The organism is Marinobacter zhejiangensis, from assembly GCF_900114775.1.
GTDB classification, from domain to species: domain Bacteria; phylum Pseudomonadota; class Gammaproteobacteria; order Pseudomonadales; family Oleiphilaceae; genus Marinobacter; species Marinobacter zhejiangensis.
On record NZ_FOUE01000005.1, the window covers coordinates 115,343 to 173,013 of the forward strand.

Genomic DNA, 57,671 nt, shown 5'->3' on the forward strand with positions numbered 1-57,671 from the left:
AACTGCTCTCGGTAGCGAGAACAGACCAGGAAGTGCCCACCGTTATCCGAAACTGTAACGACTTCGGCCACTCCCATCCCTCAGATAATCGGTCATCATTGTTCAGGCTGTCCAGGATCCAGAACGACCGGCAGCGCAGTGGCCAGTCGTTCTGGAACGGTTGTCAGCCATTCACCAGCGTCAGCCAGCCCTTGTTGGCTTCACGCTTGCCCTTCACCGCATCGAAGTACATCGCCTGCAGTTTCTCGGTCAGCGGACCACGCTTGCCTGCACCGATGACGCGACCGTCGAGTTCACGGATCGGCAGGACTTCAGCAGCCGTACCGGTGAAGAACGCTTCGTCAGCAATGTAGACCTCATCGCGAGTAATACGACGCTCGCGAACAGGAACGCCAAGCTCCTTGCAGAAGTCGATGATGGTCTGGCGGGTAATACCTTCCAGACAAGAGGTCAGTTCCGGTGTGTGCAGCACACCATCCCGCAGGATGAAGATGTTCTCACCAGAACCTTCCGCAACATAACCTTCGTTATCCAGCAACAACGCTTCTTCGCAGCCGCTGGCGATTGCTTCGTTCAGCGCCAGCATGGAGTTGATGTAGTTGCCGTTGGCCTTGGCCTTACACATGGTGATGTTGACATGGTGGCGGGTGTAGGACGACGTGCGTACCTTGATGCCCTGCTCACGCGCCTCAGGCGACATATAGGACGGCCAGCTCCAGGCGGCAACCATCACATGCACCTGGAGGTTGTCGGCACGAAGCCCCATGCCTTCAGAGCCCAGGAAAACCATCGGGCGCAGATAGGCTTCATCAAGGTTATTTTCGCGAACGGCTGCACACTGGGCCTGGTTCAGCTCGTCTTTGCTGAACGGCATCTTCATGTTCAGGATATGGGCAGAACGGAACAGGCGGTCGGTATGCTCCTGCAGACGGAAAATCGCAGGGCCCTCGGCGGTGTTGTAGGCGCGCACGCCCTCAAAGCACCCCAAACCATAGTGGAGGGTATGAGTAAGGACGTGGGTTTTGGCTTCACGCCAGGGAACCATTTCACCATCCAACCAGATCAGGCCATCGCGATCTGCCATCGACATTGTACGTGCTCCTAAACAGGCAAATTCCGGAAAACAGGCATTCTAGCAGGAATAATCCCCGGCACGCAGCTACCATTTAAGCCACACGCTGGGGGAGGCTTCACGCCTCCATAACGCTAGCCCATACGGCTCTGATATAACGTCGCTCCTCCGGAAAGGCATCCCCTTCCACCTGACTGTTCAACTTTTGCAAGGCCCGTCGGTGAATGGTTGAGCGCAGCGTTATATAAGCCTCTCGCAGCTGCTCGGTGTCTTCGACAGGCAGGATTCCAGCTCGGCCCAACTCCTCAAGCTGACGAATGTTATCCGACCACTTGGTCAACTCCGGGTGATTGGCGCTGTTGGCCAGCACCAGGTACTGAACCATGAACTCGATATCGACAATCCCGCCGCGGTCATGCTTCATATGAAATACGGTCGGGGGCTCTCCGGCGGATTCAGGGGTTCCCAGGTTGGCACGCATCTTTTCCCGCATCTCAACCACCTCGGAGCGAAGTTTGTCTCCGTCCCGTTGCTGACACAGGATGTCGTGACGCACCGCCTCAAATGCCGCCAGCGTCACGCTGTCCCCAGCAACGCCACGAGCACGGGCCAGAGCTTGATGTTCCCAGGTCCAGGCATCGTGATGCTGGTAACGATCGAAGGCTCCCAGGGTGCTCACAAGAAGCCCCGAGTTGCCTGAAGGGCGCAACCGCATATCCACTTCATAAAGCTGCCCTGATGGCGTCTGGGTGCTGAGAATATGCACAATCCGCTGTCCCAGCCGGGTGTAGAAAATTGAGTTATCGACCGGCCGCTCACCGTCCGTCGATTGCTCCGGGTCACCGTTATGGATAAACACCAGATCCAGATCCGAGGTATACCCCAGCTCAATACCCCCGAGCTTGCCATAACCCACCACCGCAAAATCGGTATTACTCACTTCCCCGTCCGCCCGGCGTGGATAGCCGTGACGACTCACGAGGTTGGAAAACGCCACATCCACCACGTGATCCAGAACCACTTCCGCAATCCAGGTGAGGTAATCACTCACTTTCATCAGCGGCAAAGTCCCTCGCAACTCGGACGCCGCTACCCGGAGGATGTGCGCCTTCTTGAAGTGACGGAGGGACTCCATCTGCTCCTCAAGGTCATCGTAGGAGATGCGCAACATCTGCTGACGCAGGTCGTCCTGGAGCTCACGTTTAGAGGGCGGGTGGTAAAGGCTTTCAGCATTCAGCAGCTCGTCCAGCAGCAAGGGAGTCTCAGCAAGCTGGCTGGCAATCCAGGGGCTTTCGCTGCACAGCCGGACCAACTGCCCGCTGGCCCCAGGGTTCTCCAGCAGCAACACTAGGTACGCCGTCCGGCGCAACACGGCTTCCACCAACTGCAGCACCCGCTCCAATGTCTCGGACGGGTTATCCACTTGGGTGACCGCTTCCAGCAGCACCGGCATAAACTGGTTGAGACGCTGTCGCCCCTGGCTCTGCATGGTCTGACAAGCCCGGCTCTGGCGAAGGTCTACCAGCGCTTTAACAGTCTGCTGAGGGGTCTCGTAACCGTGTTTTTCCAGCCACTGAAACGCCTGTTCCTCCTCCAGCTCTCCCAGCCAAAGGGCGGCCCAACCTTCATCCAGTTCATCCTTGGTGCTGTCATCGTCCTCCACGGTGATGATGTCGGCGAAGTGCCGGGCCACCTGGCTCCGATGTCTATCCAGCGCAACCTTAAAGGTGTCCCAATTCTCAAACCCCATGATCAACGCGACCCGAGCCTGGTCCAGCGGGGAATCCGGCAATAGCTGGGTCTGCTTGTCGGCAATGCCCTGGAGCGCGTGTTCCAGGTCCCGAAGGAACACATAGGCATCCCTCAACTCTGAAACAACCACTGGGGGCAGCAACTCCAGCGCTTCCAGCACCCCCAGGATGACCTGAAGCTCCCGCTGCTGAAGCTCCCGCTCACGCCCTCCCCGGATCAACTGAAACGCCTGAACGACGAATTCGATCTCCCGAATTCCCCCGGCGCCCAGCTTGATGTCGTTTTCCAACCCCTTGCGCCGCACCTCCCGGTTGATCATCGCCTTGAGGCTGCGCAGGGATTCAAAGGCGCTGAAGTCGATATAGCGACGGTAGACGAAGGGCCGCAAGCTCTGCATCAGCACTTCACCCAGGCGTTGATCTCCGGCAACCACTCGCGCCTTGACCATCGCGTAGCGCTCCCACTCCCGCCCCTGGTCCTGATAATAGGTTTCCAGGGCCGAAAAGCTCAGCGCCAGGGCACCACTCTGGCCATAGGGACGTAACCGCATGTCGACCCGGAACACAAAGCCATCCGCATTGATTTGATCCAGGGCCTGTATCAAACGCTGCCCAAGACGCACGAAGAACTGCTGGTTATCGAGCGACCGTCGCCCTCCCTGGGTTTCGCCATGGCTGGGAAAAGCAAAGATCAGGTCAATATCGGAGGACACATTCAGCTCACGCCCGCCAAGCTTCCCCATTCCCAACACCACCATGGGCTGGGCCACTTCTTCACCGGTCACCGGGTCCAACCCGAACGGGGTTCCGAGTTGCTGGCAACAGTCGTCGTAGAGCCAGTCCAGAGCCGCCTGAATACAGGTATCAGCAAAGGCACTGGTGGCGGCGATGGTTTCAGCCAGGTCAGCCCACTTCATCAAGTCCCGCCAGATGATCCGAAATTGGCTTTCTTTGCGGAATCGGCGCAGTGCCCGCTGCAGGGAAGCCTCATCAGTCACCGTAGCCAGGTAGTCCTGCCAGCGTGCCTGAAGAAAGTCCGGGCTAGTTACATCCGTCAACGGCCTGGCCTGCCAGGCTTCGGCAACCAAGGAAGCATCCTGTTCCAGCACCTGGCGCAGAAACGTACTGCGAGCCAGGGCTTGTGCCAACTGGGGCTCAGTCAGGCCACCTTCCGCACCAATCCAGGCGGGTAAGCCGGACGAAAACAGCGCCGGCCACGCACCGGCAACGTCGTCAGCCAGTACCTTTGGCAACCCATCCCACGGCTCGGACATAATGCAAACCCCTGTTAGTCTGTTATATTCCTTCAGGAGCCTCTGATAGCCCTGAAAATTCCTTGAGTGTTCACACTTTATAACGATCAGCCAAGTAACAAAACAGCCGCCCGGCGCAGAGTGTCCGGGTAAGAACCAACTGGAACTTCATGCAACGAGACAGACGCCCTCTCAACCCCGAGCATCAGCTATCGCATCTACCCATGGCGGGCATCATCCGCGCACGGATGAAACGACTGTTCATCACTCTCGGAGCCCTTCTGGTTTGCCAGACGCTCGTGCTCTGGGCCGCCGAAGACCTGACTCTGTTTGAAGCCGCCTGGCTAACCATGACCACGGTCGTCACCGTGGGTTACGGCGACTATGCCCCGCAGACAGCCATTGGCAGGATCAGCACCATTCTGGTGATGTTCATCGCCGCCATCACACTGATGACACTGATCATCAGTGACTTTATCGAGTATCGTTTTTACCGAAGGGAACGCATCTTAACCGGACGCTGGATCTACAAAATGAAAGACCACATTCTGATCATCAACACCCCAAGGCATGGTGGTGAACAGTACTTCACCCGCATCGCTGCCCAGATACGCGCAGTTCCCGGTTACGAAACCGTCCCTATCCTGATTCTCACTCGAGCCTATCCCGGCGGCCTGCCTCCGGAGCTGGCCGACAACGGCCTGATTCACTACCACGCCAGCGGCAGCGAGCCCGGCGCCCTAAAGGCCGTCCAGGCAGGCGATGCCCGGCACATTCTGGTGCTCGCCGATGACGAATCAGACCCAACGTCCGACAGCCTGACGTTTGATATCTGCCACCGGCTCAGCGAAGCCAATCTAAGTAACCGTGTCATTGCCGAGATCGTGCGGGATGAAAACCGTTCCCGGTTCTCGCAGCTGGGGATCAAAACCATGATTCGCCCCGTCCGAACCTACCCGGAAATCATGGTCAAGGCCGTAGTCGCTCCCGGCTCGGAGCGGGTACTGGAAGACATGTTCAATTACGAAGAGGATCACCCTCATCGTTACGACCTGGTTCTGGATGACCTGAACTGGGCTGACATCGTCAGTGCGCTGATCCGGCACGGCATCGGTACCGCACTGGCCTACATCAACCACGAGAATGAAGTGGTCTGCCACCCGGAAGTGAACGGGGAAATCGAAGGAAAAGGCCTGATTGTTCTGGTCAAATCCAAGGACACCCCCACCCTGGAAGTGGTTGAGGAAGCCCTGGATCGCTACCGCACCTTTCTAGACAAGTGGCACGATATGCAGGAAAAGGCAGGGAATGTATGAGGCCGCTTACCTAGCAGCCCAGTAACGCCAACTGGAGCCTGCCAAGACCCTGGACCTGCATAGGGACAGGGTTCGCTTTCAGGTCGTCTAACAGATTCACATCACCAGGCGAGCCAGCTGCCCTCACCGTATTACCCTCAAGCTTACTCTCAAGCTCACCCATCGCCGCTGACAACTCGCTGGTTACTTCGCCATTCAGCCAAAGCACACTGACACCATGAAAGAAACGGGTAACGGCATCTGCGTCCGCCGGTAGCGGCTCAGGCTCATGTATACCTGCCAGGTGGTAGCCCTGTTCCGCCTTGCTGATCAGGTTGATAAAAAAGGGCACTTGCTCAGCCAGCTTACGAGCCCAAACCAACAGTCGCGCCTCATCACCGGACTTTAACTCGAACTCCAGCTCGCACAACGGTACGGATTGGCGTCCGGATCGGATTTCTCCCGTGTCGAAAGCACACTCGATAACCGCCTCACCGTCATCAAGCATCACAACCTGGCGCTCAAAGTTTGTTTCAAACACCGGCCCAAGCTGCCCCAAGTCCAAATCATTCGCCAGGGAAGTCTTTGCCAGCAAGGAGAAATCCAGGTCCGCACTCGGTACCTCCCACTCCCATTCCTGACGGCGATGGGCACCATTGACGAATTCCCCCTGGGTTTTCAGGGTCTGGATAAAACACTCGCCCGCCTGCCGGATACGCAGTGCCGCCCGCCGCCGGTTCAAGTCAGCCTCGCCAGTGTCGAAATAGGTGTTAATTAGTTGTTTTCTTGCCCCGGGCGACGCTCCTTCTTGGTCAAGCAACCACTCATAGGCCTGCCGGGAAGATTCCCGCGAGAGGGTGAGTTTGATTTCCAGTTCCTGAGCCATGGCGAACCTTACAAAAGAGATGTTTTCCAGCATACACAAAAAAACGGCGACCCGAAGGTCGCCGCTTTTTTTTACTTCAACTAAATCAGCTGAGGGCTGAATCAGAAGTAGTAGGTAGCACCCAGAGCAACACCAGTTGTCTCCAGGTCGGCGTCAACACCACCGATAGTGGCTTCGCCGTCGATCCACTGCCCTTCAACGTACACGTACATGTTGTCAGACAGGTTGTGCAGCGCTTGAGCCAGTACGCGGTTGGCTTCGTCACCGTTGTCGAAATCAGAGAATTCGTAGCCCAGTGCGAAGTTGTTGGCACCCATGCTGTAAACACCCAGCAGGGAAGCCTTGTCCACAGCGTCCTTCACAGTTTCATAAGCGAAGGAAACGTTCAGGTCACCCAGGCCTTGAGAAACAGAGATACCGTAGGCGTTTTCGTTGGTACCAGGAGCGCCGCCGTCGTTGGAATCCACACCGAATGCTACAGTGGTGTCACCCATGGAGTAGGCAGCAGTCAGGATGAACGGCAGGTTGCTGTCGCCCTTGCCTTTGTCATCGGTATCGCCGTTAACCTGAACAGCAGCACCCAGGGTCAGACCACCGAAAGAAGGAGTCAGGTACTGAACCATGTCGCCTTCGCCAGTCGCGCCCAGGTCAGACACGCCGTAGAACTCGAAGTAATCGTTGATGTTGATAGCATCTTCGTAGATGGTGTCGTCAGAACCAACCCATACTTTACCGAAATCGCCTTTCACACCAATGTAGGCTTCATCCAGGCTGCTCAGGCCAGAGCTGCTAGACTTGTCGTCAGCGTCAAACTCAAATTCAGCCTTGAAGAAACCAGTCAGGCCTGGAGCAATTTCGTGCTCGTGCTTGATACCCAGGGTAGAGCCGTTATCCATATGCTCGTAACCGTGGTCGCCAACAGTTACACCGCCAGCCTTAACTTCAGAATCCTCGTAGGCAACGGCCAGCTGGATGTTACCGTAAACAGTCGGCATGTTGCTTTCAGCCAGGGCTGCGCCGGAGAAAGTAGCCGCTGCAATAGCTGATGCGATGAGCGTCTTTTTCATGTTGCGTCTTCCTTTTTTGAGTTAACTCAGGTTTTAGCTTTGTCGGGTTTTACCCGTTTTTTTAATGACTTCGACAATTAAGCCCAAGAACGCGCCCAATTGTGTGTCGTAAACATGTCACTTTCGTGACAAATAGTAAATGGCGACTTATGTTTTAAGGCGCCCGGAATTGGGGCATCCACACCACTCCAATCCCAACCCTCAAACCGCCCGACTGATGCCATTTTCGGCTCCGCTGGCACTCTATTGCCACCGAATCGTTTTAGGTCAGTCACTTACACCGCTTACTTAAAGAAGTGTGTAATGGGCTATTTTTAATACAATGAATTCTTATTTGCAAATTTTTATACCTGTTTTTTTAGTCCATTTTGTGACACAGGTAGATGGTTTTATAGCCATGCAATTCAGCCAACCGCTATTCAAAGCAAGGGCCAGAAATCATTTTCTTAATAAATATCAATACGATAATAGAAAAATAAAAATCGTGCGTGCCGCCAGCCACTCCCGAGCTCCAAACCAACGCACTCAATTGGCCTCTTTCTCACCGGTACGCACTATTTCGAAGCCCCAGTCGTTTCCAGCAAAAACGTAACAGGGCCATCATTAACCAGGGAAACCTGCATATCAGCCCCGAAACGCCCCTCACCCACCTGATCAGGCCCTAGGACATCCCGCGCCAACCCAACAAAATAAAGATAGAGTTCACGGGCAACGTCTGGCGCTGCGGCGGTCGAAAACCCCGGGCGGGTTCCAGAGCCCGTATCGGCGGCCAAAGTGAATTGGGGTACAACCAACAACGACCCGGAAATATCACTCAGGCTACGGTTCATGCGCCCTTGGTCGTCAGGAAAAACACGGTAGGAAAGAATTTTTTTGCAGAGCAACTCTGCCTGGCCGGGCCCATCGTTACGCTCTACACCAAGCAATAACAACAGACCGGTGGAAATCTCAGAGACCCGCTCCCCATCCACGGAAACGCTCGCCTGAGTTACTCGTTGAATCAGTCCCTTCATGTTCACTCTGCGAATTGACACAGGAGGGGCGGGATTTTATCCGTCGCAGAGGGGTTCCCGCAAGTAACAGAGTGTTGCTGCAGTTACTCGCGCTTTTTCTCGATTTTAGCCACCACCTCATCCACTGCCTTGATTAGCGCATCAACAATGGCGGGTTCAGAGGCCGAATGGCCGGCATCACGAATGATGTGAAGGTCGGCATCCGGCCAGACCCGACTCAGTGCCAGGGCATTATCCAATGGGCAGACCATGTCATAACGGCCATGCACAATGATACCGGGAATCCCTTCAAGTACAGACGTATTGTTGAGGATCTGATCGGGTTCAAGAAAGGCACGATTCATGAAGTAGTGGCACTCAATCCTGGCAAGTGCAATCGCCACATGGGGGTGGCCGAACCGATCCACTACCGCGGGATTCGGGTGCAGCGTTGCACAGCGCCCCTCCCAGACCGACCAGGCCTTCGCCGCCTGGATCTGCTCCAATTCGTTGGTGCTCGTCAGCCGGCGATAGTAGGCCGACACCATATCGTGTCGTTCAGACTCTGGTATCGGCTCCAGGAAGTCTTCCCAGTAGTCGGGAAAGACCCGGCTGGCGCCTTCCTGATAAAACCAGTGAATATCCTCTGGCCGACACAGGAAAATCCCCCTCAGGACCAACCCCATAACTCTTTCAGGGTGGGCCTGGGCGTACACCAGGCTCAACGTAGACCCCCAACTCCCCCCAAAGAGCAGCCACTTATCAATCCCAAGGAACTGCCGGACCTGCTCCATGTCCGCCACCAGGTCGGCTGTGGTGTTTCCCTCCAGCTCCGCCAACGGCGTTGAGCGACCTGCCCCCCGCTGGTCCAGCAGAATGATCCGGTAGCGCTCCGCGTCGAAGAAGCGGCGGTAATAGTCCTCACAACCGCCCCCAGGGCCGCCATGAACCACCAGCACCGGTATACCGGCCGGATTACCACTTTCTTCCAAGTATAACTCATGGGGCGCCGCCACACTCAGGCGGTGGCGGGCGTTAGGCTGGATTTCCGGGTATAGGTTCAGCATGGCAGGTATGAAGGGTCCTGATCCGGCGAGTTTTACCGGAGTATGGCACGAAATCCGACACCCGACCCGAGCCTCCCTACAAAAAAAGGAACACCACAAAAAAAGGCGACCCGGGAGGGGGCCGCCTTTCATACTTACTGCTCACCTCAGGCGAGCGGCTTACTTCTTGTGGGCGCGCTTACGCTCATTTTCAGTCAACAGCTTCTTACGAAGGCGGATTGACTTCGGCGTAACTTCCACCAGCTCATCGTCTTCGATGAACTCAAGCGCCTGCTCAAGGGTAAACTTGATCGGCGGTACCAGGCCAATCACTTCGTCCTTGCCGGACGCCCGCATGTTATCGAGCTTCTTACCCTTGGTCGGGTTAACGACAAGATCATTGTCCCGGCTGTGAATACCACACAGCTGGCCTTCATAGATTTCCTGACCTGGATCCAGGAACAGCTTGCCACGGCTCTGCAGGGTCTCCAGGGAGTATGTCAGCGCCGTACCTGTCGCCATGGACACCAGCACACCGTTCTGACGACCTGTGACTTCACCGCTCTTGATCGGGCCATAGTGGCTAAAGGTGGAAGTCAGGATGCCGGTACCAGAGGTCATGGTCAGGAAGGTGTTCCGGAAACCAATCAGGCCACGCGCCGGGATAGTGTACTCAAGGCGCATACGCCCTTTTCCATCCGGCGCCATGTTGGTCAGGTCGCCCTTACGCAGGCCCATCTGCTCCATCAGGGAACCCTGGTGCTGCTCCTCGATGTCGATGATGACGTTCTCGTAAGGCTCCTGCTTCTCGCCATCCACTTCCTTGATAACAACCATCGGGCGACCAACGGCCAGCTCGAAGTTCTCACGACGCATGCTCTCGATCAGGACCGACAGGTGCAGCTCACCACGTCCGGATACCTTGAACTTGTCCGCGGAGTCACCTTCTTCAACACGCAGGGCAACGTTGTGCAGCAGTTCCTTATCCAGGCGATCCTTGATGTTCCGGCTGGTGACGTACTTGCCTTCTTTACCACAGAACGGCGAGTCGTTGACCTGGAAGGTCATGGATACCGTCGGCTCATCAACCGTCAGCGGAGGCAGCGCCTCAACGTTGGACGGATCACACAGCGTGTCGGAAATGTACAACTCATCCAGACCGCTCACACAGACGATGTCGCCAGCCTGGGCCTCTTCAACTTCCACGCGCTGCAGACCGGAGTGCCCCATGATTTTGAGGATACGACCCTGACGCTTCTTGCCGTCAGCGCCCAACGCAGTCACCGCAGTATTGGTCTTGACCCGGCCACGCATGATGCGGCCGATGCCGATGACACCGAGGAAGCTGTTGTAGTCCAGCTGGGAGATCTGCATCTGGAATGGTCCATCCAGATCAACGGAAGGTGCAGGAACATGGTCAACAATCGCCTGGAATACGGCGTCCATGTTGTCGTCCATTTTCTCATGATCCAGGCCGGCAATGCCGTTCAGGGCGCTGGCGTAAACGATCGGGAAATCCAGCTGCTCGTCCGTCGCACCCAGGCTGTCAAACAGGTCGAACACCTGGTCGATTACCCAGTCAGGACGGGCACCAGGACGGTCAATCTTGTTCACCACAACGATCGGACGCAGGCCCGCGGCAAACGCTTTCTGGGTAACGAAACGAGTCTGCGGCATCGGGCCGTCGATGGAATCCACCACCAGCAGCACGCAATCCACCATGCTCATCACCCGCTCTACTTCACCACCAAAGTCGGCGTGTCCCGGGGTGTCCACGATATTGATGTCGTAGCCATTCCATTTCAGGGCGGTGTTTTTCGCCAGGATGGTAATACCACGCTCTTTTTCCTGATCGTTCGAGTCCATGACCCGCTCGTTCTCGAGCTCTTTGCGCTCCAGGGTGCCGGACAAACGCAGCAGCTTATCTACAAGGGTGGTTTTGCCATGGTCAACGTGGGCGATGATGGCGATATTACGAAGTTTCTCAATCACGACTGTAATCCTGCGACATGCGGTATCGACCTGAGAGGGTCAGGGGGTGGATGACCAGCCCCACGCATGCCGTCTCAAATCCGTAGAAGTAAATGTACAGGTCTGCCCGTGCAGACCGCTTCGCCCAGCTTGACAAAGATCAGCAAAGCGGCGCGAAGTATAGCGGAAAGTCTGTGGTGAGAATATGAAGAATAGTGCTTACCGCAATCTTAAGCAGGCTGCGCACACTTATAGTGCACAGACACGATTGGCGCACTATTTTGGTTCACGCATTGGATGAACTTCTCGCTTACGCAGAGGGTCGCCAGCGCCAAAACGGCCCAGTAACGCCCGCGCTGCGCCTTTCTGGAGCATCATGAAAAAACTGGCAAGCCGTTTGCTTAATGCTTGTCAGCCATTTTTGAAGGTAAGCTGCTACCGCTTCTGCTAAGCTGCGCAAACCTGATAAATCAGCCGGGATCAGGCCCAACCTCAGATTGGCTCAGAGATTCACCCCCGGCGCCAAGAACATAGAAAAACCCCGCTCTGCGGGTAAACCAACGGAGCTTGCATAATGTCCAAAACGATTGATCTGATCAAAGAACACGAAGTGAAATGGATTGACCTGCGTTTCACCGATAGCCGCGGTAAAGAGCAGCACGTGACCATGCCTGCTACCGAAGTCAACGAAGACTTCTTCGCCGACGGCAAGATGTTTGACGGGTCTTCTATTGCCGGCTGGAAAGGCATCAACGAATCCGACATGATCCTGATGCCGGATGACAGCAGCTCCGTTCTGGATCCGTTCACCGAAGAAACCACCGTCAACATCACCTGTGACATCGTTGAACCCACCACCATGCAAGGCTACGAGCGTGATCCCCGCTCCGTTGCCCGTCGCGCTGAAGAATACCTGAAGTCCACCGGCATCGCCGACGGCGCCCTGTTTGGCCCTGAGCCTGAGTTCTTCGTCTTCGATTCCGTTAAGTGGAACGTTGACATGAGCGGCGCCAGCTACGCCATCCACTCCGAAGAAGCCGCCTGGGTTTCCGGCGAAGACTTCGAGCGCAACAACATCGGTCACCGTCCTGGCGTAAAAGGCGGCTACTTCCCGGTTCCGCCGGTAGACAGCCTGCACGACCTGCGTGGCGCCATGTGTGCCGCCATGGAATCCATGGGTCTGGAAATTGAGGTTCACCACCACGAAGTCGGTACTGCGGGTCAGTGCGAAATCGGCGTTGGCGCCAACACCCTGGTGAAGAAGGCCGACGAAGTACAGATCCTCAAGTACTGCGTCCACAACGTGGCCCACGCCTACGGCAAAACCGCCACTTTCATGCCTAAGCCGCTGGTTGGTGACAACGGTTCCGGCATGCACGTTCACATGTCCCTGAACAAAGACGGCAAGAACATCTTCGCTGGCGACGGCTATGCTGGCCTGAGCGAAATTGCCCTGTACTACATCGGCGGTATCATCAAGCACGCCAAGGCCATCAACGCCTTCACCAACTCCTCCACCAACAGCTACAAGCGTCTGGTTCCGGGCTTTGAGGCTCCGGTTATGCTGGCTTACTCTGCCCGCAACCGCTCTGCTTCCATCCGGATTCCGTACGTGAACAGCGCGAAGGCACGTCGTGTGGAAGTTCGCTTCCCTGACCCGGCAGCCAACCCGTACCTGGCCTTCGCTGCCCTGATGATGGCTGGCCTCGACGGCATCCAGAACAAGATCCACCCTGGCGATGCCATGGACAAGGATCTGTACGACCTGCCGAAAGAAGAAGCCATGTCTATCCCGACTGTGGCCGAAACCTTCCAGGAAGCCCTCGATGCCCTGCAGGCTGATCACGAGTTCCTGACCCGTGGCGGCGTGTTCACCGAGGACATGATCGCTGGCTTCGTAGATCTGAAGCGTGGCGAAATCGAGCGCCTGAACATGACAACTCACCCGGTTGAGTTCGACATGTACTACTCCTGCTAATTCCTGAGGGAAGCAGCAGTTCTAAAGCCCCGCCCCGTGCGGGGCTTTTTTATGGATCAGAAAGCCCGTTAACGCTTTGTAACGATTACGGAAACCCTAGACATTGCAAACTTCAAACCCGCTACCGATAATCAAAGGCTGATAACGATAATGGAACAGAGCCATGACCTTCAGAGCCGGATTGATTGCCAGTTTGCTGGTGTGCACAGCAGCCCCTGCTGCCGCTGAGATCTATCGCAATGTAGACGCCGACGGCAACGTCACCTACTCCGACGAGCCCAGCTCCGGCTCAGAAGCCATCGACGTGCAGCCTGTTACCACCATCACCCTGCCCAAACTTGAGGATGTCACCACGCAAAGCGCCGCCCCCGAGCGCGCAGAGCCGGCATCAGAAAGCTACAGTAACCTTGAGATCATTGCGCCCGGCAACAACGAGGCCTTCCACTCTGGCAGCGGCGATGTCGCCTTCCGGGTAACCAGCAGCCCGGCACTGAGGCAGGGACACAAGTACGAAATCTCACTGGATGGCCAACCCGTTGGACAAAGCACCTCGGGTGACATTCTGGTGCGCAATATCGACCGGGGAACTCACCAGGCCACCGTCAACATCATCGACAGCAACGGTATGCCGGTTCAATCTGGCGGTAGCGTCTCTTTTACCATCCACCGCCCCTCATCGTTGCACTAACCCCTCCTGACCCCCGAATCGCGCGCACTTTTTTGGTGCGCGCGCACCAACAAAACGCGATACTCTGATCAAGACTAGGGCGTGATTTTGATAATCCCGCCCTCTTGCGCCAGTCTGTAGCAGCACACCAGCGGACCAGACCAACTTTAGGGCCAGGCTTTACCGATATTCGCACCCATTTGCCCCCGAATTCGCAAAGTGGTTCGCTTTTTGCAGCGTTGCTTCTTATAGCAAGGGGAACCTCATGGCGACTTCGTCTGGATACAAACACATACTGGACAACCTGACCACGGCAGTCTTGGTACTCGACTCAACGCTCAACGTGCAGTACCTGAACCCGTCTGCCGAAAGCCTGTTCGAGACCAGCGTCACTCGCGTCAGGGGGGTGCCGATCGCCGACCTGCTGGTGGAGTCCGAAGAAGCACTGGACACCCTTCATGCCGCGGCCTTGAATGGCCAGTCGTACACCAAGCGGGAAACCGAGTTTTACCTGATCAGCGGCAACCGGCTAACCGTCGACTATTCCGTCTCCCCCATTAACAGCGACCCGCTGGAACTGCTGCTGGAAATCCAACCCAGGGACAGGCTGCTTCGGATCAGCCGCGAGGAAGACATCATCTCGCAGCAGGAAACCAGCCGAATCCTGGTCCGGGGCATGGCCCATGAGATCAAGAATCCATTGGGGGGCATCCGCGGCGCGGCCCAGCTGCTAGACCGGGAGCTGACGGATGAGGGGCAGAAAGAGTATACCCAGATCATCATTGACGAGGCCGACCGCCTTCGCAGCCTGGTGGACCGGATGCTGGGCCCCAACCGCGCCCTCAAACTGGCCAACACTAACATCCATGAAGTTCTGGAGCGGGTGAAATCGCTGCTGGAGGCCGAAAGCCGGGGGCGGATCCAGTTCCGCCGCGATTACGACCCCAGCCTGCCAGAACTGTTCGGAGATAAAGAGCAACTGATCCAGGCGTTCCTGAACATCGCCCGCAACGCCATGGAAGCCGCGTTTGAACACCAGGCCGCCGGTGGCGCTGGAGAAACACCCACCATCACCCTGCGCACCCGGGCTTTGCGCCAGTTCACCATTGGCCATACCCGGCACCGGCTGGTGTGTCGGGTCGATGTCATCGACAACGGCCCCGGCATCCCCCCCGAACTGCAACAGAATATTTTCTATCCCATGATCAGTGGCCGCGCGAGTGGCACCGGGCTGGGATTGTCCATTACACAGAGCATCATCGGCCAACACCACGGGCTCGTCGAATGTGAGAGCGAGCCCGGCAAGACCGACTTCATCATCTTTCTGCCTTTGGAGAGCACCCCATGACCCAATCGGCAAACGTCTGGATCATCGACGATGACCGAAGCATCCGCTGGGTACTTGAACGCGCCCTGACCCAGGAGGGCATGCAGCCCCGGGTTTTCGAGAATGGCGAGAGCATCATCATGCGCCTTGAGCACGAGCAGCCGGATGCCATCATCAGCGACATCCGTATGCCCGGCATTGATGGCATTACCCTGCTGTCCAACATTGTGGAACGCTACCCGGACCTGCCGGTCATTATCATGACCGCCCATTCCGACCTGGAAAGTGCGGTCACCAGCTACCAGACTGGTGCGTTTGAATACCTGCCCAAGCCCTTTGATGTTGATGACGCAGTTGCCCTGGTCAAGCGTGCCGTCGCTCACAGCCACGAACGTCGCGCCACCATTGAACCGGTTCCTGACAGCGGACAGAGAAATACTGAGATCATCGGTGAAGCACCGGCCATGCAGGAAGTGTTTCGCGCCATTGGCCGGTTGTCCCACTCAAACATCACCGTTTTGATCAACGGCGAAAGCGGTACCGGCAAGGAACTGGTTGCCCAGGCTCTCCACAACCACAGCCCACGGGTAAGTCACCCGTTTATTGCCCTGAACATGGCTGCTATTCCCAAAGACCTGATCGAGTCCGAACTGTTCGGCCACGAGAAAGGCGCCTTCACCGGTGCCGGCGCCGCCCGTCAGGGCCGTTTCGAGCAGGCCAACGGCGGTACGCTGTTTCTCGATGAGATCGGCGACATGCCCGCTGACACCCAGACCCGGCTCCTGCGCGTGCTGGCAGACGGCGAGTTTTACCGGGTGGGTGGCACCACCCCCATCAAGGTCGATGTCCGCATCATCGCAGCGACGCATCAGGATCTGGAAAAGCTGGTCAACGACGGCGCGTTCCGGGAAGACCTTTTCCACCGCCTCAACGTTATTCGGGTCCACCTGCCAAAGCTTGCTGAGCGCAGGGAAGACATTCCCCGGCTGATGCAGCACTTCCTCAAGCGGGCCGCCAAGGAACTCGCGGTCGAGCCAAAACTGCTTCGCCAGGAAGCCGAGGAATACCTCACCACCCTGCCCTGGCCCGGCAACGTTCGCCAACTGGAGAACACCTGCCGCTGGCTGACGGTGATGGCCAGTGGCCGGGAAATCCATATCGATGACCTGCCACCGGAGCTGCTGGAGCAGGCCGACGCACCTCCCACCGGGCAAACCTGGCAGGAGGGCCTGCGCGGCTGGGCGGAACAAGAGCTGAAGCGGGGGCACAAAGGTATTCTGGATACTGCCGTGCCGGAGTTTGAACGCATCATGATTGAAACCGCCCTCAAGCACACCGGTGGCCGTCGTCGTGACGCCTCCATCCTGCTCGGCTGGGGACGCAACACCCTGACCCGAAAGATCAACGAGCTGGGGATGGACAGCGAAGATCACTCGGACGAATAGCCGACAAACCTGGTGTCAGCACCACAAACAAAAAGCCCCGCAGAAGCGGGGCTTTTTGTTTGTGGTCACGCCTTACACGTCACCGTTTCGATATCCGGATCAGAACGGGATATCGTCATCGAAGTCGTCCACCGGCTCCGGCATGTTCTGCGGTGCGGGCTGGCTATAACCGCCACTATGGCCACCGCCTTGCGGCATACCACCCTGTTGTTGCATACCACCTTGCTGCATGCCGCCCTGCTGTTGCGGTGCAGGCTGGTTGTAGGACTGCTGCTGAGGACGACCGGCCGGCGCACCGCCCTGGTTCATGCCCATGCCGCCGCCTTCACCACCGCGGCTGTCCAGCATCTGCATCTGGCCGTTAATATCGACCACGATTTCCGTGGTGTAACGGTCCTGGCCACCCTGATCCTGCCATTTACGGGTTTGCAGCTTGCCTTCAATGTAGATTTTGGAACCTTTACGCAGGTACTGGCCAGCAACTTCCGCGATCTTGCCGAACATCACTACCCGATGCCACTCAGTCTTGGGAACCATCTGGCCGGTCTGACGGTCCTTATAACTTTCATCCGTTGCCAAAGTCAGGTTAACAACCGCATTGCCGCTGGGTGTGTAACGGGTTTCCGGGTCCTGTCCCAGGTTACCGATAAGAATTACCTTGTTTACGCCTCTTGCCATGATCAGCTCCCGAATCTGCCAGATACATTGGCCAGCCATCCCTGGCCAGCCCTCAGAGTTCTATGAATGGTTGTAGTCGGTTCAGGAAGAACCTTGCCGGACAAAGTCATACCCTGCAAGCGACTCTTCCTCAAATTGGTCACGGTCCACTTTCAGATAGGCCATAGCCGTGCCCTCCAGGATGACCACGTCCTGGACGCCGGGGTGCCCTCGCAAGGCAGCATCGACCCTGTCGATATCCCGGCCAAGATTATCGCGCAATTTTACCACGAAACTGGTGGTATAGCGTGGGTTCGGCATCGTCAGTGCCAACAGCAGCCAGCACACCAGCACCGCCACCATCGGCCACACCACCCCGGTCACGCCGCCTTGCTCCAGCAGCAAACCACCGACCGCACCACCAACAAAGGCACCCAAGAACTGGGACGTGGAGTATACGCCCATCGCCGTGCCCTTGCTCGCGGCTGGTGCCTCCTTGCTGATCAGGGATGGCAAGCTGGCTTCCAGGAGATTGAACGCCATGAAAAACAGAAACAGCACGCCCCAGGCGACCCCGAGGCCTGTCACTGCCACTTCAAGTCCCGCCGTGGCCAGAGTCAGCAGCAGGATGGCGCCAGAGAGCACTGGCTTCATCTTGCGTTTTTTCTCGCCAATGATGATAAACGGCACCATGGCAAAGAACGAGGTCACCATGATGGTGAGGTAGAACCACCAGTGGGACTGGGTTGGCAGCCCGAGTTTGTCCTTGAGGATCAACGGCACCACCAGGAACAGCGCGGTCAACACCAAGTGCAGGGCAAAAATCCCGAAATCAAGGCGCAGCAAGCGGCCGTCACGGATGACCTGTGACAACATCGCCTTAACTGGTCGTGTATCGGCATTGGCCAGGTGCTGGTGCGGCGTTGGCACAACCCGATTAACGACCACCAGGGCTATGAGCGCCAGGGCCGCGGTCACAAAAAAGATGCCGTGCAGCCCGAACGCGCTCGCCAGCAATGGCCCCAGCACGAGGGACACGGAGAACGACAGACCGATGGACATGCCAACGGTGGCCATCGCCTTGGTACGCTGTTCTTCCCGGGTGAGGTCACTGAGCAGCGCCATCAACACACTGGCGATCGCCCCGCTCCCCTGCAGCACCCGCCCCGCAATGACCCCGTAGATGGAGTCCGACACGGCGGCGAGCATACTCCCTGCTGCAAACAGGACCAGTCCGATATAGATCATGCGCTTGCGACCAACCCGGTCTGACAGCAGCCCAAACGGCACCTGCAGCAAGGCCTGACTCAGACCATAGGCTCCGATGGCCAATCCGATCAGTGCCGGCGTGGCCGAATCCAGGTCCTGGCCCAGCAAGACAAAGACCGGCATGACCATAAACAGTCCCAGCATTCGCATGGCGTAAACGGACGCCAGCGCAGCAACCGAGCGCTTTTCAAGAGCATTCATAAAACAACAATTCCTTCCTAAACAATATGGCACTGGCGAACCCGGGCGTCGTTTATCCACCCCGCCAAACCAGGAAGCGCGCATTGTAGCAGATGCGGTATACTCCCGCTTTTGTTTGCCGGGGGCACTATGGACCGTATTCAAGTCAAAGGGGCAAGAACCCACAACCTGAAGAACATCGACCTGGACATGCCGCGGGACAAACTGATCGTAATTACCGGTCTGTCCGGGTCCGGCAAGTCTTCGCTCGCCTTCGACACCCTGTATGCCGAGGGGCAGCGGCGCTATGTGGAATCTCTGTCCACCTACGCCCGCCAGTTCCTGTCGATGATGGAAAAGCCGGATGTCGACCACATCGAGGGGCTGTCACCGGCCATTTCCATCGAGCAGAAGTCCACCTCGCACAACCCCCGCTCTACCGTCGGCACCATAACCGAGATCTACGATTACCTGCGCCTGCTGTTCGCTCGTGCCGGGGAACCTCGCTGCCCCGACCATGACCTGCCCCTGGAAGCCCAGACGGTCAGCCAGATGGTGGATCAGGTTCTGGCCATGCCGGAAGACAGCAAGCTGATGATTCTGGCCCCGGTCATCCGTGACCGTAAAGGCGAGCACCAGCAGGTAATCGAAACCATGAAGAGCCAGGGCTTCATCCGCCTTCGGGTGGACGGCACCGTCTACGATATTGATGACGTCCCGGCCCTGGACAAGAAGCGCAAACATCAGATCGACGTGGTGGTGGACCGTTTCAAGGTCAAACCCGGACTGGAGCAGCGCCTCGCCGAAAGTTTTGAAACCGCTCTGGAACTGGCCGATGGCATCGCGCTGGTCGCGCCCATGTCGGACAAGGCGCCCGCTGATGACGAGGTACATACCTTCTCAGCCCGCTACGCCTGTACCCAGTGCGGCTATGCGTTGAGCGAATTGGAACCGCGGATCTTCTCATTCAACAACCCGGCTGGCGCCTGCCCGACCTGTGATGGCCTGGGCGTCAAACAATTCTTTGATCCCGAAAAAATCGTCCAGCACCCGGAAGCCACGCTTGCAGAAGGCGCCATCAAAGGCTGGGACCGCCGGGCGGTTTACTATTTCCAGCTGCTGAGCAGCGTGGCCGACCACTATGACGTGGATATGGACACCGCCTTCGTGGACTTGCCGGAGGCCTTCAAACAGGTCCTGCTCTATGGCTCCGGCAGGGAAGAGATTTCGTTCCGCTACGTAAACTCCCGCGGACACGTGATGGAGAAGGCCCACCCCTTTGAGGGCATTCTCCCTAACCTGGAACGCCGCTACCGGGAAACCGACTCCCAGGGAATGCGCGAGGAGCTGGCCCGCAATCTCAGTCAGCAACCCTGCAAGGATTGCGGTGGCTCCCGCCTGCGCCGCAGTGCTCGCCATGTTTTCATTGAAGACCGGAACCTGCCCGCCATTACCCATTTGCCCGTCGGCGAAGCCCACGATTACTTTGAAACGCTGGCGCTGCCGGGGCGCCGGGGTGAGATTGCCGATAAAATCCTCAAGGAAGTACGGGAACGGCTGCAGTTCCTGGTCAATGTGGGCCTGGAATACCTGACCCTGGAACGCAGTGCTGACACCCTGTCCGGCGGCGAAGCCCAGCGTATCCGTCTGGCCAGCCAGATTGGCGCCGGTCTGGTTGGGGTTATGTACATCCTGGATGAGCCCTCCATCGGCCTGCACCAACGAGATAACGACCGGCTGCTGGCAACCCTGACCCACCTGAGGGACCTGGGCAATACCGTGATTGTGGTGGAGCACGACGAAGACGCCATCCGGGCCGCCGATCACGTGATCGATATCGGCCCGGGAGCCGGCGTTCACGGTGGCCAGGTGATCGCCCAGGGTACGCCCCAACAGATCATCGCATCCCCAAAATCGCTGACCGGCCAGTACCTCTCCGGCAAGAAGCAGATCGCCGTTCCGACCAGCCGTAACGAAGGTTCCGGCAAGACCCTGACCCTCAGCGGCGCCAGCGGCAACAACCTGCGGGATGTGACGCTGAACATCCCACTGGGGGTCATGACCTGCATTACCGGGGTGTCCGGATCTGGCAAGTCGACCCTGATCAACGGCACCCTGTATCCGGTGGCGGCGGCCAAACTGAACAAAGCCACCAGCCTGACTCACGCCCCGTTCCAAAAACTGACCGGGCTGGATCAGCTGGACAAGGTAATCGACATTGACCAGAGCCCCATCGGCCGAACCCCACGCTCCAACCCGGCCACCTATACCGGCTTGTTTACCCCGATCCGCGAACTGTTCGCTGGTACCCAGGAGGCCCGTTCACGTGGCTACAAACCTGGCCGCTTCAGCTTCAACGTCAAGGGCGGACGCTGCGAGGCCTGTCAGGGCGACGGCGTGATCAAGGTGGAGATGCACTTCCTGCCGGATGTGTATGTGCCCTGCGATGTCTGTAAGGGCAAACGCTACAACCGGGAAACCCTGGAAGTACGCTATAAGGGCAAGAACATCCATGAAGTTCTGGAAATGACCGTGGAGGAAGGCCGCGAGTTCTTTGATGCCGTTCCGTTCATTGCCCGCAAGCTGCAAACCCTGATCGATGTAGGCCTGTCCTACATCCGCCTGGGGCAGAGCGCCGTTACCCTGTCCGGTGGCGAGGCTCAACGGGTCAAGCTGGCCAAGGAACTGTCCAAGCGGGATACCGGCAAAACCCTCTACATCCTGGACGAACCCACCACTGGCCTGCATTTCTACGACATCCAGCAGCTGCTAAATGTGCTCCAGAGGCTGCGGGACCACGGCAACACCATTGTGGTGATCGAGCACAATCTGGATGTAATCAAGACTGCCGACTGGATTGTCGACCTGGGGCCGGAAGGCGGCTCCGGCGGTGGCCAGATCATTGCCGAAGGGACGCCGGAACAGGTGGCGGAAAGCCCGGTCTCCCATACCGGACGCTATCTGAAACCGATGCTGAACTAGGCGAATTGCGAGCACAAAAAAGCGGTGGCAACCTGCGTTGACCACCGCTTTTTTGTGGGCTATACCGGCATCAAGCGTCCGGATTCAGCTCCAGAGTCCGCAGTGTCCGCTCGCGAACCGTGTTGAGCAGGTCCTCGTCGTTGACCAGGGACTGGCCGTAGGACGGCACCATCGCCCGCATGCGTTCCTGCCACTCAGGAGACGCCATCGCCTCGGGGAAGCAGCGCTCCAGAACATTGATCATGGCATTGGCCGCAGTGGAGGCACCCGGCGACGCGCCGAGCAGCGCCGCCAGCTTGCCGTCCTTGGACGCCACGATTTCGGTGCCGAATTCCAGCTTACCGCGACCATCTTCATCTTTCTTGATGATCTGGACCCGTTGCCCCGCATCCTGCAACTTCCAGTTCTTCTCCTGGGCGTCGGGGAAGAAGTTACGCAGGGAGGCCACCCGCTCGCTATGAGACTGGAACACTTCGCTGATTAGGTAACGCGTCAGGTCCATGTTGTTCTTGCTCACCGACAGCATCGGCTTCAGGTTATTCGGTTTGACTGACCCGAACAGGTCAAACACCGACCCCTGCTTCAGGAAACGGGTGGTAAAGCCGGCAAAGGGCCCGAACAGCAACGCCGGCTCACCATTGATGATCCGGGTATCCAGGTGTGGTACCGACATCGGCGGCGCACCAATCGGCGCCTTGCCATAGACTTTGGAGTGGTGCTTGGCCACCACCTCCTGGTCCTGACAAACCAGCCACTGACCACTGACCGGGAAGCCGCCGTAGCCACGGGCTTCATCAATGCCAGACTTCTGCAACAGAGGCAGCGCGCCACCACCGGCACCCAAGAAGACAAAACCAGCTTCCAGCTTGGTTGTTTCACCGGTGACGTGATTGCGAACCCGAACCTTCCAGCGGCCATTATCGCGCTGCGCCAGGTAATGCACCGGACTGTTCAGCATCAGGGTGAAATTCGGCTGGCTTTCCAGGTAACTCACCATACTGCGGGTCAGCGAGCCGAAGTCCACGTCGGAGCCGTGTTTGACGCGAGTCGCTGCCACAGCCTGCATGGGATCCCGGTGCTGGACGATCAGCGGCATCCATTCCTTCAGCACGTCAGGGGATTCGGTGTATTCCATTTCCCGGAACAGGTGGTGTGCCTGGAGCTTCTCGAAGCGGCGACGCAGGAAAGCGACGTCCTGTTCACCCCAGACAAAGCTCTGGTGCGGCGTGCGGTTGATGAACGAGGAGGGCTTGGGCAACATGCCCTTCTCCACCAGGTACGACCAGAATTGCAAGGACACTTCGAACTGGGCATTGATGGCCAGTGCCCGCTCGATTGCTACATCACCATCGTCGGCTTGCGGCGTGTAGTTCAGTTCACAGTAGCCGGCATGTCCTGTACCAGCGTTGTTCCAACCGTCTGTGCTCTCATGGGCAACGTGATCTAGACGTTCAACCATGATGATGTCCAGGGACGGATCGAGCTGCCTGAGCATCATGCCGAGGGTGGCGCTCATGACGCCACCGCCAACCAGCACTACATCTGCCTGTATTGCGGCCATTGGGCATTCACCTTAACAAGTTACTGAGCCTGTCACCCACCGTTGGGCATATAGGGGTCGAAAGTTTGAGGGCCCCAATTATCCCGGTTTTTGACCAGATAATAAAATGCCAATACCACTTAGTGAGTTTATCCGGCACACGAGTATCCGGATTTCTCTACCATGGCGCTATTAAACGAAAGCCCCAAGTCAACAGATGGTGGTTGCCGCCCCCCGAAAGGTCTAGAATTCGCGCCCTAACCTTTCTTTCCCTATCCATCTGACTCCAATGGCGGCTTAGTATGGAACCCTCTCTCTTATCTCTGGATACCGTCCTGATCGGGCTGGCTGTCCTGGCGCTGCTTGGCGTGATCTTCGAGGAAGTCACCCATGTCAATAAGGCCAAAATCACCCTGTTCTTTGGCACCCTGTCCTGGCTGCTGATGTTTATTGCCAGCACCAACGAAGAAGAAACCCGGGCGATCTCCCTGGGGCTCTCGGAAAGCATTGCCGAAATCGCCGGGCTATGGCTGTTTCTGGTGGCCGCGATGACCTTTGTCGCCTACCTCAATAAAAAGGGCATGATTGAGAATATGGTCTACCTGATCATGCCTGGCAAAGTCACCGAACGAAAACTGCTGTTCCTGACCGGGCTGTTCTGTTTCGTGTTTTCGTCACTGGCGGACAACATCACCGCCACCCTGGTGTCCTGTTCGCTGATACTGACCCTGAACCTTGAGCTGAAAAAGCGCATCCAGTTCATCACCCTGGTGGTGTTTGCGGTCAACTCCGGCGGCGTCGCGCTGATTACCGGGGACGTGACCACGCTGATGATCTTCCTGGCGGGCAAGGTGGAGATCCTGACACTGCTGACGCTGGCACTACCCTCAGCGATTACCGTATTCGTTCTGGCGGTTATCCTGTGTCGCGGGCTCGATGGCACCGTCGTTATGGAGCCACGACTAAACTCGGTTCGCCCGGTGGATGTGGTCATCAGCGTCCTGTTCCTGGCAACGATCATCGCCACCATCACCGGCAATTCACTGTTCTCTATTCCACCGGTCCTGATGTTCCTGTTTGGTCTCTCGGTCATGTTCCTGGTGTCCCGTTTCATGAGCGATGACAGCGACCTCGACCCAATCCTGGAATACGTGCGCGCCATTGAATTTGAAACCCTGCTGTTCTTCCTGGGCATCCTGCTGCTGGTGGGTAGCCTCAAGGAAATCCACGCCCTGGACAGTCTGGTTAACATCTACCACATGATGCCGCCACTGGCCGCCAACTATGTGATGGGCATCTTCTCCGCGATCATCGACAACGTTCCCCTCACTGCCGCGCTGCTCAAGGCCGGGATCGACATGACTCCAGCCGAGTGGATGGGGCTCACCTATGCTGTTGGCGTCGGCGGTTCACTGCTGGTGATCGGTTCCGCGGCGGGCATTGTCGCTATGAGCAAAATCCCGGGGCTGACCTTTGCCGCCTATCTGAGGTATTTTGTGCACCTTTTTGTGGCTTACACATTTGGCTATGCAGGCGTCTACCTGCTGGGTCAATTTCTCCATTGAGGCTTTAACGAATGTTACTGGCAATCGCAGCAATCCTGGCAGGGCTGGTCCTGCTGGTCTGGAGCGCAGACCGCTTCGTCGATGGCGCAGCGGCTACCGCGCGGCATCTGGGCATGCCCACCCTGCTGATCGGTATGGTCATCATCGGGTTTGGCACCTCCGCCCCTGAACTGGCGGTTTCTGCCATGGCAGCAACGGACGGTAACCCCGGCCTGGCTCTGGGTAACGCCTACGGTTCGAACATCACCAATATTGCGTTGATCGTTGGTCTCGTCGCCCTGGTCAGTCCCATCGTGGTGCACTCCCAGGTGCTGAAAAAAGAACTGCCCTTGTTGCTGGTGCTCTGCGCGATTGCCGGTAGCCAGCTGATTGACGGCGAACTGAGCCGGCTTGATGGCTGGGTCCTGCTCGGCGTGTTCTTCGCGGTGATGGGGTGGTCAATCGTTCAGGGTATTCGCGGCAAAGGCGACGCCCTGGCTGAGGATACCGAATCGGAACTGGACGCCAATGCGATGCCCATAAAAGCGGCGCTGCTCTGGCTGGTGGCGGGGCTGGTGCTCCTGATCGTGAGCTCCCGGATGTTGGTTTGGGGGGCGGTCTACGTGGCGCAATCCCTCGGGGTCAGCGACCTGATCATCGGTCTGACCATTGTCGCCATCGGCACATCACTGCCGGAGCTGGCGTCTTCCATCGCCGCCGTTCGCAAGAACGAGCACGACCTGATCCTCGGCAATATTCTCGGGTCAGGCATATTTAATACCCTGGCAGTGGTTGGTCTGGCCGCCACCATTCACCCGCTGTCGGTACAAGCCGAGGTGCTGTACCGGGACTGGACCGTGATGACCGTCCTGACCGCCGCGTTGTTGCTGATGGGCATGAAAATCTTCAGCTCCGAGCGCAGCATCAGTCGTTTTGAGGGCGCCATCCTGCTGACGACCTACCTCTGCTATACCGGCTACCTGGTGTCGACCGTCGTCCGCTGACCATACGGCGAGGCGCCACTATTGCGCCTCGCCATCTCCCAGCAGTTCCGTCATTCGTTCGCGTACCCCGGCCATCAACTGAGCCAGGTCGTCTCGCCCCATCCCCGCCGTATCGATCGGCTCACCCACCCGGACATCCACCGGCTGGCCCAAGTTGATCTGCCAGGTCCGTGCCGGCAGCACCCGGTGAATGCCCCGAATGGCAACAGGCACAATGACCGCTTCCGTATCCAGCGCCAAATGAAAGCAGCCCTTCTTGAAGGGCAGCAGGCGACCGTCATCAGAGCGCGTGCCTTCCGGCGCTGCCCACAGCACAATGCCGCTTTCCATCATTTCCCGTGCCGTCTTCAGGTCCGCCAGCGCCTGGGCCCGGTTGGCCCGGTCCACTGAAGGGAACTCCGCTGCACGCATGGCCGGCCCCAACAGGGGAATCCGGAAAAGTTCTTTCTTGGCCAGCATACGGATAGAACCCGGCAGGGAAACGAAACTGACCGGGATATCGTAGTGGCTGGCATGGGTCGACATGATGATGTAACGACGGCCATCGTTGAAATCCGGCACCGCGCCGCGAACCGTCACATGCGCCCTGACCAGACGCAACAACGTCGCAGACCAGCCCCGGGTGTATTTATCAACAATGTCCCGGTTCAACTGCCCTACCAGTGCCCGCATAAGGATAAGCAAGCTATACAGTGCCGTGAGCCCTACTGAGCCAAGAACCACAGCAGCCCGCCGCAACAGCGTTGCCGACTCAACCATCGGGCTGAATTTCAATCGTTTCATGCGCCTGCCTCCCCTAACGTCACCGGGCATCCCGCCAAAAGTGACAAATTATAACGGCCAGGCCCGACGTAATCTCAACAACATATCACGGGCGCAGCGCCCGGAACTTGATCATTTTTTGACCACAAACTATTACTTACAGATGTCCGGCCGTTCGGATGTTTCCGGCAAGCGTGTCCCCCCCAACCCAATCAGGAGACGCCTCATGCGCGCCAAAGAGCCTACTACCACCCTTGACCTAGCCCAGAACCCTCCCATGGTCTCCCGACGCCGCCTACTGGTTGGCAGCGCTGGCGCCCTGGCCTCTGTCAGCCTATTGGGATTCAGCCCCCTGGCCCGCAGCCAGACACCCGCGACCCTGCCGGACTACGCCGCCTGGAAAAGCCTCAGCGACCTGATTGTTCACAGCGCAAACACCATGGAAACCCGCCGGGATGCCATTGGCAGCGGCGTCCTGACCCCGTCGGACAAACTGTTTGTGCGGAACAACCTGCCCTCCCCCGGGGAAGCCATCGCAACAGACCGCGATGCCTGGACGGTTAACATCGAAGGCGTCAAAAACCCCCGGGCGCTGACCATCGCTGAGCTCAAGACCATGGGCGTGGAAACCGTGGCCGCCGTGCTGCAATGCTCAGGTAACGGGCGAGCCTTCTTTCCCCATGGCGCCAGCGGCACGCAGTGGTCAGTGGGGGCTGCAGGTTGTGTCCTGTGGACCGGTGTTCCGCTAAGGACCGTCGTGGACGCCTTGGGAGGCGTCGCCGATGGCATGAACTACATCACCAGTACCGGCGGTGAAGAGCTGCCGGAAGGAATTGACCCGAAAACCATCCGCGTCGAACGCTCGGTGCCGGTAGCGGCCCTGGATCGGGCAATCCTGGCCTGGGAGCTCAATGACGACCCGTTACCCGTCACCCATGGAGGCCCCCTGCGCATGGTTGTTCCCGGCTATTACGGAGTGAACAACGTCAAGTACGTCAGGCACATTGCGTTTACCCCAAACCAGACCGACACCAAGATCCAGGTGTCTGGCTACCGTCTGCGGGACATTGGGGTGAAAGGCGCGTCAGACCAACCGTCGATGTGGGAAATGAACGTCAAGTCCTGGGTCACGTCCCCCCTGGAACAAACTCCCCAGGGACGCCACATGATTTACGGCGTGGCGTTTGGAGGAAGCCGGGCGGTGGCCAGTGTGGAGGTGTCCCTCGACGGTGGCGGGAACTGGCAACAGGCCCGTTTCCTCGGACCCGACCTGGGGCCGTTTGCCTGGCGCCCATTCGTGCTGGCAGCAAACCTTGCGCCGGGAGACTACCGGGTCGTCAGCCGGGCAACCGACAGCGATGGCAATAGCCAGCCGGAAAACCGGACCGAAAATGAGCGGGGTTACGGCCACAACGGCTGGAAAGATCACGGCGTCACCCTCAAGGTGACGTAAGGACAAGTGATGACAACGTATTCGTATGGAGTGATCCTGGCCGGCGTCCTGCTCTCCCAACCAGGCCTCGGCGATGAGCGCCTGGATGAGGGGCGCAAGGTGTTCACCGAGGCGGCTCAGCCTTCCTGCACGGTGTGTCATACCCTGGCGGATGCCGGGTCGACGGGCATTATCGGGCCAAACCTCGACGAACTTGCTCCCGATGAAGAACGGGTGCGTCAGGCGGTAACAACCGGGGTAGGCATCATGCCCGCGTTTGCTGAAACGCTTTCCGAGGAGCAGATCTCAGCCGTGGCCCATTATGTCGCCACGGTGACCGCAGGGCAGTAATGGGTAATGGATGGTGGGTGATGGTGCGCGCATAAAAAAACCACCAGTCCCTGGTGGTCATTGGGCATCCAGCCTATAAGAAACTAGCCCCCAAAGGGACTGAGCACGACAACAACGCAGTCACGTTCAGGAGCCACTGAATAATGCCTGAGTCAACTCGTACGACCGGAATCGTTCAGGGCCTCTGTACCTTTAGACTAGTGGCCACCTGTGACAGTTGTATGACGACATCATGACTCATCATTCGCCCCCTGGATGAAACTCCATGGCAATCGAGTTGAGGCAATAGCGCTGCCCGGTGGGCGCAGGGCCATCGGGAAAAACATGGCCGAGATGGCTGTCGCAACGGGGGCAGCGGATTTCGGTGCGAACCATGCCGTGGGAGCTGTCCTCAAAATAGCGAATATGGTCCGGATCAAACGGCTGGAAGAAGCTCGGCCAGCCGGTGCCGGAATCAAACTTCGCTGAGGAGCTGAACAGCGGCAACTCGCAGAGGCGACAGTGATAGACCCCGTCGGTCTTGTTGTCGAGCAACGTGCCGCAAAATGGCCGTTCGGTGCCATGGTCAAGCAGGACGTGGCGCTCTTCCGGTGTAAGGGTCACCGCACGATTGGCAACTTCTGCGTCGCTCAGTGGGGTGAGATCAAAACCTGCGGCTGACGTGGGCATTCGTTGGGTTCTCCTTCCTCTTTCTCGTAACAGATAAGCGAGACGGCCTCAGGACCGGTCGTCCCGGTATTCGGGTTTCAGGCAATCACCAAAGGTCTGTCGCAGCTTTTCCACTTTCGGAGCCGCAACCGCCATGACATAAGGCTGATAGGGGTTCCGGGCAGCATAGTTCTGATGGTACGGCTCGGCCGGGTAGAATGCCTGTAAGGGTTCCAGGGTTGTCACAATCGGCTCGGGATAAACACCGGCCTGATTCAACTGTTCGATATAGGCATCAGCCACGGCTTTCTGGTCATCGTTGCTATAGAAAATCGCCGAGCGATACTGGGTACCCCGGTCATTGCCCTGGCGATTCAGCTGGGTGGGGTCGTGGGCGACTGAGAAAAACAGCTTCAGCAACTCGCCAAAGCCAACTCGTGTCGGATCATAACGGATGTCCACTGCCTCAGCATGGCCGGTAGCGCCCGAGCAAACCGCTTCATAATTCGCCGTGTCGGCTGCGCCACCGGTATACCCTGAGGCCACCTGAACCACACCGTCCACCGCCAGGAACACCGCCTCAACACACCAGAAGCAGCCACCAGCCAGCACGACCCGTTGCTCTCCTTCGCCCGGGTTTGCCAATGCCCGTTCCGGGTCAGGGAAACGGCTACGGGGAACACTCATCCCTGGAATGGAACAAGACCTGGTCATCACATCACTCCTTTTAAAATTCCCGGTCGTTGACCGCCTTCTCTTGCGCTGACCAGGGTACATCAACAAAGTTCCTGCCTGCCAAGTCCCGACATAACATGAACATTAGCCCAGATTGGTTGCAGCGATGAAATAGCCAACCATACTTAATGACAGGCCCATGATTCACCAGGACATCGGATGACCGCCCGCGCCCCAAGCCCCGTACCCGCCAACGAACTGCTCGACTACCGCCTGAGCCTTCGCCTGGGCCCGGTCCACGCCCGCCAACGGCTGGGCCTGGAGCGGGAGTACGAATCCCGGGTGTTCGGCCAGGACCATTACTCCTTCCATCTCGAGAACTGGACCAGCGCGCCCCGGGTCATCCGCTTCTGCCTGCGTTTCTGTGGCCTGCTCAACCGGGCGCAGGACAACAGCCGCGATCTTCAGGTGGTCGAACATAGCTTTCATCTCCCGGACCTGCCAGAAGCCTTTGAAGGCTACCGAATCCTTCACCTCACCGACCTTCATGTGGATATGGATGCGCTGAACCTGAAGGCGGTGATCAACATTATCGGGGAGCTGGACTACGACCTCTGCGTGCTCACCGGAGATTACCGCAAGCTGACCTGGGGGCCCATCGACGCCGCCCTAAGCGGGATGGCCCAGTTGCGCGAGGCCATTGACGGCATGCCACTGGCGGTGCTGGGCAACCATGACAGCATCCGCATGTTGCCGCCGCTGGAAGATATGGGCTATCGGATGCTGCTGAATGAAAACGCCGAAATCTGTCGCGATGGCGCGTCTTTCTATGTTGCCGGGGTCGATGATGCCCACTTCTTCAAGGCCCACAATCTGCAGAAGGCCGGCGACGATATCCCCAACGGTGCCATCAGCCTGCTGCTCAGCCATACCCCGGAAATCTGGCGGGAAGCCGGGCACGCCGGCTACGACCTGTTCCTCTGCGGGCACACCCATGGCGGGCAGATCTGCCTGCCCGGAGGCATTCCCGTCACCCTGGACTCCAGTTGCCCTCGTTCCCTCGGCAGGGGCTACTGGCGCTACAATGGCATGCAGGGATACACCTCGCCGGGCTGCGGAACTTCCGTGCTGAACGCCCGCCTGAATTGTCCTCCTGAGATCGTTATCCACACCCTGACCCGCGGCCCTCGCTAGTCCATGCGCCTGGTCTAATGAGGGTGACGACGAATACCGAGCCGATACAGTAGTGGCGAAAACCCGATGTTCGCCGCCACAAACACCACAACCACCAGGAGCGCCAGCCCAAACGACAGCTTCAGCCAAATGACCGCCAATAACATTGGTAACAGCGCTTCCGGAATCTGATCAAGACCGATGGCACGGCCACTGGGAGGAATTCCCCGCCGCCGTTTGATGAAACTGCTGAGCAGATCCCCCCCCAGTGCCAGTAGCCCAAACACCAGGCCAAACCAGAAACCCACGCCCACCAGAACCGAAAACAGCGCACAGCTGGCAACGCCGGAGGCAATCCCCCGCCAGGTTTTGCTGGCACCAAACAACGGGCGCCCATCACCCCAGAGCCGACCACCATCCACCGGTCCGGGCCAGAAGCCGGGAATCAGCTTGTGGGCGATGACCGGGGCGCCATTGGCCAGCACCAGCATGATGAAAAGTATGAACGACAACATCCTTGGGTCTCCGCTGCCCGAACCGGTGTCTGTTCAATCCCCGCCTACGCCGCCGCGGGTCAGTTTCAGAGGGTCCAGCAGTTGCACCAGCCGTTGTCGTGATAACCCAGACAGTTCCTCCGCCACATCAATGATCGGGCGGCCACTGTGGTACGCCTCCTTGGCGATAGCGGCGGCTTTTTCGTAACCGATTTCCGGATTCAGCGCGGTCACCAGAACCGGGTTCCGACCGACCGCCGCATCAAGGGTATCGGTGTTGACGATGAACCCTTTCATCGCCTTATCGGCCAGCAACTGCGTGGCATTGGTCAGCAGTGAAATCATATCGAGCAGGTTGGCTCCTACCAGTGGCAGCATGACGTTGAGCTGAAAATTGCCCGACTGGCCCGCTACCGCAATGGCGGCATCCAGCCCCATTACCTGGGCGGCCACCATCGCCACGGACTCCGGCACCACAGGATTCACCTTGCCCGGCATGATGCTGCTCCCCGGCTGCAGTGCGGGCAGGCTGATCTCTGCCAGGCCATGAATCGGCCCGCTGTTCATCCAGCGCAAATCGTTGGCGATTTTGGCCAGGATAATGGCCACACCGCGAAGCTGCGCCGACAGCTGTACCGGCGCATCAATCGCACTCTGCCCGACAAATTTGTGCTCCAGAGAACGGAACCGGTAGCCGGTCGCCTCCCGCAGAAAACGAATAAACTGGTCCGGGAATTCCTCCAGCACATTGATGCCGGTGCCAACCGCGGTGCCTCCCTGGGGCAGGGCCAGCAAGTCTTCAACGGCGTTGTCCAGGCGGGCTTCTGCCGCGAGCAGCTGTTCCCGCCAGGTGCGCAGCTCCTGGGCCAGGGTTACAGGCATGGCATCCATCAGGTGGGTGCGCCCGGTCTTGACCTGATCCGCAAGCCCGCTTTCCCGTTCATAGATCACACCACACAGGTGTGACAGTGCCGGTAACAGGCATCGCTGGAGCTGAATCACCGAGCTGACGTGGATTGCAGAAGGGATGACGTCGTTGGAACTCTGGCTCATGTTGACGTGGTCATTGGGGTGCACCGGCAGCCCCGGGGAGGAGGCCAGGTGGGCAAGCACCTCATTGACGTTCATGTTGGTGCTGGTGCCGGATCCCGTCTGGTAACGGTCTACCGGGAACTGATCCAGGTGCTGCCCTTCCAGTACATCCTGACAGGCATCCAGAATGGCATCACGTACATCGACGTCCAGCAGACCGAGGCTGGTATTCGCCTCAGCCGCCGCCCGTTTGATTTCCACCACTGCGGTGATGAATGGCGCCGGCATGGCCAGACCGCTGACCGGAAAATTATCCACCGCGCGCTGGGTCTGAGCCCCCCACAAAGCGTCAACGGGTACCTGGACGTCTCCCAGGCTATCGTGCTCGGTCCGGAAATCGGTCATACCCTCTCCTTCTCGGTGTATCTGTCCCTGATACTGGGATTGCCAGGGCGGCTTACGGTTCCCGACAGTCAGCCATTTGATTTCAGGCGAATGTGGTCGCAGATCCCGGTGACCATCTCAAAGTTGAGGATCAGCGTATGGACGGCATTGGTGTAGGTATCGTGAAGGTGAAATTTGAAGCGTTTCTGTTTCTCGCCCTGGAGAAAGGCGTCATATTCCTTGACCAGTTCCCGGACATCGCCGCCGGAATCCTGCGCCCAGGTGGCGTTGAACGGGCCGAGGACGGCACCTCCAGCCAGGCAGACAGTTACTTCATGGTTAGTCAGCGCATTTTCTGTACTGTGCATTGCACACCCTCCACACATTCGGTCCGCAGGAATGGGAAATTCCATGGTTTCCTAAGTGTAGGTCAGAATTAGCGATTGGGGAGTGCAGCGACCATGCTGGTTAACAGTGCCCGCAGCCGGTTGGGTTTCACCGGTTTGTTCAGGATCGGCAGGTAGAGCGCCTGCAGAAGACGACGGGATTCATCACTGCGATCCGCAGTAATAATGGCCGCAGGAATATCCAGGTTGCAGTGCCGGCGTACCGCCAGAATCGCCTCACAGCCGGTGCGGTCATGGTCGAGGTGGAAGTCCGCGAGAATCGCATCGGGCACCTCCTCGCTCTCGCTGCACTGATCAATCGCTTCCTCGGCACTGGCCGCCACCAGGACCTGGCAGCCCCAACGTTCCAGCAGGGCCCCCATGCTCAGGAGAATATCCGGCTCATTGTCGATAACCAGAACCAGTGCGCCACTCAGGGCATCCACCATCACAGGCACCCCTGAGCTCTGTTTCTGCAGGCTTCGTGCGGAACTCTCGTGCTCAACCGGTACGGTCAGACGGAAGCGCGATCCTTTGCCGGGTTCCGATGCGACGCTAATGCTACAGCCAAGGACCCTGACCATCCGTTCGACAATCGCCAGCCCCAGCCCGACCCCCTTGCGACCGCCGCCGCCCTTGGGCAACAACTGGTGGAACTCGGTGAAGATATCATCCAGTTTATCCTGGGCGATGCCCACGCCGGTATCCCAGACCTCAATGTCCACCAGGTTGCCGCGTTGACGCATGGCCAGCAGCACCCGCCCTTCCGAGGTGTAGCGAAAGGCGTTACTCAGCAGGTTTCGGAGGATCCGGATCATCATCCGTGGGTCGGTGCGGGCGATGGCCGGGCGAGGCCGTGCCCGAAACACCAGGCCAGCATTTCGAGCCACCGGTTCAAACTCTTCCGCCAGGGATTTCACCAGGTCTTCGAGGTCGGTATAGACCAGGTCAGGCTGCATGGCCTGCTGGTCCAGTTTTGATATATCCAGAAGGTCCGCCAGCAGATCTTCGGCGCCTTCCAATGCCCGGTGAATTCGCTCAACCAGGTGGCCCTCCCGCTCAGGCAACGGACTGTCCTGAAGCGTGGACACCAGCAATCGAGCCGCATTGAGGGGCTGGAGCAGGTCATGACTGGCCGCCGCCAGATATTTTTCCTTACTGAGATTGGCCTCTTTGGCCGCCTCCACCGCTACCACCAGTTCCTGTTCAATCCGCTGGCGCTGTTCGATCTGGTAGCGGAGCCCAACGTTGGCGTTTTGCAGTGCCTCGGTCCGTTCATCGACCCGCCGTTCGAGGTCGGCATTGAGCTGTTCCAGTTTGCGCCGGGCCTGAATCCGGTCGGTGATATCCAGAACAAACGCCTCCACCACTTCGGCACCCAGGTCGGGACGACGCAACAGGGTAATGGCCACCTCTACCGGCTCACCATCTGAGCGCCGCAACCGGCTTTCACGGGCCATCACCTTGCCGAAGTCCAGCAATTCCTGACGCAGCCCATCAAACTCATCAATGGTGTAGAACAGTTGCTCCCTCAGCCGACGGACCGATTTCTTCAGTGCGTCAGCGCTGTCGTAGCCACAGATCACCGCCAACGCCGGGTTGATGGCGAGGAACCCGCCCTTGAGGTCGCCCTGGAAGATCCCGTGCAGGGCATGTTCGAACAGCCACTTGTAGCGGTTTTTCTCAACCTCAAGCTGCTCAATACGCTCCATTAACTCGGGGTAGTAGCTCTTGCGAACGGAGTGACTGCCCAACCCGAGCAGATCGCCTACGTCATAACGACCGGGCTCAGAATCAAAGGGCTTCTTCATAAACCACTTCGACATCACGCTGGCTGGACTTGCGAGGGTTGGTCAGGATGCAGGGGTCTTGCATGGCGTACCGTGACAGCTCCGGAATGTCCGAGCCATTGACGCCCAGCTCCGCCAGTTTGCTTTCCAAGCCCACGGCACGCTTGAGCAACACCACCCGCTCCATCAGCACCTTCTTAACCTCAGGGTCCTTCATGCCCCGGGTGTCCACCCCCAGCGCTTCGGCAATACGCCGGAACCGCTCGGGGGCCGATGGGAAGTTGTAGGCAATCACGTGCTCCAGCAGCAGGGAGTTGCACAGGCCATGGGGCAAGTCGAGATATCCTCCCAGGCTATGAGACATGGCATGGACGGCCCCGAGGATGGCGTTGGAAAACGCCAGTCCCGCCTGCATCGACGCCAGCATGATGTGCTCCCGCAACTGGGCATCTTCGGGGCTCTTGATCAGCGGTTCCAGGTAGTGACCGATCAGCCGGATGGCCTCCAGGGCGTGGCTATCGGTGAGCGGACCGCTGCCGGTGGACACATAGGCTTCAATGGCATGAACCAGGGCATCAACGCCGGTACAGGCGGTCAGGAAGCTGTCCATGGTCGCGGTCACTTCCGGGTCAATCAGCGAGACATCCGGTACCACGGCCTTGCTGATGATGGAAAACTTGAAACGCCGCTCGGGGTCGGAAATGATGGCAAATTGGGAAACATCCGCCGAGGTGCCTGCGGTGGTTGGAATCAGAATCAGCGGCGGCGACGGCACCCGGATGGTGTCCACCCCTTCAAATTCGAGGATGTGGCGATTGTGGGCAATAACAATGCCGATGCCCTTCGCGCAATCCATGGGGCTGCCTCCACCCACTGCGACAATCACATCACACTGGCCAGCCCGGTAGAGCTCGGCGCCAACCATCACCTCTTCAGCCCGGGGGTTGGGTGAAACACCTGTGAACACCGTGCAGTTAACGCCACTTTCCCGCAGCAGGGCTTCAATCTCACCCACCCAACCGGCTTCGGCGACACCTGGGTCAGACACCAGGAACACATGGCGAGCACCAAAGTTGCTGGCAAAGTTGGCAACCGCCTTGCGAGAGCCAGCCCCGAAAACAATCTCCGGTGACACAAACTTCCGCAATGAGGAAACATCGTGACTCATGGGTGATCTCGCGCATTTTATTATTGTGATCGACAGAACTGCGCTCCGTTCCCTGGAGAAGACAGAAAGGCCAAGTCTACCGCAACTTTGTCAGGCCTTCACGGGTTGATGGCATAACCGCTGATAAAACGCCAGCGACTGCGTCAACACACTGACCTGATTAACCTGACGACGAAAACCATGGCCCTCATCAGGGAAACGATGTACCTCGGTGTCCAGCCCGGCCGCCGTCATCGCAGCCGCCATTGCCTCAGTCTGTGCCGGCACCACCACGGTGTCCTGCCCACCCTGGAAGAACAGCACCGGCCCGGTCATCCGTTCCGCCAGCCGCGCCGGTGTGCGATCCTGCCAGTCCTCAGCCGATGCCGCCGCCCCCAACAGCCAATCGAGATAGCCGGATTCAAACCGGTGGGTACAACCCTGCAGGTGCCAGGGGTCGGTGACGCCAAAGAGGCTAACCGCCCCCCGAAACACCGTTGATCCAACCATCGCCATCAACGCCGTATAGCCACCGGAACTGCGCCCCTGGATAAACGCCCGATCCCCATCAGCCAAGCCCTCGGCGGCGAGGTAAGCCACCGCGGCGCAGGCATCATCAACATCCACCTGTCCCCAGCGTCCCTGCAAGCCCAAACGGAATGCCCGGCCAAACCCGGTACTGCCCCGGTAGTTCAGGTCTGCCACGGCAAAGCCATGCCGGCACCAAAACTGGATCTCCGGTCGTAGCACCGGGTAACTTGCTGACGGCGGCCCACCGAGAATCAGCACCAGCAAGGGCGGAGGCTCAGTCGGCGAGCCAGCGGGCGGGTAATAGAACCCGGTAGCGGGCAGCTCCGCAGTGGTTGCAGGCAGGCTAAAGGGCTCCGGGCGACTCAGGCCAATCGCAGGCCACGGCAGCTCCCCTCCGGCCAGCACCTGAAGCTGACCGTTGGCAAGGTCAACCGCCAACACTTCGGTCAAGGCGTCCCAACGGCTGGCCAGGCAATACAGGGTGCCCCCGGCCAGACACAAACTGCGGAAATCGGTATAGCCAGGGGCCAACCGAACCTCCTGCCCGCACCCAGACGACCGCCATAACTCCCCGGAACCTTTGACATAGCGAACCCCCACCCAGCCACCGTCCGGCAACGGCAGGTAATGGCGTTCCGCCAGCTGCCAGGGCGCATTGGCATGGTCTGCCAACGCTGCTGTCGCCGGCACCCAGGCCGGCTGGACGCCTACGGCATCCACACGGCAGGGCTGCCACCAGCCCTGATGGTCAGAGACGGCGTACAGCTCGGAACCCTGGAATTGCGGCTGCTGCACAGCGGCAGACACCGGTGCGGGCAAGACACGGGGATTGACGAGACGACCACCGTCATCAACATCGGCCAGCCACAGGTTTGATTCCTGCCAGGGCATATGCGGCCACTGCCAGCAGACCCAGGCCAACTGACGACCGTCCGAGGCCACCGTCGCCGCACCATAAAAGCCCTGGCCTTGGTGGAGAACGGTCACCTGGCCATCCAGAGTAATGGCCACCAGCGCCTGGACCTCAGACGAGTCGTTGGGCAACGCGGGTGCCACTTGCTCCCGCACCGCCAGCAAACGCCGGTTGGCGGCATCGGCCACCAGGCCGCCATAGCGATACGCTGGAGTCCGGGTCAAGGCTTGGGGCTGAATGCAGGATGGGTCGCCGGCAGCTTCAATACGGTCAACCTGGCCGGTATCGGCATTGACGCCGTAGACAATGTTGTTGAGCAGGCACAGGGCACCACCGCCGTAGCCGTTAACCCGGCTGCGCATGCTGTAACCGTCGGCGGTCAGGCGCCTGGGTCTGCCCTGGTGCAACGTATGCAGGGCCGACACGCCGCTGGCCGGCTCAAGCTCCAGCCAGAACACCCCAGCGGACGAAACCTCCAGGGACTCCCGCTGGCACAGTGCCGCAGAAGCCTGTTCAGCACTCAGGTCAGCCGCGGTAGAACAACCGGGAGTTGGTGGGGTTGCGATAGCTTAGATCCTCCAGACCGGCGGTGGCGTGATCGGCCGCCCGCCGGGCCGCCAGGATGCGGTCGTGCTCGGGCGATTTACTGCACACCGGGTCGGCATTGTCAGCGTTTCCTGTCAGCAGGTAGGCCTGGCAACGACAGCCCCCGAAGTCCTTACCTTTTTCGTCACAGGAACGGCAGGGTTCCGGCATCCAACTGTCGCCCCGGTAGTGATTGAACCCCGGGCTGTCGTACCAGATCGACTGCAGCGACTGTGACTGCACATTGGGAAATTCGATCGGCAACAGGCGGGCACTGTGACACGGCAGCGCAGTGCCATCGGGAGCAACCGTCAAGAACAGACTGCCCCAACCATTCATGCAGGCCTTCGGCCGCTCTTCATAATAGTCCGGGGTCACGAAAATCAGCTTCATCGCTGAGCCGGCTTCGCTCAGCATCCGGCGACGTTCGTTAACCTCGGCTTCCGCCTTGATGAGCTGAGCCTTGGATGGCATCAGGCCTTCCCGGTTTTTGAACGCCCAGCCGTAATACTGGCAGGTCGCCAATTCCACGTAGTCCGCACCGAGACGCTCACAGAGGTCGATGATATCGGTCATCTGGTGGATGTTGTGACGATGAATGACAAAGTTCAGCACCATCGGGTACCCAGCATCCTTGACCGCACGGGCCATCGCCAGCTTCTGCTCAAAGGCCTTGCGGGAGCCGGCCACGGCGTTATTCAGTTCCGGGTCCGACGCCTGGAAGCTGACCTGGATATGGTCCAGCCCGGCGTCACGGAAGGCGAGAACCTTATCTTCCGTTAGCCCCAGACCGGAGGTAATCAGATTGCTGTAGTAACCCAGTTGCCGGGCTTCGGTAATCAGCTCCGGCAAGTCCTGGCGCACCAGCGGCTCACCACCGGAAAAGCCAAGCTGGGCCGCCCCCATTTCCCGGCCCTGACGCAGCACCGACACCCACTGCTCGGTGGTCAGTTCCTGGTCGTTCTGGGCATAATCCAAAGGGTTGGAGCAGTAAGGACACTGCAACGGACAACGGTAGGTCAACTCAGCCAGCAACCACAGTGGTGGTCCAATCTTCGGGGCGGAGGCCTGGGCTGACTCGGTTCCGGTCATGACAAGGTAATCCAGTGCTGTTGTTCGGCATCCTGCAAAAATCCGGTCACATCATCCGCCAGCGGACCGGCCTCGGGAAAGCGTTGCTCCAGCGCAGCGACAATGTCTGCCACCGAGCGTTGCCCATCAACTTCCGCCAGGATCGCGCCGGCACTTTCGTTAAGGCGCACCATTCCTTCAGGGTACAGCAGCACATGGGCATTCTGGGCCGGTTCCCACTGAAAGCGAAAGCCCGGGCGAAACTTCGGCACTGGAGCACTCACAGCCCCAGCCCCCGATGCCAGACCTGAGCGTCGGTTACGGTGTGGTAGGGCGGCGTCTGGTGCACATAAGCCATAGTCAGGGCATCCAACATAGACCATAGGATATCCAGTTTGAATTGCAGGATTTCCAGCGCCCGCTGTTGCTCAGCGGCGGTGGTGAAATGATCCAGGGTAATGGACAGGCCATGTTCCACATCCCGGCGGGCTTCCGACAGCCGTTTACGGAAATAGATATAGCCTTCGCCATCGATCCAGGGGTAGTGCTGCGGCCAGGAATCCAGCCGTGACTGGTGAATCTCCGGCGCAAACAGTTCCGTCAACGACGAACAGGCCGCCTCTTGCCAGCTGGCCCGGCGAGCGAAATTCAGATAAGCATCGACCGCAAAGCGAACACCGGGCAAGACGTGGCGTTCGTCGATCACTTCTTCCCGGCTCAGCCCGACCGCTTCAGCCAGTTGCAACCAGGCTTCGATGCCGCCAGCATCGCCCTCATGACCATCGTGATCCAGCACCCGTTGCAGCCAGAGCCGACGAACATCCGCATCCGGGCAGTTGGCCATGATGGCGGAGTCTTTGCGGGGGATGTTGACCTGATAATAGTAGCGATTGGCCACCCAGCCGCGGATCTGCTCCGGGGTGCACTGGCCGCCATACATGGCCCGATGGTAGGGGTGATGAATGTGGTAGAGCGCGCCCTTGTCACGCAGCGCCTGTTCAAAGTCCTGTCGGCTCATGGCGGGTTTGACGGCTGCGTTCATCACAAGGCTCCCAGGTCCAGGTGCATCCCATCCCAGGCCACTTCAATGCCGTGACGAGCCAGCTCTGCCCGCTCGGGTGAGTCTTCGTCGAGGATGGGATTGGTATTATTAATATGGATCAGAATCTTACGTTCGGCGGGCATGGTATCCAGCACTTCGATCATGCCGCCCGGCCCGTTCTGGGCCAGATGACCCATTTCCTGACCGGTCTTGGTCCCGACCTCACAGCGCTGCATTTCGTCGTCGTTCCAGACGGTACCATCCACCAGCAGCACATCGGCCCGGGCCATCCAGCCGAGAATGCGTTCATCCGGCTGCCCAAGCCCCGGTGCGTAGAGCACTGACGTCCCGGTGCGGGTATCTTCAATGAACAGGCCCACATTATCACCCGGATGCGGGTTATCCCGCCGCGGCGAGTATGGGGGCGCGTTGCTGAGCAGGGGAATCGCGGTCAGGCGAAGCGAGGGCGCACAGTCAATGACAAAGTGCTGGTCGTCAGCGGCGGGCATCGGCCGCCAATTCAAGCCACCGCTCCAGTGCGTCAGCATACGGAACAGCGGGAATCCGGAACTCAGGTCGTCGTGGACCTGCTCGGTGCACCAGACATCGAACGGGCAGCCTTCACGCAGCGACAACAAACCGGTGGTGTGATCAACCTGACTGTCCATCAACAGGATCGCATTAATACCCGTATCACGAACCGCACGCGCTGGCTGCATCGGACCAAACGAGGCGAGCTGGGCCCGAATATCCGGAGACGCATTACACAGAATCCAGTGCTCACCATCTTCACTGATAGCAATAGAGGACTGGGTGCGGGGCTGGGCATTTATGGAACCGTTACGGACGCCGGTGCAATTACGGCAATTACAGTTCCATTGGGGAAATCCACCGCCTGCGGCGGAACCTAAAACATGAATAAGCATGGCGGGACTCCGCAAAGGACGGGCCAGCCGACCAGGGCTGGCCGTTCAGGCGTTCAGCGATTGGCGAAGTACATGGTGACTTCGAAGCCGATGCGCAGATCTTCATAGGCTGGTTTGGTCCACATCGTACGATCCTCTTGGTTGTTGTGATAATCAGGACACGATAACGGCAATGCCGCCACCGTCACCCTGATGCTAAACCCGGAACCGCCCCCCCAACATGGTACTTTGGGAGCAAATTACCCCATACCAACGACCCCCGATTCTCGCTTTTGACAAATTGGGCCTAGCTGGCTATTTGGTTGATATTGCAATCTTTAGCTTTTATTTTATCGCCATAAGCGACACAACATGGCAGCATTGGATCAACGCGTGCAGGCCTGGTGCTCCACACAAAACAAAAACCGCCACCCAATACAGGCAACGCTAGAGGATGATTGACACGCTATGAGGCGCAAGGATCGCGAACTGAACATCTTTTCCATGTCGGCGCTGGATCTGTTCGCATCCGCCCTTGGCGCCTTCATCCTGATTACCCTGATCCTGCTCCCCTACTACCTCAAACAAGGCCCACAAGAAGAACCGGTTCCATTGGAGTGCCCGGTTCCAGAGCCAATTCCCGAATGTCCGATCTGTCCGACCCCGGCACCAGTACCCGAGTGCCCGCCGCCGACACCCACTGAAGTGAAGATCGCGGACAACCTGCTCATCATGCAGATGTCCTGGTCGCAGCGGGCCGATGTCGATATGCACGTGAAAACGCCCGATGGCGAATACAGTTACCAGCGGGTAACGATTCCTGGCGCCCCGGGCCGCTTCACCCTGGACAACCGTTCCGGCGGCACCAGTGAACGCCCGGCCCTGGAAATCTGGATGGCCTATAACCCCACCCCCGGCACCTATGAAATCTGTTACAACCTGTACAGCGCCGGAAACGCCCGCCTGCCGGTGACCGTCGGAGGGCGCCTCGACAAACCCCACGGCCCGGTGATCCTGCCAACCACCCAGCTGCGCCAGACCGGCCGTAAACAGTGTGTCCTGAAGTTTTCCATAGACAGCGACTACAACTACACCCAGATCTCGCCCCGATAACGTGACAAGGACCCGCCCGGATGACTGACGGCATAGACAGACAACGATCCCACTGGATACAAGGCGGCTTGCTGGCACTTGCCCTGATGTTCACCAGTCAGGCCCTTGGGGCCGAAGGCGACACCGCCGCAACAACCGACACGCCGGAGGCCGTGGAGCAGGAAGCCCCTGCGCCAGCGGAACCCGCAGGGTCTGCCGAACCAACGGAACCGGCTGACTCGGAGACCGCCCCAGCCTCCGAGCCTGAAACAGAGACTGAACTTCCGGCCGAAGACAGTGCTCCCGTGCCAGACAGTGAAGCCGACGCCCCCGCCGAAACGGACACGACTGCCGAAGACACCACCGAAACCGCGCCAGAGCACAGCAATCGGAATTACCTGCCCGTAGGCATAGTCGCCCTGCTGGCGGTACTGGCCCTGCTCATCCGGATGCTGGGCCGTAACCGCAAGCCAGCGAGCCCTGGCCCGGCCCCTAAAACAGCCACCAGCCCGACCGAAGACCCTGCAGCACCGTCTCCGTTTGGCTACTTTCACATTATGGAAGGCGGCCGGCAACGGCACTACACCCTCGCCGGAGAGACCGTCAATGTAGGCCGCAGTGCCAGCAATGACCTGGTGCTTAGCGATGACACCGTCTCAGCCAGCCACTTGGTGATCAAACGGGAGCGCAACGGCAGCGTCCTGGTCACCGACCTCAATTCGAGCAATGGCACCCGGGTTAACGGCTCGGAGGTGTCCCAGGCCATGCTGGTTCCCGGCGACACCCTGGAGCTGGGGGATGTTCGAATCCGATTTGAAACCCGCGCCCCGGCCGATATCGGGGCCAGCACACGCCGAACCGGCTGATCAGACTCAGGAGCAACCTATGACTTCGTTCATTGTTGGTCGTGGCGAGCAGGCGGATGTCCGGCTGAGTCACGATACAGTTTCACGCCTTCACCTGCGGATCACCACGCTCTCAGCGGCCGAGTACCTGGTCGAAGACCTGGGCTCTGCTAACGGCACCTGGGTCATGCGGGGAGAGCAGCGACTGCCGGTCTCGTCAGAACGCCTGACCCCGGCGGACCAGCTCGTCCTTGGTGACTACCCGGTTACCCTGGCGGTGTTACTGGAGCTGTCCGGGCAAGCCTCGCAACAGGCCCCGCGTCCCCGGAATGACGACAGCAATACCCGGGACCCCTTCAGCCGTTATGTCCGTAGCGAAGACGGCCGCTACGTAAGGAAGCCGAAATGAATATTTCCAACGCCATGCTCATCCGCCTGATCGGCCTTGTCCTGGCCATTCTCTGGATTGTTCTGTTGAGCTTCATACTGCCCGTGGATAGCGGCGCCAACGGCGAAGGGGTCAGTTTTTCCTGGCATGCATTCCTGATTGCCACGGAAGACCCGATGTACCCATTCAACATTCAGGTCATGATGTGGATTGCGTTTTTTTACTGCCTGGCAGAACTGGCCATCAAATGGATCAACCTGTCCGAGGAGAACCTGCAACTGGAGTTGTTCGACCTCTACCGGAACCCCGACCATGTCCTGATGAACACAGCCCAGGGCGAGGTTGCCATTCCCCTGGACCGGGAAGAGGCACTGAAGCCGGAACTGCTGGCCGCCATCTACTACGCCAAGCGCAAGCTCGTCCCGGAACACTCCCTCATCGGTAGCTTCTTCAAGAAGATCAACCATCAGTTCCAGAGCACCAATGACGTGGGCGATGTCTACAGCGCGGTGAACTCGACGATTGAACTGAAGCTCCACGAGGTGGACCTGCGCTATACCGTTATCCGTTACCTGGCCTGGCTGATCCCAACCCTGGGGTTTATCGGCACCGTCATCGGGATTGCGGTCGCCTTGGGGCAGGCAGGTATCATGGGGTCCGAGGATCCGCAACTGCTGCAGAAGGTGATCCCGTTGCTGGCAACCGCGTTCTACACCACCCTGCTGGCGCTGCTGTTGTCAGCGGTGGTGATGATTGCCATCCAGTGGGTGCAGGCCAAGGACGAGGAGACCGTCAATAACGCCGGCAGCCTGTGCCTTGATGCCATCGTCACCAACCTCAAACCCCGGTCATCCGGGCAACATTGAGCCATCGTCAGGAGCACGAGCCATGAGCAGATTCGACCATTCCGGTGACGAGACTCCACCGACCCGCCTGGTCCGGCGTAGCGGGGCCGATAGCCGCACGGGCAGCGACGCCAGAGACGATGCCACCCGCAAGCTAGACTACCAGGCCGAGGCCACCATGGCCGGCGCCAACCACGGACGTGCCACAGAGGAACCCGAGCGGGGTGGCCAGAAAACCGTCCTGTTCCGGCCCTCCGAACAGGAAACTGCCGCTCCCGCCGACGCCCCGCAACCGGTGGTCGCCTGGCTGGTGGTCAAGGATGGCCCGGGGCGTGGTCGCGCCCTCAGCATCTCGTACGGCCTCAACAAGATTGGCCGCGGCACCGACCAGGCTGTCAGTCTGGCATTCGGCGACGACAAGCTCTCTCGCAGCCACCACGCTGCCATTGAGTATGACCCCAAGCTGCGGGCCTTTTACCTGAGCAAAGGCGAAAACCTGACTTACCTTAATGGTGATCGGGTGGGCAGTGGTCAGGAGCATGCACTCAAAGCGGGTGACGAGATCGAATTGGGCGAAACCACGCTCCAGTTTGTGCCGTTCTGCGGCCCCGACTTCGACTGGAATGACTGACGGGCGGACACCATGATCGCGGTTTGGAGCGCGGCCCAGATCCAGGGCACCCGGGACTATCAGGAAGATCGCTACGGGGTGGTGGAAAACAACGCCATTTTCTATCGCGGCAAACGCTACCCTTTCGAGCCGGGCCTGTTCCCCGCTCATTACTCCCTCTATGTGCTGGCCGATGGAATGGGCGGCATGGGCCACGGCGAGCAGGCCGCCAGCACAGTGGTGGAAGCCTTTATTGAGACCTTCATCAACCTGGGCAACGACGCCCTGCCCCCAATGGAACGACTTCGGGCAGCCCTGGACGAGGCCAACCAGGCCATTGCCCGGATTGTCGCCCGGGAACCTGACAAACAGGGGATGGGCGCCACCCTGATCGCCCTGCTCTGGGACCGCCAGGACAGTACCCTGAACTGGCTTTCCGTCGGCGACTCCCTGCTGCAACGCTATCGAGACCAGGCGCTCACCACCCTGAACCAGAAACACACCTATCAACAGCTGGCGCAGCGCCACGCCGACCAGGGCGATGCCAACCGCGCCGCGGAGCTGGCTGCCCTGGGCAATACCCTGTCCAGCGCAGTGGACGGCCAGCCGATTCCCGAGGTGGACCAGCCGGATCAGCCACTGCCGGTCAATGGCGGTGACCTGATCATTCTGGCCAGCGATGGCCTGGAAACCCTCAGTGACCAGCAAGTATCCACAACGCTGGCAGAGGCGGCACGGGCCTGGCAAAGCGCCCCGGGGGCGGAATCGTCCACCGACGCCCTCGCCACCTGTCGCGATGCCCTGTTTGACCAGCTCCGGCTGGCCCAGTCGCCGTACCAGGACAACTGCACGCTGGTGTTGATTGGCTGGCAGGCAAATCTTCCAGATCAGACCTCAGACCACACCCAGCCACCACCGACCGAATCGCGGAGTTAACACCTATGCAGAAACTGGCCGTCGCAACTGTTGTCGTCATTCTCGTGCTGGCCGGGTATTGGTGGTGGCAGCCATCGGAACCTAGCCATGGGTCTTCCGCCCGGCAGGAAAGCGACAGCGCTACGGAGAAAGCCCCCGACCTGCCAACCCCGGACGATGCCAAGCCTGCCGAAACCGTTCCTCAGGCCAACCTGCCTCCGGTGCGTGAGGTCCCGATGGACGATGGCACCGAGGTATCAAGCCCGGAGCAGGCCCAGCAGGTGGTGGACGAGCAAGACCTGAATCTCGGGCCAGACTCCGAACTCCAGGTCAGTGGCAGTACCAGCGACGACTACGGCTACAGCTATTACCAGCTTGAGCAGCGCTACAAGGGCATTCCGGTGTTTGGCAGCCAGGCCCTGCTGGAAGTGTCAGAGGGACAGGCCCAGCTGCTTAACGGCGTCTGGTTCGAGCAGATCGACCTGAACACCGAGCCAACCCATAGCGCCGAAGAGGCCCTGAGGCTGGCTCTGGATCACCGTGGCGTACCGGCCGAACGGACCATTTCGGTACTGGGCACGCCGGCGCTGCTGGTGTATGTCACCGAACAGGGAGCGACCCTCAGCTGGCGGGTCATCGCATCACTCAGCAACCCGGAGGCAGAACCCCAGCGTTACCTGGTGGACGCCCATAATCCGACCATTTACCTGCAAGAGCCCGTGCTACAACGATGACTGCCCTTCGCCGTTCGTTACGCAAGCTCCTCGCCCGCGCCCCAGGTCAGCACCTGAACCGTGTGGCCCTGCTGCGGTTGTTACTGCCGCTGGTACTGTGCCTGCCGCAAGCCAGCCTGGCCGAACCCCGCATTGATGCCTTTGATTACGATGGCAAGTGCCTGTCGGACCGGTTGCAGGCCGCCCTTGCGACCATGCCCCGGGACATCAGTTCGGTGAGGTTACCGTCGCGCCTCGCCGACACCCAGGTCCAGCCCGGCAATGCCCAAGGCAAGGCCGCCAACGCCATTCAAAGCCTGCAGCTGATCGAAACCTTCTTCAATGACGAACTGGGCTGGAGTTCGGTGGATGGCCAGGCCGCGCCCATGGTGTTACTGGCCAACCTGTCCGCCAAGATGGATGGCAGCTGCGATGGCATGAATGCCTTCTACATGAACCTGTCCCCCGACACCGCCCATGTCATTGCCATCCTCCATGGCCATCGCCAGGCCACCGAGGACCTGGCCCATGACATCGATGTGGTCGGGCACGAATTTGCCCACGGTTTCTTCAAGACCACCCAGGGGGAAGACCAGACCCTGGAGAAGGCCGCCATCAACGAAGGCGTCGCCGACATGTTTGGCATCACCATCCGGGCCTGGCACGAATCCGGTCAGGACCTGGCAAACACCCGGGTCAGGGAAGACACCTTCCGCCTGGGCCGGACCTTTGCCCTGGTCGCCGACCGTTACTACGATTCCCCGATGCACCAGGGCGCGATGAGAGACCTGAGCAACCCGATGCCCTGGGACACCGCCGACCACTACGATCTGGTCAATCAGCGCTCGTTCCGGGAAGAGCACTCCCTGAGCGGCGTGGTCAGCCTGCCCTTCGCCCTGATGGTCAAAGGCGGACGGCACCCACGGGTTGAGCAGGACATCGAAGTTCAGGCCATTGGCTTCGACAAAGCCATTCGCATCATGTTCTACACCCTGAAGCACCGCCTGCCGTTCAATTCCATGCCGGAATTTGCCACCGCCGTACGCCGGGCCGCCGCCCGGATTCATGGCGAAAGCAGTGCCGAGGTCCAGTCCGTACACAATGCCTTTGCTGTTGTGGGACTGCTGGATGCAGCAGGTGGAAGCTCACCAGCCCCGTCACCGGACGCACCGGCTGAACCATCCGCGGAGCCAGCGCCTCTGCCGCAACCAGAGCCGGAAACCTCGCCCGGAGACGTGCCTGATACAGCACCACCAGCACCCCAGACCCCGCCCGAAGCCGATTCATGGCTGAGTCCTGGGCAGACGTTTATCGTGCTGCTCGCGGCCTTCCTGCTGATCCTGCTGGTGGTGGGGAAAACCCTGAAAAACGCTCGCCGAAACCAGATACGCCAGGCCTACCAGCTCAGCCAGCCGGCTCGACCGTTGTCGCCCCAGAGCATGCCGGACAATCCGGAACCAACACCCGTGACACCACCTCGTCCAGGCGGCTGCGTGGCCGAGGTATCCCTCGATGGCGTGAAAACCACGCTGATGCTGGATGCACGACCGCAGGTGCTTGGCCGCAGCCGGGACTTGCCGTTGCCGGAACCCCTGCGTCAGCGCCTGGGCCAAGACCCGTTCCTGGCCAGGGCCCATGGCGAGATCTGGTACCAGCCAGACGGCAACTACCTGTATGTACGCTGCCTGTCTGACAACGGCCTGGAGCTGAATGGGCAGAACGTGGCCACCGGAGACAAGGTTAAAACCACCTTCGACACCCCCGTTTCGCTCCGCATGGGGGAAACCACACTGACCTTGATCCGGCGGGGGCAGTGGCCTTGAGTTACTCCAGTGCCTCCCATAGCCCCTTGCCACCCTGCGCCAGTACCCAGCTCCTTGGCCAACGCCAACGCCAGGAGGACAGCCTGCGGCTGAGCCAGTTTGACGGCGGCCAGGCCGGGCAAGGGCTATTAGCCGTGGTCTGTGACGGCATGGGGGGACATGCCGGCGGCGACATCGCCAGCCAGCTGGTGGCTGACCGCTTTGTCTCGTCGTTTCTGGCAGCCTCTGGCAGTGTTCCGGCCCGGCTTCAGACCGCCCTGACAGCAGGTCATGAAGGGCTGATTGAGGCGGTATCGGAACGCCCCGATCTTGAGGACATGGGCACAACCCTGGTAGCGGCCTGTATACTCGGTGACGCACTCTACCGGGTCAGTGTCGGGGATTCGCAGCTGTGGCGGCTGCGGCAAGGGTGCCTGCAGCGATTGAACGACGATCACTCGATGGCTCCGGTGTTCGAGAGTATGGTTGCCATGGGGGAGATGACCGCCGAGGCGGCACGCCACGATCGCAAACGCCACGCCTTGCGCTCAGCCATTACCCGAAACCCCATCAGCAAGATTGACGCGCCCCCGACTCCGGAGCCGCTGCTGCCGGGGGATTACCTGCTGCTGGCCAGTGATGGCCTGGACAGCCTGCCACCGGACGCCGTCACGAACGCGCTGACGCAGGCCAATGGCGACCCGAACCGGGGACTGGAGGCGCTGAACGAGAAAATCAGTAAGCAATCAGACCCGGGACAGGACAACACCAGCCTTATCCTGATCTGTGTACCGGAACAAACCGGTGCATCGGCGGACAAGCCAGCGATAGCGCCCAAGCCCGCGAGCCAGGGGGTCCGGCTATGGCCGGCCGCCGCGATTGCCGGCCTGGTTCTGGTGTTGCTGTTGTTTTTGATTCTGAGATAGAACCCGACTTAGGTAGTGGGAGACCTGCAGTGACGCAGCCTATGACTCTGGCACTGGCCAATGGGAGCCGGATCGCTGAATACCGCATCGAACGTCTGCTTGGCGAGGGCGGCTTTGGCCTGACCTACCTGGCGACCGATGAGCACTTGCACAAGCGGGTGGCGATCAAGGAATACCTGCCCATTGATTTTGCCATGCGTGGTGCCAATGCCCAGGTGCTCCCCCGTACCGAATCCAGCCGCAACGATTTCGCCTGGGGACTGGAGGCCTTCATCAACGAGGCCCGCATCCTGGCCAAGTTCCACAACCCTTACATCGTTCAGGTGTTCCGTTATTTCGAGGCAAACGGAACCGCCTACATCGTGATGGAATATGTCGAAGGGCGCACCCTGCGGGCCACCGTCAACGACCTTGGAGAGCTGCAGGAAGCCGAAATCCTTGCCGTCCTGTTGCCGGTTATGGACGGCCTGATGGATGTCCATGACGCCGGCATCCTTCACCGGGACATCAAACCAGAGAACATCCTGATCCGCGATGACGGCAAACCGGTGCTGATCGACTTTGGCGCGGCCCGCCAGGCGCTGGGCAGCAAGAGCCGCTCAATCACCACCGTCATCACCCCAGGCTATGTTCCCATCGAGCAATACAGCACCAAAGGCAATGTCGGGCCCTGGTCTGACATATACTCACTGGCCGCCGTTGCCTATTTCTGTCTGACCAGGAAGCGTCCAGAGGAAGCCTCGGACCGAGCCCTTGAAGATCATCTGTTGCCTGCCAGGGATGCTGCCAACGGCCTCGCCTCGCCGGCCTTCCTGAATGCCATTGACCGGGGCCTGTCGGTATCGCCGCAAGACCGACCACAAAACCTGGAAGACTGGGTTAAGGCGCTGCGCGGCGACAAGGAGCAGGTGACCAAAACCGTTGACAGCACACCGCCACCAACCCTAACCCCAACCCCAACCAAGGTTGTTCCAGAGCCAACCAACGAGCCTCCCCCCAAGCCCAGCCCTGCCCCCAACCCAGCGGCGGCCCCTGCCGTCGAGCGCACATCGAACCGGCGGGGCCTGATCATCCTGCTGGGCCTGTTACTGATAGTGCTGGGTGGATTTATGGCGCAACAGGCGCTGCTGAAGTTCCAGGGTCCTGACGCCCCAGACGACACCACGGCAGGCGCTGACAGCAACATCCCAAGCACCCCGGACACAAGCGCCGACGCAGACCCGGAAACCAATGCTGACGCAGGTACGGACAGCGATGTTCCCGAGCCCGAACAGCCGGAAACCAGCAACGGGGATGGAGAAAGCGAAGGCGATGCCGTTGCCCTTGAGCCGGAACAGCCACCAGAGCCCGAACCCGAACCTGAGCCCTTGCCCGAGGAAGACACCACCTTTCGGCTGACGGTCATCACCGATCCGGACGGGGCTCATTTCGTGCTGTACGGCGATCCCCGCCGATACGAAGACGGTATCGAACTAACCAACGGCAGCTACCGCCTCAAGATCAGCATGCCCGGCTATCGCACCGTTGAAATCACCGTGGAGTCCAGCGGGGAGGATGTGGTTCGGGAGGTCACCCTGGTGAGGGAGATCACCCCGCAGGAACAGGCACTGTTTGATGCCGCCAAAAGCTCCCGTTCCGTCGCAGACCTGCAGGCCTACCTGAACCAGTACCCACAGGGCAGCTACGCCGACCGGGTACGCAGCTGGCTGGCCGAAGCCCAGGAGCGGGAACAGCAGGCCTCGGAGGAACAGCTGCGAGCACGGGCCAAGGAAGCCGTCCGGGCCTGGCGTGATTGCCAACCGGTCCCCTGGAAGCAGACACCGACCAATGGCGTGGCGGTCTTTGACATCCCTGGCGCCACCAGTGGCAGCTTCCGCATCCGAGTTGGACGCACGACCCTGCCGGCCAGCCAGATCAGTCAGATTGGCAGCGGCTCGCCGCTGCGTGAGCTGTGCAGCAGCGCCACCTGCTATGCCGTCACCGCACCCTTCGGTGAAACCCCCTACACCGTCACTCAGGGCCGCCAGAACGAACGAGGCCAAGCCTGCTTCTATTACCCGGACGAGCGCAACCACCGCTATCGGGTAGACTTCTGATCCATGCCCCTGCCCTCATGGGTGGGGTGCTTAATCCCCCGACAAGGACTTCGATGGGTTCAATGCCTTTGAGTTTCTGAGTTTGCTTGAGTCGAAAAACACGAGGGACTGGACAGCCATGAGGGAAACCCTGGAACAAAGCTCTCACTCACCAGAGTCTTGCCTCGCCGAATCACAGGGTAGCTGAAATAAAAAATGGCCCTGGGCAGGGCCGAAGTTGGAGATGATAGGAAGACCCATATTCCCCGGGGTTTCTGAGCAAACCCCAGGCCCCGGCAACCTGCCAGGGAAACAATAAGCACATCCATGTGCCGACTCACCACCGGACTGTCACGGGGACAGTCCGGGCACAACAAACGTTGTAACTGCCAGAGCTTAGAAGAAGCCCAGCGGGTTGGTGTCGTAGCTGACCAGCAGGTTCTTGGTCTGCTGGTAGTGGTCGAGCATCATCTTGTGAGTTTCACGACCAACACCGGACTTCTTGTAGCCACCGAACGCGGCATGTGCCGGGTACGCGTGGTAGCAGTTCATCCATACCCGACCGGCCTGGATGCCGCGACCCATGCGGTACGCCAGGTTGGTGTCGCGGGTCCATACGCCAGCACCCAGTCCAAACTCGGTGTCGTTGGCGATGGCCAGGGCTTCTTCTTCAGTTTTGAAGGTAGCCACACCCACAACCGGTCCGAAGATTTCTTCCTGGAAGACGCGCATGTTGTTGTCGCCTTTGAACAGGGTCGGCTGGATGTAGTAGCCGTCGTTGAAACCTTCGATCACTTCGCAGTCACCACCGGTCAGAACCTCGGCGCCTTCCTGCTTGCCGATTTCCAGGTAGGACATGATCTTGTCGAACTGTTCCTTACTGGCCTGGGCACCTACCTGCACGTCGGTATCCAGCGGGTTGCCACGCTTGATGGCCTTGGTGCGCGCAACAACGCGAGCCATAAACTCGTCGTAGATGTCTTCGTGTACCAGGGCACGGGAAGGACAGGTACAGACTTCGCCCTGGTTGAAGAACGCCAGAACCACACCTTCGACGCACTTGTCGAGGAATTCGGGCTCAGCATCCATAACGTCAGCGAAGTAGATGTTGGGGGACTTGCCGCCCAGCTCTACGGTAGACGGAATGATGTTTTCCGCGGCGCACTTGAGAATGTGGGAGCCCACCGGAGTGGAGCCGGTGAAGGCAATCTTGGCGATACGCTTGCTGGTCGCCAGAGCCTGACCCGCTTCGATGCCGTAGCCATTAACCACGTTGAGCACGCCCGGCGGCAGCAGATCGCCAATCACTTCCATCAGAACCAGGATACTGGCCGGAGTCTGCTCAGCCGGCTTGAGCACGGTGCAGTTGCCGGCAGCCAGGCACGGGGCCAGTTTCCACGCAGCCATCAGCAGCGGGAAGTTCCAGGGAATGATCTGACCAACAACACCCAGCGGCTCGTGGAAGTGGTAAGCCACAGTCTTGTTGTCGATTTCACCGATGCTGCCTTCCTGCGCACGGATACAACCGGCGAAATAGCGGAAGTGGTCAGCAGCCAGCGGAATGTCTGCGGCGAGAGTTTCGCGAACAGCTTTACCGTTGTCCCAGGTTTCAGCGACAGCCAGCTTTTCCAGGTTGGCTTCGATACGGTCGGCAATCTTGAGCAGGATGTTCGAACGCTCAGTTACGGAGGTCTGACCCCAGGCGGGTGCAGCTTTGTGAGCCGCGTCCAGCGCCAGCTCAATGTCTTCGGCACCAGAGCGCGGGATTTCACAGAAGGCCTGGCCGTTCACCGGGGAGATGTTCTCGAAATACTGGCCCTTGATCGGTGCGACCCACTCGCCACCGATAAAGTTTTCATAACGGGATTTGAAGGAGACGACGGAGCCTTCCTGTCCTGGTTGTGCGTAGATCATGGTATCGACCTCTTCTTGTCATTCACATGGAATTATGTGTTTGTCGCTCGGCAACGCGGCCTTTCGCGCTATACGTATTCACTGTAGACCTGCCCCCCGAAAGCGCCAATGCCTCCTTGGGCGAGAAAAACTCCTCCGTTAGTAGTAGGTGCCCCAGACCTTATTCGCGCCTACGAAAAAGGGCCGCAATGCGGCCCTTTTTCAGACAGTTAGCAAACTGACAATCAGTTGCTTGCAACCCGGTCGCTCGGCAGTTTGAACGTCCAGACCATACCGCCCTGGTTGAAGTCCTTGACCACGCGGGCAACTTCGCCACCCCACAGTGGTACCGCACCACCCCAACCGGAAGCGACGGATACGTACTGCTCACCGTTCATCTCCCAGGTGACCGGGGTACCAACAACACCGGAACCGGTATTGAAGCGGTACAGTTCTTCACCTGTACGGGCATCAAACGCCTTCAGGTAGCCTTCCGGAGTACCGGTGAAGACCAAGTTACCCGCCGTTGTCATGACACCACCCCACAGAGGTGCGGTGTTCTCATAACGCCAGACCTCTTCACCGGTGCGTGGATCCATCGCTCGCAGGACACCAATGAAGTCTTCATTGGCTGGCTTGATGGTGAATCCGGCACCCAGGTATGCAGCACCCTGCTTGTAGGAAACCGCTTCGTTCCAGATGTCCATGGACCATTCGTTGGACGGTACATAGAACAGTCCGGTGTCCTGGCTGTACGCCATCGGCATCCAGTTCTTACCACCGAGGAAGGCCGGACGGGCTACAACGGAGCCAGCCTGCTCACCAGAAAGTTCTGCCGGGTTACCCGGGCGACCGTCTTCGGTGTAGATTGGACGTCCATCCTCGTCCAGGCCAGATGCCCAGCTGATTTCATCAACGAACGGGAAGCCGCGGATGAAGTCACCGTTCTCACGGTTGAGGACGTAGAAGAACCCGTTACGGTCGGCCGTCGCCGCCGCGCGGACCATCTCGCCGTCGTCTTCATAGTCGAAAGAGATCACCTCGTTCACACCATCGTAGTCCCAGCCATCGTGAGGCGTGGTCTGGAAGTGCCACTTGATGCTGCCGTCATTGGGGTCAATCGCCAGACGGGAGGAGGAGAACAGGTTGTCACCCGGACGCAGGTGAGAGTTCCAGGGAGCCGGGTTACCGGTGCCGAAGAACAGGGTGTCAGTGGAGGCATCGTACGTGCCACCCAACCAAGGGGCTGCACCGCCGGTCTGCCACATGTCGCCCGGCCAGGTCAGGCCAGCCTGGCCGCCGGAGATACCGTTTTCAACAGCTTCGCCATCGCGGTAGACGTAGCCCATGTGACCTTCAACGGTCGGACGGGTCCACAGGATTTCACCCGTGTTGGGGTCGTAGGCTTCAACCTTACCAACGATACCAAACTCACCACCGGACACGCCGGTGATCAACTTGCCATTAACAATGATCGGCGCTGCAGTGATGGAGTAGCCAGCCTGGTAATCAGCAACTTTCTTGATCCAGACAACCTTACCGGTGTCCTTGTTCAGGGCAACCAGCTTGGCGTCCAGGGTACCGAAAATGACCTTGTCGTCGTACAGGGCAACACCCCGGTTGATGACGTCACAGCAAGGCATGATGCCGTCCGGCAGACGCGCATCGTACTGCCAGATTTCTTCGCCGGTCATGGCGTCAACGGCATAGACACGGGAATAGGATGCAGTGACATACATCACCCCGTCTTTGATCATTGGCTGGGATTCCTGACCCCGCATTTTTTCGCCGCCGAAAGCAAACGCCCAGACCGGCTGCAGGTTTTCGACGTTGCTTGAGTTCAGGGTGCTCAGCGGGCTAAAGCGCTGGCCATTCAGGCCCATGCCGTTGGTAACAACGTCATCGGTGGTGGCCTGGTCGTTCAGGATGTCCTCGTCGGTGACTGCGTGAGCCCCGAGAGAAACCGCCAGCGCCAGGGCGCTGACAGAAAATTTCATAGCGATCCGATTCGATCTCATGGTTGCGCTCTCCAATCTTTTGTTTTCAGTTTCAGCAGCGAACCGGGAACTCTTCCCGCCTCTAAACCCGATTCTTGGTTCTGGAGCGTTTACCAACAATTGCCCCCCAGCACAGGTTTTCTCATCACTTGGTAGTAAGACCCAAAAAAAATCGCCGGCGAACCGGCGAAGGACAGGGACAACTACAGAAAGAAAGCGGCAACAGGCCTACTCAGGCAAAAGCACCAGCGCCGATGATTCGTATTTCGGGTAAAGGTGGGTGGTGGTGCGAATCAGCTCGTATTCCGCACCCTCTACGGCATCAAACCGGTGGGGAATGGGCTGCTGCATCACTTCACTGGCGCTCAACCCTCGCGAGGCCGAGGCCGTCAGGGTCTGGTAAAGCCAGCCCAGGTAGTCAGCCATCTGACGGAAGGCTGAGTCATCACTGACAATCGGCCCGTGCCCTGGAACCACGATCCGGTAAGGCAGCTCTTCCAGCCGTGCCAGCTCTCCGGCCCAAATCATCAGCCCCGGGCTCTGTGGTGTGGTCAGGGCACGGTTGTAGAACACCATATCGGAAGCAAACAACACGCCGGTGGTTTCATCCAGCACCACCAGGTCTGAGCCGGTATGGCCAGTGAGCTCAAGCAGCTGAAAACGGTGATCACCCACATCCAGAATGCCCGGTTCCAGGGTGTTGGCCGGAACCACCACCTCGGTCCCCCGCATCCAGTCCCCAACCAGGCGATACATATTGTCAGAGAACCCGTCCCCTTCTTCTTCCAGCATCTCGCGGGCGCCGTCAAGCATGTACAGGGTATCGGGATCAAACGCCTGGCTGCCGAACGCATGGTCCGGGTGGTGATGGGTGATCAGCACATGGGTAATCGGCTCAGAGGTCTTGCTCTCTATCAGCCGCCGCAGGGCTTCGCCATAGAGTCTGGATGGACCACTATCGATCACCACAACACCGTCACCGGTGATCACAAAGGCGACGTTGACGATGTTGCCGCCGTTATCCCGCGAGAAGTTTCCGGTGCTGCCTTCAATCACCCAGGTGCCCTTGGCAATTTCCCGGGCCTCCAGGTTATAGGCCAGTTCCGGCGCACTGACCACCGGGGCGCCCACCAGCCAGCACAGCATCACTATGGCCGCCCGACGGATCATGGCTGCCCCCCGAGCTTGCGCTCAAATTCGTTGCCATTGTTGTCGCGCATCCACAGCACCGCATCCGGCGTCTGGTGCCCGAACTCAAACACCAGCATGGGGTTTTCGGCGGCGGATTCCGACAGGTTCATGGTCAGCAACGGGTCGGAACTGGCCGAATCACGGAGCACCACATGCTCAATATGGAAAAGCGGCACACCGTCCACCATGCCTGAATCCATGGGGTGCATAACACTGAACTTGAAACGCACGCCATCAACCCTGGAGAAGGCGCCACCGCGAATGGTGCCAAAGTTCTGCTCCCAATCCGGGTTGGCCGCGGTCATGCTGGGTGCGGTACAACCGCCTCCAGCCGCATCAACAAAGGCGCTGCCGAGGTGCCAGACACCGTCGTCATCCAGAACGGCAACCCGCACCGTGGTCGCTTGCTGGACACGGAAGTTCATGGATACGAGGGTGGCCGGGGCAGGACCCGGCGTCAGGGAAAACAGGTGGGGAATCGGGTTCAGGTCAACCCAGGCAACCATCTCCCGGATCGGCAGCGGGTAGTTCGACAAGTCAACGGTCAACGGCACCTGAGACGAGTTTTCGGCAAACGGTGGGACCTTGACCTGCACCTGCTCATCCAGCACCACCGGGGCAACATTGCCCAGATAACGCTCGACGTTGTATTCCCACATCGGTGATCCGTACGGGTCTGTTGGAAGACCAGCCCACGCGGGCAGACTGGTCGCCAGGAGCGCGATTATAGCGAGACGGGTCATGCCGGTTACTCCTCTACCGAAGCATTGAGAATGTCCTCATAAAAACCGGGAATGCTGTAACGCAGGCCATGCGCTTCGTAGATACTGGCGACTTCACCGTTGCGGACCATGCCATCCACAATCGCCTCAATGGCATAGCCCAACTGACGATGGGTATGCTTCACCGCCATACCGATATCCCAGACCTGCTTGGTGATACCTGGAAAGCCGTTGTTGGCCGACTGTAGCCTGTCACCATCCTGCCGAGCCAACTCGAAATCAATTTCCGAGCGCATACCCATCACCGCCGTCACTTCACCGCCGACCATTGCTTCAAAGGCTTCAGCGATATTGCGATAGTGGCGGGTCTTATCCCGCATGCGGCCGGCAAACGCCGAGGTCAGATAGAA

General features: G+C 59.1%; 51 protein-coding genes (2 of these 51 running past the window's edge). 21 read left to right on the top strand and 30 right to left on the bottom strand.

Annotated features, from left to right (window positions below):
* The 3 genes from BMZ67_RS15480 to glnE form a co-directional block, all read right to left on the bottom strand.
* Positions 1 to 71: the 5' end (the start) of a 3-deoxy-D-manno-octulosonic acid kinase gene (locus BMZ67_RS15480; RefSeq protein WP_175481942.1), read on the bottom strand. Its footprint begins 655 nt before the window's first position; only the first 71 of its 726 coding nucleotides appear in the window; its start codon is at positions 69 to 71; its stop codon lies beyond the left edge, outside the window.
* Positions 72 to 163: 92 nt separating this feature from the next.
* The gene (locus tag BMZ67_RS15485) at positions 164 to 1,090 is read right to left on the bottom strand and encodes a branched-chain amino acid transaminase (protein ID WP_092025205.1); all 927 of its coding nucleotides are present in this window, start codon (positions 1,088 to 1,090) and stop codon (positions 164 to 166) included.
* A gap of 100 nt (positions 1,091 to 1,190) precedes the next feature.
* On the bottom strand, positions 1,191 to 4,097 hold the full coding sequence (glnE, locus tag BMZ67_RS15490) for a bifunctional [glutamate--ammonia ligase]-adenylyl-L-tyrosine phosphorylase/[glutamate--ammonia-ligase] adenylyltransferase (RefSeq protein WP_092025208.1): 2,907 nt from the start codon (positions 4,095 to 4,097) through the stop codon (positions 1,191 to 1,193).
* Positions 4,098 to 4,246: 149 nt separating this feature from the next.
* On the opposite strand from glnE, the gene BMZ67_RS15495 reads away from it, so the two are divergent.
* Positions 4,247 to 5,392 (top strand): ion channel, encoded by a 1,146-nt coding sequence (locus tag BMZ67_RS15495; protein ID WP_092025211.1) that lies wholly within the window; start codon positions 4,247 to 4,249, stop codon positions 5,390 to 5,392.
* Between the two features lie 10 nt (positions 5,393 to 5,402).
* Here the strand turns inward: BMZ67_RS15495 and BMZ67_RS15500 are convergent, their stop codons facing one another.
* The 5 genes from BMZ67_RS15500 to typA form a co-directional block, all read right to left on the bottom strand.
* A complete protein-coding gene (locus BMZ67_RS15500) occupies positions 5,403 to 6,257 on the bottom strand; it encodes a CYTH domain-containing protein (RefSeq protein ID WP_092025215.1) in 855 nt (284 codons plus the stop codon).
* Positions 6,258 to 6,358: 101 nt separating this feature from the next.
* Positions 6,359 to 7,324, bottom strand: coding sequence for a porin (locus BMZ67_RS15505; protein ID WP_092025218.1), 966 nt, complete (start codon positions 7,322 to 7,324; stop codon positions 6,359 to 6,361).
* Positions 7,325 to 7,878: 554 nt separating this feature from the next.
* The gene (gene dtd / locus BMZ67_RS15510; protein ID WP_092025563.1) at positions 7,879 to 8,337 is read right to left on the bottom strand and encodes a D-aminoacyl-tRNA deacylase; all 459 of its coding nucleotides are present in this window, start codon (positions 8,335 to 8,337) and stop codon (positions 7,879 to 7,881) included.
* Positions 8,338 to 8,420: 83 nt separating this feature from the next.
* Positions 8,421 to 9,383 (bottom strand): prolyl aminopeptidase, encoded by a 963-nt coding sequence (gene pip / locus BMZ67_RS15515; RefSeq protein WP_092025221.1) that lies wholly within the window; start codon positions 9,381 to 9,383, stop codon positions 8,421 to 8,423.
* 159 nt (positions 9,384 to 9,542) lie between these two features.
* Positions 9,543 to 11,354 (bottom strand): translational GTPase TypA, encoded by a 1,812-nt coding sequence (gene typA / locus BMZ67_RS15520; protein ID WP_092025224.1) that lies wholly within the window; start codon positions 11,352 to 11,354, stop codon positions 9,543 to 9,545.
* A gap of 553 nt (positions 11,355 to 11,907) precedes the next feature.
* Between typA and glnA the strand changes: the two genes are divergently transcribed.
* The 4 genes from glnA to ntrC all read left to right on the top strand — a co-directional run bounded on the left by glnA (position 11,908) and on the right by ntrC (position 16,750).
* Positions 11,908 to 13,311 (top strand): glutamate--ammonia ligase, encoded by a 1,404-nt coding sequence (glnA, locus tag BMZ67_RS15525; RefSeq protein WP_092025227.1) that lies wholly within the window; start codon positions 11,908 to 11,910, stop codon positions 13,309 to 13,311.
* A gap of 163 nt (positions 13,312 to 13,474) precedes the next feature.
* The gene (locus BMZ67_RS15530; RefSeq protein WP_092025230.1) at positions 13,475 to 13,999 is read left to right on the top strand and encodes a DUF4124 domain-containing protein; all 525 of its coding nucleotides are present in this window, start codon (positions 13,475 to 13,477) and stop codon (positions 13,997 to 13,999) included.
* A 244-nt stretch (positions 14,000 to 14,243) separates the two neighbouring features.
* Positions 14,244 to 15,326 (top strand): nitrogen regulation protein NR(II), encoded by a 1,083-nt coding sequence (glnL, locus tag BMZ67_RS15535; RefSeq protein ID WP_092025232.1) that lies wholly within the window; start codon positions 14,244 to 14,246, stop codon positions 15,324 to 15,326.
* Complete coding sequence (gene ntrC / locus BMZ67_RS15540; RefSeq protein ID WP_092025235.1) at positions 15,323 to 16,750, top strand: nitrogen regulation protein NR(I); 1,428 nt, start codon at positions 15,323 to 15,325, stop codon at positions 16,748 to 16,750. Before glnL ends, ntrC begins: the two co-directional genes overlap by 4 nt.
* Before the next feature lie 99 nt (positions 16,751 to 16,849).
* Here ntrC and ssb read toward each other — a convergent pair whose 3' ends face one another.
* Positions 16,850 to 17,428, bottom strand: a complete 579-nt coding sequence (ssb, locus tag BMZ67_RS15545) for a single-stranded DNA-binding protein (protein ID WP_092025566.1) — start codon at positions 17,426 to 17,428, stop codon at positions 16,850 to 16,852.
* An 81-nt stretch (positions 17,429 to 17,509) separates the two neighbouring features.
* Complete coding sequence (locus BMZ67_RS15550; protein WP_092025238.1) at positions 17,510 to 18,877, bottom strand: MFS transporter; 1,368 nt, start codon at positions 18,875 to 18,877, stop codon at positions 17,510 to 17,512.
* A 129-nt stretch (positions 18,878 to 19,006) separates the two neighbouring features.
* On the opposite strand from BMZ67_RS15550, the gene uvrA reads away from it, so the two are divergent.
* On the top strand, positions 19,007 to 21,838 hold the full coding sequence (gene uvrA / locus BMZ67_RS15555) for an excinuclease ABC subunit UvrA (RefSeq protein ID WP_092025241.1): 2,832 nt from the start codon (positions 19,007 to 19,009) through the stop codon (positions 21,836 to 21,838).
* A gap of 70 nt (positions 21,839 to 21,908) precedes the next feature.
* Here uvrA and mqo read toward each other — a convergent pair whose 3' ends face one another.
* The gene (mqo, locus tag BMZ67_RS15560; RefSeq protein WP_092025244.1) at positions 21,909 to 23,399 is read right to left on the bottom strand and encodes a malate dehydrogenase (quinone); all 1,491 of its coding nucleotides are present in this window, start codon (positions 23,397 to 23,399) and stop codon (positions 21,909 to 21,911) included.
* A 281-nt stretch (positions 23,400 to 23,680) separates the two neighbouring features.
* Here mqo and nhaD point away from each other — a divergent pair, with 281 nt between their 5' ends.
* Positions 23,681 to 24,943: a sodium:proton antiporter NhaD gene (gene nhaD, locus BMZ67_RS15565; RefSeq protein ID WP_092025247.1), complete on the top strand. Its 1,263-nt coding sequence runs from the start codon at positions 23,681 to 23,683 to the stop codon at positions 24,941 to 24,943.
* 11 nt (positions 24,944 to 24,954) lie between these two features.
* Positions 24,955 to 25,926: a calcium/sodium antiporter gene (locus tag BMZ67_RS15570; protein WP_092025249.1), complete on the top strand. Its 972-nt coding sequence runs from the start codon at positions 24,955 to 24,957 to the stop codon at positions 25,924 to 25,926.
* A gap of 18 nt (positions 25,927 to 25,944) precedes the next feature.
* Here the strand turns inward: BMZ67_RS15570 and BMZ67_RS15575 are convergent, their stop codons facing one another.
* On the bottom strand, positions 25,945 to 26,709 hold the full coding sequence (locus tag BMZ67_RS15575; RefSeq protein ID WP_092025252.1) for a lysophospholipid acyltransferase family protein: 765 nt from the start codon (positions 26,707 to 26,709) through the stop codon (positions 25,945 to 25,947).
* A gap of 205 nt (positions 26,710 to 26,914) precedes the next feature.
* Here BMZ67_RS15575 and sorT point away from each other — a divergent pair, with 205 nt between their 5' ends.
* Together sorT and sorU are read left to right on the top strand one after the other, a co-directional pair.
* Positions 26,915 to 28,141, top strand: a complete 1,227-nt coding sequence (gene sorT, locus BMZ67_RS15580) for a SorT family sulfite dehydrogenase catalytic subunit (protein WP_092025255.1) — start codon at positions 26,915 to 26,917, stop codon at positions 28,139 to 28,141.
* A 9-nt stretch (positions 28,142 to 28,150) separates the two neighbouring features.
* Positions 28,151 to 28,471, top strand: coding sequence for a SorU family sulfite dehydrogenase c-type cytochrome subunit (sorU, locus tag BMZ67_RS15585; RefSeq protein WP_092025258.1), 321 nt, complete (start codon positions 28,151 to 28,153; stop codon positions 28,469 to 28,471).
* A 240-nt stretch (positions 28,472 to 28,711) separates the two neighbouring features.
* On the opposite strand, the gene msrB is transcribed toward sorU, so the two are convergent.
* Both msrB and msrA read right to left on the bottom strand, forming a co-directional pair.
* A complete protein-coding gene (gene msrB, locus BMZ67_RS15590) occupies positions 28,712 to 29,140 on the bottom strand; it encodes a peptide-methionine (R)-S-oxide reductase MsrB (RefSeq protein WP_092025262.1) in 429 nt (142 codons plus the stop codon).
* A 48-nt stretch (positions 29,141 to 29,188) separates the two neighbouring features.
* Positions 29,189 to 29,833 carry a peptide-methionine (S)-S-oxide reductase MsrA gene (gene msrA, locus BMZ67_RS15595; protein ID WP_092025265.1) on the bottom strand — a complete coding sequence of 215 codons (645 nt, stop codon included), beginning with the start codon at positions 29,831 to 29,833 and terminating at the stop codon, positions 29,189 to 29,191.
* A 180-nt stretch (positions 29,834 to 30,013) separates the two neighbouring features.
* Here msrA and BMZ67_RS15600 point away from each other — a divergent pair, with 180 nt between their 5' ends.
* A complete protein-coding gene (locus BMZ67_RS15600) occupies positions 30,014 to 30,988 on the top strand; it encodes a metallophosphoesterase (RefSeq protein WP_092025268.1) in 975 nt (324 codons plus the stop codon).
* A 14-nt stretch (positions 30,989 to 31,002) separates the two neighbouring features.
* On the opposite strand, the gene BMZ67_RS15605 is transcribed toward BMZ67_RS15600, so the two are convergent.
* The 11 genes from BMZ67_RS15605 to pqqA form a co-directional block, all read right to left on the bottom strand.
* Positions 31,003 to 31,482 (bottom strand): CDP-archaeol synthase, encoded by a 480-nt coding sequence (locus tag BMZ67_RS15605; protein WP_245750014.1) that lies wholly within the window; start codon positions 31,480 to 31,482, stop codon positions 31,003 to 31,005.
* Positions 31,483 to 31,515: 33 nt separating this feature from the next.
* A complete protein-coding gene (locus tag BMZ67_RS15610) occupies positions 31,516 to 32,898 on the bottom strand; it encodes a class II fumarate hydratase (protein WP_092025271.1) in 1,383 nt (460 codons plus the stop codon).
* A 68-nt stretch (positions 32,899 to 32,966) separates the two neighbouring features.
* Positions 32,967 to 33,245 carry a hypothetical protein gene (locus tag BMZ67_RS15615; RefSeq protein WP_092025273.1) on the bottom strand — a complete coding sequence of 93 codons (279 nt, stop codon included), beginning with the start codon at positions 33,243 to 33,245 and terminating at the stop codon, positions 32,967 to 32,969.
* A gap of 68 nt (positions 33,246 to 33,313) precedes the next feature.
* Positions 33,314 to 35,074 (bottom strand): hybrid sensor histidine kinase/response regulator, encoded by a 1,761-nt coding sequence (locus tag BMZ67_RS15620; protein ID WP_092025278.1) that lies wholly within the window; start codon positions 35,072 to 35,074, stop codon positions 33,314 to 33,316.
* Positions 35,058 to 36,221, bottom strand: coding sequence for an alcohol dehydrogenase-like regulatory protein ErcA (ercA, locus tag BMZ67_RS15625; protein WP_092025281.1), 1,164 nt, complete (start codon positions 36,219 to 36,221; stop codon positions 35,058 to 35,060). The genes BMZ67_RS15620 and ercA overlap by 17 nt, the downstream gene beginning before the upstream one ends.
* Before the next feature lie 90 nt (positions 36,222 to 36,311).
* Positions 36,312 to 38,102, bottom strand: coding sequence for an alpha/beta hydrolase family protein (locus BMZ67_RS15630; protein WP_245750015.1), 1,791 nt, complete (start codon positions 38,100 to 38,102; stop codon positions 36,312 to 36,314).
* A 67-nt stretch (positions 38,103 to 38,169) separates the two neighbouring features.
* Positions 38,170 to 39,321 carry a pyrroloquinoline quinone biosynthesis protein PqqE gene (gene pqqE, locus BMZ67_RS15635; RefSeq protein ID WP_092025287.1) on the bottom strand — a complete coding sequence of 384 codons (1,152 nt, stop codon included), beginning with the start codon at positions 39,319 to 39,321 and terminating at the stop codon, positions 38,170 to 38,172.
* Positions 39,318 to 39,572: a pyrroloquinoline quinone biosynthesis peptide chaperone PqqD gene (gene pqqD / locus BMZ67_RS15640; protein ID WP_425434251.1), complete on the bottom strand. Its 255-nt coding sequence runs from the start codon at positions 39,570 to 39,572 to the stop codon at positions 39,318 to 39,320. Before pqqD ends, pqqE begins: the two co-directional genes overlap by 4 nt.
* A gap of 8 nt (positions 39,573 to 39,580) precedes the next feature.
* Positions 39,581 to 40,342 (bottom strand): pyrroloquinoline-quinone synthase PqqC, encoded by a 762-nt coding sequence (gene pqqC, locus BMZ67_RS15645; RefSeq protein ID WP_092025293.1) that lies wholly within the window; start codon positions 40,340 to 40,342, stop codon positions 39,581 to 39,583.
* Positions 40,342 to 41,268 (bottom strand): pyrroloquinoline quinone biosynthesis protein PqqB, encoded by a 927-nt coding sequence (gene pqqB / locus BMZ67_RS15650; RefSeq protein ID WP_092025296.1) that lies wholly within the window; start codon positions 41,266 to 41,268, stop codon positions 40,342 to 40,344. The genes pqqC and pqqB overlap by 1 nt, the downstream gene beginning before the upstream one ends.
* A gap of 53 nt (positions 41,269 to 41,321) precedes the next feature.
* Positions 41,322 to 41,393 (bottom strand): pyrroloquinoline quinone precursor peptide PqqA, encoded by a 72-nt coding sequence (gene pqqA / locus BMZ67_RS15655; RefSeq protein ID WP_007153157.1) that lies wholly within the window; start codon positions 41,391 to 41,393, stop codon positions 41,322 to 41,324.
* 322 nt (positions 41,394 to 41,715) lie between these two features.
* Here pqqA and BMZ67_RS15660 point away from each other — a divergent pair, with 322 nt between their 5' ends.
* The 10 genes from BMZ67_RS15660 to BMZ67_RS15705 are packed head-to-tail and all read left to right on the top strand — an operon-like array spanning position 41,716 to position 51,479.
* Positions 41,716 to 42,360, top strand: a complete 645-nt coding sequence (locus tag BMZ67_RS15660) for a hypothetical protein (protein ID WP_092025299.1) — start codon at positions 41,716 to 41,718, stop codon at positions 42,358 to 42,360.
* Between the two features lie 20 nt (positions 42,361 to 42,380).
* Positions 42,381 to 43,205, top strand: a complete 825-nt coding sequence (locus BMZ67_RS15665; protein WP_175481943.1) for an FHA domain-containing protein — start codon at positions 42,381 to 42,383, stop codon at positions 43,203 to 43,205.
* A gap of 19 nt (positions 43,206 to 43,224) precedes the next feature.
* Positions 43,225 to 43,593 carry an FHA domain-containing protein gene (locus BMZ67_RS15670; protein ID WP_175481944.1) on the top strand — a complete coding sequence of 123 codons (369 nt, stop codon included), beginning with the start codon at positions 43,225 to 43,227 and terminating at the stop codon, positions 43,591 to 43,593.
* Positions 43,590 to 44,438: a MotA/TolQ/ExbB proton channel family protein gene (locus BMZ67_RS15675; RefSeq protein WP_092025305.1), complete on the top strand. Its 849-nt coding sequence runs from the start codon at positions 43,590 to 43,592 to the stop codon at positions 44,436 to 44,438. Before BMZ67_RS15670 ends, BMZ67_RS15675 begins: the two co-directional genes overlap by 4 nt.
* A 22-nt stretch (positions 44,439 to 44,460) precedes the next feature.
* A complete protein-coding gene (locus tag BMZ67_RS15680) occupies positions 44,461 to 45,048 on the top strand; it encodes an FHA domain-containing protein (protein WP_175481945.1) in 588 nt (195 codons plus the stop codon).
* 12 nt (positions 45,049 to 45,060) lie between these two features.
* On the top strand, positions 45,061 to 45,963 hold the full coding sequence (locus BMZ67_RS15685) for a PP2C family protein-serine/threonine phosphatase (RefSeq protein WP_092025311.1): 903 nt from the start codon (positions 45,061 to 45,063) through the stop codon (positions 45,961 to 45,963).
* 5 nt (positions 45,964 to 45,968) lie between these two features.
* Positions 45,969 to 46,676, top strand: coding sequence for a hypothetical protein (locus tag BMZ67_RS15690; protein WP_092025314.1), 708 nt, complete (start codon positions 45,969 to 45,971; stop codon positions 46,674 to 46,676).
* Positions 46,673 to 48,478 (top strand): M4 family metallopeptidase, encoded by a 1,806-nt coding sequence (locus BMZ67_RS15695; RefSeq protein ID WP_092025317.1) that lies wholly within the window; start codon positions 46,673 to 46,675, stop codon positions 48,476 to 48,478. The genes BMZ67_RS15690 and BMZ67_RS15695 overlap by 4 nt, the downstream gene beginning before the upstream one ends.
* Positions 48,475 to 49,383, top strand: a complete 909-nt coding sequence (locus tag BMZ67_RS15700; RefSeq protein WP_175481946.1) for a PP2C family protein-serine/threonine phosphatase — start codon at positions 48,475 to 48,477, stop codon at positions 49,381 to 49,383. The genes BMZ67_RS15695 and BMZ67_RS15700 overlap by 4 nt, the downstream gene beginning before the upstream one ends.
* A gap of 29 nt (positions 49,384 to 49,412) precedes the next feature.
* Entirely contained in the window at positions 49,413 to 51,479 is a 2,067-nt protein-coding gene (locus BMZ67_RS15705) for a protein kinase domain-containing protein (protein WP_175481947.1), read from the top strand.
* Positions 51,480 to 51,854: 375 nt separating this feature from the next.
* Here the strand turns inward: BMZ67_RS15705 and exaC are convergent, their stop codons facing one another.
* The 5 genes from exaC to BMZ67_RS15730 form a co-directional block, all read right to left on the bottom strand.
* Positions 51,855 to 53,372, bottom strand: a complete 1,518-nt coding sequence (gene exaC, locus BMZ67_RS15710) for an acetaldehyde dehydrogenase ExaC (protein ID WP_092025325.1) — start codon at positions 53,370 to 53,372, stop codon at positions 51,855 to 51,857.
* A gap of 224 nt (positions 53,373 to 53,596) precedes the next feature.
* Positions 53,597 to 55,369 (bottom strand): PQQ-dependent methanol/ethanol family dehydrogenase, encoded by a 1,773-nt coding sequence (locus tag BMZ67_RS15715; protein WP_092025328.1) that lies wholly within the window; start codon positions 55,367 to 55,369, stop codon positions 53,597 to 53,599.
* A gap of 207 nt (positions 55,370 to 55,576) precedes the next feature.
* Positions 55,577 to 56,518, bottom strand: a complete 942-nt coding sequence (locus BMZ67_RS15720) for a quinoprotein relay system zinc metallohydrolase 1 (RefSeq protein WP_092025331.1) — start codon at positions 56,516 to 56,518, stop codon at positions 55,577 to 55,579.
* Entirely contained in the window at positions 56,515 to 57,282 is a 768-nt protein-coding gene (locus tag BMZ67_RS15725) for a quinoprotein dehydrogenase-associated SoxYZ-like carrier (RefSeq protein ID WP_092025334.1), read from the bottom strand. Before BMZ67_RS15725 ends, BMZ67_RS15720 begins: the two co-directional genes overlap by 4 nt.
* Before the next feature lie 5 nt (positions 57,283 to 57,287).
* On the bottom strand, positions 57,288 to 57,671 hold the end of the coding sequence (locus BMZ67_RS15730; protein ID WP_092025337.1) for a substrate-binding periplasmic protein. The gene runs 543 nt beyond the window's last position; 384 of the gene's 927 nt are visible here — the last part of the coding sequence; its start codon lies off the right edge, out of view; the stop codon is at positions 57,288 to 57,290.

Excerpts from the sequence above, each read along its gene's own strand:
- msrA (WP_092025265.1), bottom strand. The coding sequence starts at position 29,833 with ATGACCAGGTCTTGTTCCATTCCAGGGATGAGTGTTCCCCGTAGCCGT.
- sorT (WP_092025255.1), top strand. The coding sequence starts at position 26,915 with ATGCGCGCCAAAGAGCCTACTACCACCCTTGACCTAGCCCAGAACCCT.
- BMZ67_RS15605 (WP_245750014.1), bottom strand. The coding sequence starts at position 31,482 with ATGTTGTCGTTCATACTTTTCATCATGCTGGTGCTGGCCAATGGCGCC.
- BMZ67_RS15670 (WP_175481944.1), top strand. The coding sequence starts at position 43,225 with ATGACTTCGTTCATTGTTGGTCGTGGCGAGCAGGCGGATGTCCGGCTG.
- ssb (WP_092025566.1), bottom strand. The coding sequence starts at position 17,428 with ATGGCAAGAGGCGTAAACAAGGTAATTCTTATCGGTAACCTGGGACAG.
- BMZ67_RS15495 (WP_092025211.1), top strand. The coding sequence starts at position 4,247 with ATGCAACGAGACAGACGCCCTCTCAACCCCGAGCATCAGCTATCGCAT.
- BMZ67_RS15505 (WP_092025218.1), bottom strand. The coding sequence starts at position 7,324 with ATGAAAAAGACGCTCATCGCATCAGCTATTGCAGCGGCTACTTTCTCC.
- glnA (WP_092025227.1), top strand. The coding sequence starts at position 11,908 with ATGTCCAAAACGATTGATCTGATCAAAGAACACGAAGTGAAATGGATT.
- glnL (WP_092025232.1), top strand. The coding sequence starts at position 14,244 with ATGGCGACTTCGTCTGGATACAAACACATACTGGACAACCTGACCACG.
- ercA (WP_092025281.1), bottom strand. The coding sequence starts at position 36,221 with ATGAGTCACGATGTTTCCTCATTGCGGAAGTTTGTGTCACCGGAGATT.
- BMZ67_RS15570 (WP_092025249.1), top strand. The coding sequence starts at position 24,955 with ATGTTACTGGCAATCGCAGCAATCCTGGCAGGGCTGGTCCTGCTGGTC.
- BMZ67_RS15485 (WP_092025205.1), bottom strand. The coding sequence starts at position 1,090 with ATGTCGATGGCAGATCGCGATGGCCTGATCTGGTTGGATGGTGAAATG.
- mqo (WP_092025244.1), bottom strand. The coding sequence starts at position 23,399 with ATGGCCGCAATACAGGCAGATGTAGTGCTGGTTGGCGGTGGCGTCATG.
- ntrC (WP_092025235.1), top strand. The coding sequence starts at position 15,323 with ATGACCCAATCGGCAAACGTCTGGATCATCGACGATGACCGAAGCATC.
- BMZ67_RS15620 (WP_092025278.1), bottom strand. The coding sequence starts at position 35,074 with ATGAAGAAGCCCTTTGATTCTGAGCCCGGTCGTTATGACGTAGGCGAT.
- BMZ67_RS15660 (WP_092025299.1), top strand. The coding sequence starts at position 41,716 with ATGAGGCGCAAGGATCGCGAACTGAACATCTTTTCCATGTCGGCGCTG.
- BMZ67_RS15550 (WP_092025238.1), bottom strand. The coding sequence starts at position 18,877 with ATGAATGCTCTTGAAAAGCGCTCGGTTGCTGCGCTGGCGTCCGTTTAC.
- pqqE (WP_092025287.1), bottom strand. The coding sequence starts at position 39,321 with ATGACCGGAACCGAGTCAGCCCAGGCCTCCGCCCCGAAGATTGGACCA.
- sorU (WP_092025258.1), top strand. The coding sequence starts at position 28,151 with ATGACAACGTATTCGTATGGAGTGATCCTGGCCGGCGTCCTGCTCTCC.
- pip (WP_092025221.1), bottom strand. The coding sequence starts at position 9,383 with ATGCTGAACCTATACCCGGAAATCCAGCCTAACGCCCGCCACCGCCTG.
- BMZ67_RS15675 (WP_092025305.1), top strand. The coding sequence starts at position 43,590 with ATGAATATTTCCAACGCCATGCTCATCCGCCTGATCGGCCTTGTCCTG.
- dtd (WP_092025563.1), bottom strand. The coding sequence starts at position 8,337 with ATGAAGGGACTGATTCAACGAGTAACTCAGGCGAGCGTTTCCGTGGAT.
- msrB (WP_092025262.1), bottom strand. The coding sequence starts at position 29,140 with ATGCCCACGTCAGCCGCAGGTTTTGATCTCACCCCACTGAGCGACGCA.
- exaC (WP_092025325.1), bottom strand. The coding sequence starts at position 53,372 with ATGATCTACGCACAACCAGGACAGGAAGGCTCCGTCGTCTCCTTCAAA.
- BMZ67_RS15615 (WP_092025273.1), bottom strand. The coding sequence starts at position 33,245 with ATGCACAGTACAGAAAATGCGCTGACTAACCATGAAGTAACTGTCTGC.
- glnE (WP_092025208.1), bottom strand. The coding sequence starts at position 4,097 with ATGTCCGAGCCGTGGGATGGGTTGCCAAAGGTACTGGCTGACGACGTT.
- BMZ67_RS15720 (WP_092025331.1), bottom strand. The coding sequence starts at position 56,518 with ATGATCCGTCGGGCGGCCATAGTGATGCTGTGCTGGCTGGTGGGCGCC.
- BMZ67_RS15530 (WP_092025230.1), top strand. The coding sequence starts at position 13,475 with ATGACCTTCAGAGCCGGATTGATTGCCAGTTTGCTGGTGTGCACAGCA.
- BMZ67_RS15575 (WP_092025252.1), bottom strand. The coding sequence starts at position 26,709 with ATGAAACGATTGAAATTCAGCCCGATGGTTGAGTCGGCAACGCTGTTG.
- BMZ67_RS15685 (WP_092025311.1), top strand. The coding sequence starts at position 45,061 with ATGATCGCGGTTTGGAGCGCGGCCCAGATCCAGGGCACCCGGGACTAT.
- pqqB (WP_092025296.1), bottom strand. The coding sequence starts at position 41,268 with ATGCTTATTCATGTTTTAGGTTCCGCCGCAGGCGGTGGATTTCCCCAA.
- uvrA (WP_092025241.1), top strand. The coding sequence starts at position 19,007 with ATGGACCGTATTCAAGTCAAAGGGGCAAGAACCCACAACCTGAAGAAC.
- BMZ67_RS15695 (WP_092025317.1), top strand. The coding sequence starts at position 46,673 with ATGACTGCCCTTCGCCGTTCGTTACGCAAGCTCCTCGCCCGCGCCCCA.
- nhaD (WP_092025247.1), top strand. The coding sequence starts at position 23,681 with ATGGAACCCTCTCTCTTATCTCTGGATACCGTCCTGATCGGGCTGGCT.
- BMZ67_RS15715 (WP_092025328.1), bottom strand. The coding sequence starts at position 55,369 with ATGAGATCGAATCGGATCGCTATGAAATTTTCTGTCAGCGCCCTGGCG.
- BMZ67_RS15500 (WP_092025215.1), bottom strand. The coding sequence starts at position 6,257 with ATGGCTCAGGAACTGGAAATCAAACTCACCCTCTCGCGGGAATCTTCC.
- BMZ67_RS15610 (WP_092025271.1), bottom strand. The coding sequence starts at position 32,898 with ATGACCGATTTCCGGACCGAGCACGATAGCCTGGGAGACGTCCAGGTA.
- BMZ67_RS15690 (WP_092025314.1), top strand. The coding sequence starts at position 45,969 with ATGCAGAAACTGGCCGTCGCAACTGTTGTCGTCATTCTCGTGCTGGCC.
- BMZ67_RS15665 (WP_175481943.1), top strand. The coding sequence starts at position 42,381 with ATGACTGACGGCATAGACAGACAACGATCCCACTGGATACAAGGCGGC.
- BMZ67_RS15725 (WP_092025334.1), bottom strand. The coding sequence starts at position 57,282 with ATGACCCGTCTCGCTATAATCGCGCTCCTGGCGACCAGTCTGCCCGCG.
- BMZ67_RS15680 (WP_175481945.1), top strand. The coding sequence starts at position 44,461 with ATGAGCAGATTCGACCATTCCGGTGACGAGACTCCACCGACCCGCCTG.
- pqqC (WP_092025293.1), bottom strand. The coding sequence starts at position 40,342 with ATGAACGCAGCCGTCAAACCCGCCATGAGCCGACAGGACTTTGAACAG.
- BMZ67_RS15600 (WP_092025268.1), top strand. The coding sequence starts at position 30,014 with ATGACCGCCCGCGCCCCAAGCCCCGTACCCGCCAACGAACTGCTCGAC.